Consider the following 57671-nt stretch of genomic DNA (forward strand, 5'->3'; position numbering starts at 1 on the left):
AAAGCAGTCACCCAATAAGGCAATAAAGCAAGCTGAAATCACCAAAATCATCAAACCAGTCAATTGTGAAATATGGAAGGAGTAGATTTATGAAGGGATTAAAGAGTATGTTACTAAAGGAACAACAGTATTTGGAAACTATTTGTAGTAAGGCGGAAGAAGAATTGAAGTCGTCCCCGGATGGATGCTTGCGTGTATCAAAAGATAAGCATAAAATTCGATATTATCATTGCACGACAAATCGTAACGGGACTTATATTTCAAGCAATGACATGGAGTTAGTAAGACAACTTGCCCAAAAGAAATATAATCAATCAATCTTGAAGAAAGCTGAAATAAGACTTAAACAGGTTAAGAAGATCACGCGAGATTATTCTGATGATGAAATTGAGCAAATTTACGACAAATTACATAAGGAAAGACAATTGCTAGTGATGCCCATTGAGCCAACATGGGAGCAGAAGTTGGCACAGTGGGATGGAGAAACATATCAAGGAAAAGAATTTTATGAGGGAACGGCAGTAATTATTACAGAAAAAGGGGAGCGAGTCAGATCAAAATCGGAGAAAATTCTTGCAGATTATTTTTATCGAAACAATATTATATATAAATATGAAAAACCATTATTTCTGAAAGGATATGGTACGGTATATCCGGATTTTACTTTTTTATCAAGGAAAACAGGGGAGGAAATTTATTGGGAACATGAAGGTATGATGGATAAATCAGATTATGCTAAGACAGCAGTAAAAAAGTTAGAGTCGTATCAAAAAAACGGTATCTATTTAGGGGAACGTCTAATAGCAACCTTTGAGACAGAACAGACATTGTTAAATTCCCAAATTATAGAACAACTAGTACAAAAATATTTGTTATAAAGTGGTATGAGATCTGTAATTGAAATATCTTTCTTACTTCTTTCTATTTGATAAGATTGATTTTGTAAAAAAAGGGATCAGCCGCCATTTAGCAAAGATTTTTGAATCCGGTGAGCTGGATGAGGAAATGATTGTTGCAAAAATTGCAATAACCACTCAGCACGGAGCAATGCAGGATAAAACAGCTTTTGGAAAAGACTATTTTCGTGAATTGCTGGAAAGAGTTCGTTCCATCCGTGCCAGCGAACGTAGAATACAGCAACAGATAACTGATATATTTGCCGGGTGCAGCATTGATTATGATAGAGATTCCGATACCGCATATCATTTTTATGCCACCATACAGAATAAATTCCACTATGCCATTACCGGTAAAACAGCGGCTGAAATCGTCTATAATCAAGCTGACCACAACTCGGAAAATATGGGCTTGACCACATGGAAAAATGCTCCCGATGGTCGTATTCTCAAATCTGATACACCGATTGCAAAAAAAACTATTTGGACGAAAAACAGATTCGTCAATTGGAACGTACTATTACAGGGTATTTTGATTACATAGAGGATTTGATTGAACGTGAAAACGTCTTTACAATGGAGGAATATACAGACGAGAGAGTATTGCTTGAAATGTAAAGTGCAAGCAATCTCCAAAACCCCATAGGTACGTTATCATCAAAGTATCCGTTCACAATGCCGGAAGCGAAGAGAGGGGCTTTCTGAGCACACCACACAATGCCGGAAGCGAAGAGAGGGGCTTTCTGAGCACACCACACAATGCCGGAAGCGAAGAGAGGGGCTTTCTGAGCACACCACACAATGCCGGAAGCGAAGAGAGGGGCTTTCTGAGCACACCACACAATGCCGGAAGCAAAGAGAGGGGCTTTCTGAGCACACCACACAATGCGGTTAAAACGGATTTCCCAATCCTCCTGTGTTGCAGGAGCAGGAATGGAGTGGATCTTGCGAAGAATACGTCCCGCTTCCAAGACATATACATACTGCTCGGTATCGGAATAGCCCGACATGATCTGTTCAGCATCTTCGCCGTCGATCCAACTTTGGATGGAATAGGATGCATCTTTAAGGCGGCTTATTTCATTAAATATATTGTTGCAAATGAAATTTTAATAGCTTGATCATCGAATGAATTAAAAATGAAAAGCGTTGATCCACTCGTTCATCAGAGAATCCATTCTTTTTTTGCCCTTTGCAATTTGATTTTTATCCATGCCATTGATGTTCCAAACCATGTACAGATCATACAAAGCACCATCATGGAAAAGATAAGCACATTTGTTATAATAAGGGAACTTACCGTTTAGGTTGCTGCTATCGACAATCAGCCATTCATCACCCTGCTTTGATTTTAATCTGGTCTGCTTCGTTTTGGCAGTTACATCATCTGATATAGTTCCCATTTGCCCTGGGGTTGCATTTCCACCTTTGAAATATAGTTCTTTATTTTCTTGGAGACGAATGTGGTCAATTTCGTACGAGGTTTCGATGCGAAGAGAATCTAAAGTGTAGTCGTTTTCTCCTATAGTTGCTTCTAATGTGAGCGTGACTTTGTCATTGGGGCGATATTTCCAGTTGGCGGCTACCCATTTATTATATCCGGAAAAATCGATGGCATCTTCGGTAGATGAAAAAGTTTGTTCATAATAACCCGGCATTGCACCGGAATCCGGTATTTCCTCGGTCAAGTTATCTTGCTGATATTTTTCAACAAGAGCCTTTTTCATGCTGTCAAAACTGCCTTGAAGGGAATTTGGGTCTACTTCCTGTGCTTTCCAATTTATAGTGTATTCTGATTTTCCGTAATTAGAATGATGCTTACTCATCCACATTCCATATTTCCGTGTTGCATATGCGGTAGAACCCATAGCCAATAGAATGACAAGGATAACTGCAGCAACTTTGGGAAATTGATGCTTCGATTTCCTTTTAGAAGTACACTCTTCCCATGATTCTAATAAAAAACGGTCTTCTATGTTGGCAAGACATTCCAAATATATCTTATCACTCACAAGCTCTTTTTCCTTGCGAATTTGGTTATCTCTCGCAAGTTTCTTCTCTTTACAAAGTTGGTTATCTCTCGCAAGCTTCTTCTCTTTACAAAGTTGGTTATCACTCACAAGCTCCTTCTTCTCAAAATAGTTTTTATTCTTCATAGGCGATATCTCCCTTCCAAATAATGTTTAAGTCGGTTCCTGGTACGAAATAATTTGCTTTTGACTTTACTCGCTCCATAACCGGTTCGCTCAGACAATTCAGCAATAGACTCCCCAAACCAATAACGATGTACAAAGAGATAGCGGTCTTGTGCTTGTTCAACAGCCAGAAAATCATTAATCAATTCCGTCAGTAAACTTTCTTCGTCCACTTTATTTGGGATGATATTTTGGAGTTCATTAGATAATTCTATGACTTCCGCTTTGCGTTTTTGACGCTCTTTACTTCGAATCTTATTTAGTGCCTTATTCCGACAGATTCGTGCAGTGTATGCGAATAAATTATCTGGTTTCTTTGGTGGGATACTGTGCCATACTGCAAGTAGCACATCGTTTACACATTCTTCTGCGTCCTCTACAGAAACAAAGTTGCATGCCAATGTCATAAGCTTTGCAGAATATTGTTCCTGAAGCAGCTTTAATCCGTATTCATCCCGCTTCCATAGCATTGCTATGATCTGTTTTTCTTCCATAAAAATCTCCATTCCGCAGACGATTTTTGCGTCGAAGGAATTGCGAGCTAAATATTTATGCGAATTATATTCACATTTTTAGCATCTGCAATCAAGGCTGCTTTGTGACGCCTGCGGCACAATATAGCCAATATCAAATGTAATTTGCTTCCTCTACTTATAAAGACACTTTTTTTAGAGTTGTGGTTGCGCATTCGCAGAAATAAAGTGAAATACTTTGCAGTTGTGTATTCGCAGAAATAAAATCATTTTGCCTGTTGATACAGCCTTTCAAAATCATCGGGTGACATGTAATCGCAATGACTATGAATTCGTTTGTTATTCATTGGACAACATTATTCGTACGATCTGTTCGATGTGATCAATACCAATTGCTGTATCCAGAGTGAGATCGTAATTGCCGGCATGACCCCACATGCGATGTGTGTAATAGTGGTAGTTGGCAGCACGCAGTTTCTCTTCATGAGCTATTTTTTGCAATATATTGCGTAGAGTAGCCGGTAGTTCCGGCAGTAAGCTTTATAATATCTTTGTCATAAAAGGCAAAGCCAAGTCGTTTCGCAAGCTCCTGTCCCAAATCATGACCACCACTGCCGTATTCCCGTCCGATTGCAATGACCTGTACGGTATTTGGGATAGATGAAGCGTTTGCTTCGGCAGAAACAGAATCTGCGGCTGGTGTTGTTTTGAATAATATCGTCTCGAATGGTTTTAACCATCGCCCCATTGTACGGGCGATGAAACCGACCAGAAGAGCAGCGATGATCGTACCTTCACGAACACCCTGTAACTGTCCGCAAAATACAAAAGACAATATTACAGCGGTCAACGACATAGATACATCGAATGTAACTTTAGTGACACCGAATTCAGTATGCCATACTTCAACGACGGCGCGGACAAAAGATTCGCCGGGCAGCATTGCAACATTCGCCAATAATTCCGTATACACACCAAATCCAAGAATGGCACAGCCAATCAAAAGTGCAGCGATTTTGATAATATACAGTTGCGGATTGACAAAAGATAACATTTCCATTGTCAGGTCAATAAAATAGCCAAAAGCTATAGAGATTGGTATTTGCAGCAAATGCTCGACCTTAAACTTTCGGCGGAGTATAAGCAGCTGTAACACGACCAATAGGACACTGAAATAGATGGTAAATTGTCCTAATGTAAAAGGAAAAATTAGGCTCAATACATAGGGAATGGAAGAGATTGGAGAAGTGCCAAGTGCGGCTTTCGTAATTAGACTTACGCCCAATGAATTGATAAAAAGTCCTATTAAAAATATAATATAGCGTTTTAGTTTATCCATGATAATCCTCCCTACATAGTCAAGTCTTTTTTCTCTTAAAACAAGGGATTTTGTTAATTGTTTCTCTTTTCATTTTTTATTTTGTTGACAGATTATTGTAAATCTGTTGCAAAGTTTCCATAAATTCTTTCTGCGCAGTGACAGAGATATCTTTCCAAATTTCCTGCTCAATTTGTGCAAATGCCTGTTCCACGTGCTGCCACATTTCTTTGCCATAAGGTGTCAAAAATACATAAAGACTGCGGCGGTTTCCGTGAAGCATTTTGCGTTCAATCAAGTTTTTATCTTCCATTCGATTCAGAATGGAAGTCATTGATCCGGGTTCAATGTGACAAGCTCGTGCGATATCTTTTTGGCTCATGCCGTCATGATGCCCCAGATATTCTAAAACTTTTGGCTGTCCAATCGTCAGATTGGTATCGCTAAGCTGCTCTAAAATCTTTTTTTGTACTAAAGATTGAACTGCCATCAGCTGATAATGAAATGATTGTTCCATATTAACCTCCATTTCTGAGCGTTCATTGCAATAAAATACAGTATCAGTTGTATTTTTCACAGTCGGTCACATTTTTTGTGAAAAGTTATAATTCAAACAGTTTCTATTATAATAATATCAAATCAAAAAGTCAAATTGTTTTTGTGATTCAATGCATTGACATAAAAGGATGGTACCGTTAAGATAATTTTAATGCGAAACGGGCTTTGTATAGTGTAAGTCCGTAAATGAAATACCTAAGAACGAAGGGAGAAATCGCAATGAAAAGTTTGTTGATAAAAGACACGACCAAGGAAGAAAGAATGGCTATTATCGAAGAATCTGTCGGAGACGATGCCGGTGGATGCGACGGCTGCTCTGCAGGAATTTTAAAAATGTACGAACCTTACATCGAAGGAAAAATGGAGCTTCGTGAATGCAATATGGCATTTCGCGCGCAATATATTTCAGGAAAAGATCATCCGGTGAAAACGGAGTGCGGATATATGGGGAGATAATTTGTATGGCAGTACAGAATAGAATCAAAATACAAAACATAACCTATCCGGAGCTGGATATTTATGTCAGAGAGCGGGAGGCACAGTTGAAATTTCGCCCGGCGCATCAGCCGGGAATCTTTATTGCGGAGAGTCCTATTGTGATAGAGAGGGCGCTTGATGCCGGGTACGAACCGATTTCTCTTCTTATGGAAGATGCGCACTTTGACAAACAAGGGCGCAAAATTATTGAACGATGTGGAGACATTCCAGTGTATACGGCGCCGTTTGAAGTGTTGACGCAGATCACCGGCTTTCAGCTCACGCGCGGTATGTTGTGTGCCATGTACCGCGGAGAATTGCCGTCTGTCGAGGAAGCCTGTCGACAGGCGAGACGGATCGCTGTGCTTGAAAATGTTGTGAATCCGACAAATGTTGGAGCAATCTTTCGCTCGGCGGCAGCATTGAATATGGATGCTGTACTACTTACATCGGCTTGCAGTGATCCATTGTATCGTCGTGCAATTCGAGTAAGTATGGGAACGGTGTTTCAGGTTCCGTGGACATTTTTGCCAAATGATGAGCAATATGTAGAACTCTTGCGGCAATTGAGGTTCAAAACTGCAGCAATGGCATTATGTGATGATTCTGTTTCGATTGATCATCCAAGTTTGCGGCAGGAAGAAAAGCTTGCCATTATTTTAGGAACGGAAGGGGAAGGACTTGCGAAAAGTACGATCGAGCAATGCGACTATACAGTACGGATTCCGATGTCACATGGTGTGGATTCATTAAATGTAGCGGCTGCAAGTGCAGTTATGTTTTGGGAACTTGGCAGGGAATCATAATATACAAGATGTCAACAAGAATCACGAAGTGATTCTTGCAGAGCAAAGCGTGGGCTTTGCTCTTGTTTTGTCTACGGCTTGTCAGATTCCATATTTTATAAGGTCAACGCGTCCATCAACAACTTCAATGCCGTCGGCTTGCAGCATTTTTGTCTGCACATCTTTACCACCAAATGCAAATTCTCCGGCTAATTCCCCTTTTGAATTTACGACACGGTAACACGGAATATGCTCCGGATCCGGATTGTGGTGCAGCGCATTGCCGACTGCACGTGCCATGCGTGGATTGCCGGCAAGCTCCGCAACTTTTCCGTAGGTTGCGACCTTTCCTCGTGGGATTTGCTTGACAGCATCGTAGATTCGTTTGGTCGGACTGTCAGCTACCAGATCATAACTTTCGGTAATCATTTGTTTGAGCGTGTCATCTGGAACAGAACCATCTAAGATAACCGTGTTCCAATGCTCTTTGTTTTGGTGGTAACCGGGCAGTACAGCATCGTAGGCATTGCGCCAAAAGTCGCGCCATTCCGGATCGACTTTGATATTGATCCGTATTTGCCTGTCCTTTTCATAAGTCCACAGAAACACTTTTTTGCTGCCGTGAACTCGAACCAACTGCCAGTTGGTATCGCGAAATGGGGCATCCTGATACGTATAAGGAAAGGATAACCCATATGCTAAAACTTCTTCACGAGTCTTCATGACTTAAACCTCCTTCAAAAAATATTCCTAACGCAAACTTCACACACTAATTTACATTTCCGTGTCCCGTAATACTTATTATGGGGCTTTAGTGAACAGCCACTGTGTGGGAAGTTTGCGTTGTACAGATCTTAGAGTTGTATGTATGGATATATTATAAGGAAAATTGGGTAAAAAGACACTACTAAAATGGAAAATATTTGTTGGGAAATAGGATGTAATGCGAGAAAAAGCTCTGAAAGAAGTGTGGTTATATGATATAATAAACTCTGACGAGTTTATCTTAGGAGTTTCTTTGAAACTCCGATAGGTGCAAAAAAAGCGTGCACAGCAAATAGGATATAATAAACTCTGACGAGTTTATCTTAGGAGTTTCTTTGAAACTCCGATAGGTGCAAAAAAAGCGTGCACAGCAAATAGGATATAATAAACTCTGACGAGTTTATCTTAGGAGTTTCTTTGAAACTCCGATAGGTGCAAAAAAAGCGTGCACAGCAAATAGGATATAATAAACTCTGACGAGTTTATCTTAGGAGTTTCTTTAAAACTCCGATAGGTGCAAAAAAGCATGCACAGCAAATAGGGGGATATGGATCCTTAAAGTTTAGCAAACAGAAATGAGGATGGCTATGGAGATACCAAAGAGAGAGTTTAGAGGAAATGGTTTGGGAGATAAAATGCTTGCGTTGGCGGTGTTGCCGATTTTGGTGCTGGGTATTGTGTTGATGGTGGTCAGCATGCAAACATTTTCTGACAAAATGGAAGGTCATGTTCGAAAAGAGATGACGCAGCAGACGAAACTGATCTTAAAAATATTAGACGAGAATTATCCAGGTGAGTTTTCGTTGAATAAAGATGTAAAAGGAAATTATCATATTTATAAAGGCGGAAAAGATATTACAAAAGACACGGAATTTATTGATAACATGAAAGAAATTATGGGTGTGGAAGTGACACTTTTTTGTCAGGATGTACGTTTGCAGACAACGCTTCGGGATAGCAAAGGACGTTTATTTATCAATACAGCAGTTTCTTCGGTGATTACGAAAGATGTTTTGAAAAAGAAAAAAGCGCATTTTTATCGCAGTACGACAAATGTAGGAGATGAGCGGTATTTTGCTTACTATGAGCCGATTTTTTTGGAAGATGGCACCTGCTTTGGAATGGTAGGCGTATGCAGGAAAGCAACCGATATTGAAAAAAATATTCGGATGGCAGTTCGCCCGATTTTGCTATTGAGTATCGCCGCAATCTTTGTGATCGGTGCGATCAGCATTTCGTATACACGCATATTGACAAAACGAATACGCATATTGCAGCAGTTTATGAAAAAGTTGACCAAAGATGATTTTGAAGCAGAGATGCCGGCAGGTTTGCTTAAAGTAGAAGATGAAATCGGCGATCTGGCGCGCAGCGGCAAAAAGATGCAGGAGTCTATTCGCCGGCAGGTGGAATATGACGAAATGACACAATTATACAATCGTCGTTATGGCGACAAAAATTTACTTAAAATGAAAGCGCAAATGCAGATAAGCGGCATAAAGTATTGTGTGGCAATTGGAGACATCGACTTTTTCAAGAAAGTAAATGATAATTATGGGCATGAAGCCGGTGATGAAGTGCTTATTCACGTTGCCAGAGTCTTAAAGGAACAATTATTAGCAAATGGCTTTGTGTGCCGCTGGGGTGGAGAAGAGTTTTTGATCGTTATAGAAAGTCACACAATAGAGCAGGCTGAACACATATTGCAAAGCATATTGGATACGCTTCGTAATCAGACGATTACATATCAGGAGCAGCAGATTCGAGTGACAATGAGCATGGGTCTTGTTTCTGTAAAAGCAGAAGATGAAATTGACGATATTCTTCGTTGCGCAGATCAAAAACTATACGAAGCAAAAGAAAATGGACGCGATCAGATTCGGTGTTGAATCTTGGATGTCAAAAATGACCGTGATGATCATGAGAGGTTGAGCTGCCTAAAATGCCTGTGATGATCATGGGGGATTGAGCTGTCCAAAATGGTTATGCTGATCATGCATACCGCAAACAACATGGAGAGAAATAACAGGAGGAGCAAATGAAGATTACACAATTATTGCAGGAAGATAAAGTGACATTATCATTAGAGGTTTTTCCACCGAAAAAGGATACAGCAGTAGAACAAGTAAGTCAGTCGGTGCGCGCAATTGCCGCATTACATCCGGACTTTATGAGCGTTACATATGGTGCGGGTGGCGGCACCAGTGCATACACTGTACAGCTTGCACAGGAAATTAAGGCGGAATATGATGTACCATCTATGGCACACTTAACCTGCGTTTCCTCTACCAAAGAAACTGTAAAAAAACAGTTGGAGTGTATGCAGGAGGCCGGGATTGAAAATGTATTGGCACTTCGAGGAGACATTCCGGCAGACACTGAATTCCCATTGCCTGATCAATTTCATTATGCAGTTGAATTAGTGCGTTATATCAAACAAATTGCACCGGAAATGTGTATTGGCGGCGCTTGTTATCCGGAAGGACATCCGGAGGCGGTTAGCAAAGCACAGGACATTCAACATATTAAAGAGAAGGTAGACGCAGGCTGTGAATTTTTGACAACACAGATGTTTTTTGATAACAGCATATTTTATAATTATATGTATCGTCTGCGCGAAGCGGGGGTATTGGTTCCGGTTATTGCAGGGATCATGCCGATCACGCGTAAAAATCAAGTGGAACGCAGTATTCAATTGTCTGGCAGTTGCGTTCCTGCGCGATTCAAATCCATCGTTGACTGGTTTGGAGATGATCCGGCCAAAATGAAGCAGGCTGGTATCGCCTATGCAACGGATCAGATCATAGATTTGATCGCTAACGGCATTTCACATATTCATGTTTATACCATGAACGACCCGGAAGTTGCGGCCGGTATTATGAATAATTTGTCGGCAATTTTGCATTGATGTGTTGAACGATAGGATAGAGCTGAAAAAAGGAGTGTAGGGTTATTATGCATAAAGCTAAAAAGAAAACAATATCCACATATCATAAAAAGAACCATACTAAAATGAGCAATAATGCTTCCAAATATTCTGCAGAGGACGAACGAACCTCTAAAGTTTCTGCACGCAGTAAATCCGTATTACTTTATAGTGCGGCATTTCTTCTTGCCGAACTGATGATGCTATTCATCCTAAAAGCAAATCATTTTTATCCGTTTGGTACGAAGTCAATGCTGATCATGGATATGCGCGATCAGAATGTGGAATTTTTGGCTTCTCTGCGTAGTATGATACATGGTGATAATTCTTTATTTTTCTCTTGGGCACGCTCTATGGGCGGCAATTACATGGGAGTATTCGCTTTTTATATTTCCAGTCCGCTCTCATTTTTGACGTTACTATTTCCAGTCAGCAAAATGCCGGTGGCTATTGAAATTATTACTGTCCTAAAAATAGGACTGTGTTCACTGACTTTTGTGATATATGCGAATTATCTGCGACGAAAATACAATGGCCAGCGATATTTTGCGCTGTTGATTCCTGCGATCGGATATGCTTTTATGTCTTACACTATGGTATATTCTCTTAGTATTATGTGGCTCGATGGCGTTATTTTTCTCCCGCTAGTATTGCTGGGAGCAGAAAAAATATTGGATGGGAAACGTGGTATCTGTTTCATTATTTGCTATGCACTTTTGTGTATGAGTAATTATTATACGGGATATATGGTCGGTATTTTTACCGGTCTATATTTTCTGATCATGTGGATTCGTGATTACAACGCTCGCTCAAGTCGTCAACACGTTTCGGGTCATTCCACAATTAGTGAGGTTTACTCTAATAAAGAACATTGGAAACGCTTACTGCATTTTGTAATTGCTGCTTTGTTCGCAGTTGCTATGACAGCGCCTATTTTATTGCCGGCTCTCAAAGCACTCATGTCCGGAAAATTGGACTCTGGATTTACCGGTTATGAACCACAGCAATCTACGAATTTTGTATTCAAGAATCTTTTCACAAAATTGCTTCCCGGTAAATACGACAGCATTACCAATAGCGGGCTTCCTTCGATCTATCCGGGACTGTTGCTTTTGCTGCTTGCTGTGATATATTTTTTATTGCGGCAGATAAAATTGCGGGAAAAAATTGGAATGGCAGCAATGCTGATATTATTTGCGATCAGTTTCTATTATATTCCTTTGGACAAAGTGTGGCATGGCTTCCAATATCCAAACTGGTTTCCATATCGCTATGCTTTTTTGTGCAGCTTTACGCTGATTTATATGGCGTTGCGGAGTATTATGGTAATCACGCAGCTTGTTCATAAAAAATATGTATTATCGGCAGCGATTACCCTTTGCCTGCTTGGCACGATCATTGATATGACCGGTAACGGCCGCAAAATGTTCGACGGTCTGGACAAGGAGTTTGGTTATACCGAAATGGCAGAATATACGAAATTTATCAAAGAAACACAAACATTGGTGCAAAAGATTCAGAAACAAGATAAAGATTTGTACCGTATTAACCAGACCTATGAATTTTCTAAAAACGATGCGATGCTGCTCGGTTATAACGGTATGACACATTACTCCTCTGCGTTTAATGTTCATGTCAACAAATTGACAAAAACTTTAGGATTGGCACAATCTTATTTTTGGAATTCAGGCTATGGTTCCACGCCTCTGACTGACAGCTTGTTTGGATGTAAATACGTTCTTTCACGGCGTGATCTGTCTGCAGTATATGCAACTATAGACAGTAAGGATAACACGTTAAACGACATGGCCGCTTCTTATCAAAATAATATGGCACTTCCTTTTGCTTATGCGGTATCTGATCTGCGCAAAGCGGATAATATCGCACAACAGAGTGTATTTAGCAATGAAAATTCCTTCGTAACAGGAATTACCGGCAAACATAAAAATTATTTTTGGAATTGCAATGTTACATACTCACAGGAAGCTGCGAATACATGGACCTATCAGATAACTGCTGCTTCAAATAACCCTATGTATTTGTATATGGAGGGTAATTCGCCTTATGCCAATGTCTATGTGAACGGGACTTATATTGGAGATTATTTTTCCAATGAAACCAACTGTATTTTGTATCTGGGCAATTTCAAACAAAACGAAACGGTAACGGTTCAGGTGGTAACAACAGATGATGGCAATACGTATGGACCGTCTTATGCCGAAATTGTCCAATTAGATATGGCAACTGTTAGAGAAACGATGCAATCGTTAGCTGGGAATGCGCTTCAGGTCAAGTCTCACAGCCACGGCAAAATTACCGGTTCCATCACTTTGGCTGACGATCAGCAGGCAGTTATGACCTCCATTCCTTATGATAAGGGATGGACTATTCTCGTCGATGGTAAAAAAGTCAACTATACAACATATGCCGATACGTTTATGCAATTTAAATGCAGTCCGGGGAAACATACCGTTGAATTTCGATATGTTTCCCCAGGCTTTAAGCTCGGTATTCTGATTGCTGTCATTGGTCTTTTTGCTGCGATATTGTATTTATGTTACCCGAAGATTTTGAGCAGACGATGAGTTGGCTGCTATTCGTGGAGTTCTTTCTTAATGTCTGAAATGGTCACTTTTTCGGAGCTGTTGCTGCCACTCATTTGCTCATGTTTATACGAATTATCGTTAATTTTATTTAACTGGGCATATTTGCCACACACTCGACCATAATTGCCATTTAGGATTCCATCTTTCTTAAATTTGGTTAAGTAGTATATTGCTTCTGTACCTACTACAGGTTCGCCTTCGCCATTAATGGTTTCCTGCAAAATAGTGTCGTTTATTTTCTCTTTGGACCATTCTTTGTATCGGAATGCATCCTTATAATATGCAATGTGATCTGTCAAAGGGACATAACCGCCAGACTGATATAAAGTAATGGAATCGCCTTTTTTCAAGGTCCCAGACAGACTGTTTTGAATGTCCAGTTCAATTTTTGTCCAAGCATCCCCATCAATAACAACATACTGAAAAGTGCGTATTTTTGCTTCAACGATTTCTTGGGCTTCTTTGCTCATGTCCTGCAGATCGGAGGATATCGCATAGTCGTTTTCGGAAACAATTTTCTCAGTATTATGATATTTTTGGACATCAACGGTTACGTCATTACTTTCAGTATGTTTGCCATTTTCTGCGGTGGCAACTTTTGCATCTTTGGGAGCTTCAGTTGCTTGTTTTGACTGCTCTGCTTTTTTACTGTCACCTTGGGATGCGTTCTTGTTTTCACATGCTAATAGCATACACATACTGATTAATAAAACGCCTGTTGCAAAATAAATTTTTTTCATTTTGACCACCTTCCTATGATTCTAGATTATATAAATTTGCCGTGATCCATTTCTACAACGGTATCACATAAATACTCAATATCTTCTGTGTTGTGTGAGGTGAGTAGAATGGTTTTTCCTTTCTTTTTCAGAGATAGAAAATATTCTCTCATTTCTTCTACGCCATGTTTATCCAGACCGTTAAATGGTTCATCCAATATAATTAAAGAGGGATCTTCCATAATTGCCTGTGCAATACCTAAACGCTGACGCATGCCGAGTGAATATGTTGCGACACGTTTTTTCATTGTTGGATCAAGTCCTACCTGATACATGGCGTTTTCAATGTCTTTTCGTGAAATACGATTGTTGATAGCAGCCAGTACTTTGAGATTACGATAGCCGGAATAATAAGGAATAAATCCCGGGGTTTCAATGATGATTCCCGTATCCGGAGTAAAATCAATATCTTTACCAATCTCCTTGTCTCTGACATAAATATGCCCTTCATTGGGACGGATGAATCCGCAGATACATTTCATCAGTAATGTTTTACCACTGCCGTTTCGTCCGACAATGCCATGAATCTTCCCCTGCTCGCATTGGTAGGAAACGTGATCTAGCAAAATATCTTTTTTGAAACGCAGTACGATGTCATTTACTTGGATGAACGAGTTAGTTGTTTTATTTGTCATGGTAGTCCTCCTTATTCGACTTGAATGATATTGGTGTAGTTGATTTTACGTGCTTGGATCAGAACAAGAACAAGCAGGATCCCGATTATTCCGAAGAAATACAAAAAGGATGTTGTCAGTGTACAATCCATGTGTCGGTAATAGGTGGAATAATGTGTTCGCACGATCCCATGAGCAGCGGGCAACAGCCATTTAGCATTAACATGTCCCAGCTGTACCAATCCTGATCCGGCAATTACAATGAGACCGGGAATTACAATTCCGAAAGTGCCTTGCCCGTGTATTTTTATGACTAGCATAATCATACCAATCAAATATAGATATAATATTAAAAAAACACTGGAAAGAATCGCAGCACGGAAGGGAAGCATTTGATAGTAAAGGTTGGCAGGAATAAATTTTGAAATATCCGAGTCAGCAAGTTCAGGAAAAACTCGAGTCATGTCGGTGACAACATCACTCCATCCATTAAACCAAAATCCGCGCTGTAGTATTGGAAGTGTAATGCCAACAAATAATAGAAATACAAAAGTAACGTCTGCAGCAAGTAAAAATAGCAACTGTGATAACACCCATTTTATCCTTCCTGCACGATAAATTTTGAAAATCATATTATTATCTATTCTAGGAAAATCTGCTATTAAAACCAAAAAAACAATCGGTATAAATCCAAGAAATGTGGCAGAATTACAGATGCCAATAAAAGGTTCTAATAAATTGATTGGTGCACCCATGTTATTTGCACATTTGACGAGATCCGATGTGATCATGGTATGCACTATGATAAAGACACAGGGAAGCAAAATAATTCTGGAATTAAATAGCCAGCATAAATATTCGCTACGCATCATTTTAAATGTTTTCATGGTCAAACTCCTTTCGCTAATCGGTTAGATCTAATTTAAGGTGATTGTGCAATGCTACGAATCCTACGGAGACCGTCAATAGCACGATCATTTCTATTGTAAGCTGTACAAACGATAATACATCGCTGAATATATAACAAAATCCAAAACTGTATAAATTCCCTTGAATTTGTACGAAATGTGGAATGGGACAATTGTCCGCAAAGCGGTACAAATAAGAAACAAGCAGATTACACATAAAAACTGCGATAAATGGTATACATACGATAAAATAAAGGTTACAGCACAAAAAGCTAATCAACATAGCAGGTATAGCAGACACTGCACCATATACAAAGATACCGGCGTAATATTGCATGTAAAATAGTTGTTCAACAGATTTGCCGACAGTAATTGTGCCGGAGATATAATAATCCATCGCGATAAAGGACAATTCGAAAAGTATTACTCCAAACAGCAAAACAAGTCCGCCAGTCACCATGCCGAATAGCCATTTTTTGCCGTAATATTGTCTTGAGGAGGTGGAGCGGAACATATAGAATCGTTGATAACGTCCGGATTTTTCAGCCTGTTGAAAAACAATAAATGGCAGAGCCGATAGTACAGGTACAAACATTGCTAAATACCCTTGCACTGCTCTAGGAAGGATAACCGAGATTTGATACTGCATAGGCTCAATGGCAAAAGAGGGGTTAGCCTTTAAACGTAATAATTCTAAGGTTGACATTTCAGAAACACCATCGCCATAATAGACTGGGGTCATATAGCATAGAATGGTGACAACAAATATGCTAATGAAGAACCATTTACTGGCAAGAAAAATGCTGATTTCCGCAAATGATTTTTTGGTTGTACAGGAATTTGTGCGTTTCATAATAACACTGCCTTTCTTATATTGCTATTTATCAATCATCCCAATTATCAGACTCATGATATTCAACATTTCCGGTGATCATATCAATATTAATAAATTTTCGAGACCACAGAATGTTTCGTGTTTGGTGTTCTTTGTTGTCCATAATGAAAGACCACACAGGACGAGCCTCGTAGGAAATCGTTATTTTTTCCTTGCCATCGTCTGTGTAAGTTGTTTTGGTAGCTTGGCATATTGTATATTTAATATCGATATCTACAATGTTATACTTGTGAGTACCGGACATATGTGACTCAGCTAATGTTAAGGCACGTTTTAGTCCAATTAATTTGTCATTGTGTGGTTCCTCTTTTTTTATGGTATAACTATAATTATTATTGCGCAGGCTTTCGATTTTTGGTTTACCAAGAGTGCAGATTTCCAAGACATTTGGAGGATAAGAAATGTCATCAATGGAATTGCGTTGTTCTGGAGAGAACCAAATGTCATCAAACGGAATCCCTTTATAATATTTACAAACATCAAAGGAAAGATATTCGATACCATCGCTTTTACATTTATAAATTGTTTTGACATGGAAATCGTCATACATATTTTCGATAACATTACCATTTTTCTTTGCCCAATTTTCTACGTATTGATATTGTTTGGTTAAAGAGCATTTCTTTCCATTAAGGGTACAATTGCCTAGAGGAATGCCCCAATCAGGGTGGTAAATGTTTCGAATGCCATATGCGCCTAAAAGGTATAATTTGGTATTCATTACATAAAATCCCACATTATCGATATCGCCAGAGGAATCAGTTCTTGAGTCATAGTTAAATCCATAGGTGTCACCAACTGCCCATTTTTCATTTTTATAATTTTTAATTAAATGATCATACTTGTTGGTGCCAAGGACAACTTTAGATAATTTTTTTACATTTTCCGGTGTTGCCAGATTTTTGGGGTTCTCAAGCTGCAATATAGAGACAGCTTGAGGTTGTTCAATATGAATGGTATCTGCTAAGACCATATTTTGATACGATGCTTTTAACAGAGAATCCATATTGTCTAACAGATGGTCAACAGAGACAAATTCTTCTTTTCCAGTGGTTACATCTTTCGAGTTTGTGTAATCTTTCGCTTTGTTTTTGACGGAAGATGGGGTGGCTTGACAGCCGGTTAATAGTAAAGCTGCAAGAAGACAGCTAATGGTTTTTGCATATTTTTTGTGCATAATAGTTCACTTCCTTGTCTTGATCGTACTTGAGTTGATAACAAGAGATTAATCATCCCAATTATCAGACTCATGATATTTAACATCACCGGTAATCATATCAACATTAATGAATTTTCTGGACCATTGAACATTTTTGGTTTGATGTTCTTTGTTATCCATGATGAAAGACCACACAGGACGGGCTTCATATGAGCATATTATTTTTTCTTTACCAGTATCGGTGTAAGTTGTTTGCGCGGTTTCACAAATTGAATATTTGATGTCAATGTCTATAATTTCACTTTTATGTGCCCCAGACATTTGCGTTTCTGCAAGGTTTAATGCTCGCTTCAAACTTATTAATTTATCATTATGTGTTTTTTCGCTTTTGATTTTAAAGCAAAAATTATTATTGCGCATACCCTCGATCTTGGGTTGGTCAAGGGTGGTAATGTTTAAAATATTTGAAAAGTAGGATATAGTATCTATGGTGTTTTCCTGGTCGGTAGAGTAGCTAATGTCATCGAATGGAATTCCTTTGTAATATTTGCATATGTCGTAAGCTAGATATTCTATGCCGTCAGACTTACATTTATAAATTGTTTTAACGCGAAAGTCGTCATACATAGTTTCAATTACATTTGCTTTTTCATCGCACCAGTTGTTTACATATTGGCATTGCGTATCTAGCAATACTTTATTTCCATTAAGTGTGCAGTAACCTAATGGTTGACCAAAATCTGCATGATAGATAGCTCTAATCCCATAGGCACCAAAAAGCTTTGGATTTGGTAAAATTACATAGAAACCAGAAGCGTCAATTTGGATTTCTGGATCTTTTTTTGAATTATAATTAATGCCATAAATATCGTAATCAAAGTGGCATTGCTTTTTGAAATTTTTTATTAGATGATCGTATTTATTTGTGCCTAGAATGGTTCTTGACATTTTTTTTACATTTTCCGGTGTTGCTAGATTTTTTGGGATCTCAAGCTGTAGTACAGAGACAGATTGAGGTTGTTCAATACGAATGGTATCTGCTAAGATCATATTTTGATACGATGCTTTTAACAGAGAATCCATATTGTCTAACAGATGGTCAACAGAGACAAATTCTTCTTTGCCGGTGGTTACATCTTTCGATTTTGTGTAATCTTTCGCTTTGTTTTTGACGGAAGATGGGGTGGCTTGACAGCCGGTTAATAGTAAGGCGGCAAGAAGACAGCTAAGGATTTTGTTATATTTTATCATATATACCCCTTTCGTTACTTCGATGTATAACATTATATCTTTATGTTATAAGTCTGTCAATAAGTAATTTACTTTGTAAAGTATTAAACGTTAATGCATCGATTGACAGTACATAAAAAAATCTGTATACTAACAATAGACAGCCGTAATTGGCTGAAACAGGCTAAACATGAGTTAATAACCTTAAAGGTGTGAGAATATGGCAGAAAAGAAAGAACCAAAAGTAACAAAAGGTAACATCAAAAATGGGACAATTGAGCTGGTATTGTTGTTACTTCTGCGTTCAGAGAAGAAGTATGGCTATCAGCTTGCCAATGAACTTTTAGAGTATAGTGAGGGGGGATATAAACTTAATGAGGCAACTATGTATCCAACATTGTATCGGCTGAATGAGAAAGGCTATTTAGAGTATGAACAGATCAAGGTTGGAGTGAAACGAACGCGTGTATATTATTCAATTACAGAAAGTGGTTTGGAATATCTGGATCGGCTGTTAGATGAATACTATAGTATTACAGGGGCAATAGGTAAGATCATCACACGCACTTCGAACGAAAAATGAGGTTCGTTATTGGTAAATTTATCTTATGAACGCAAACTTCGTATAGCCAATATCATCATATCGTCACATATTGCTTATTATGTCAAAGAATATTTAGTATTTTGCAGCCACAACATAGCGATTCCTGCCGACAGAGTAAGTTAACTTGTCGCCTGCAAAATATCACATTTATTGCAGACATAATAAGCAATATGTGAGCCGATAGCAGCTTCGGCTGTGCGAAGTTTTTCTTATGAATTGGTAAAATTAATATTACATTGAAGGGGAAGGTGGATAAAAGTGAATAAGAGGATTGTTCGCAGATATATTTCAGAGATTAAAGCAATCTGCCCATTTCGTGGTCGGGGTGAACGTAAATATTTATCTTGGTTTTCGAATAATGTATGGGTATATTGTGAGGAGAATGATATTCAGGATATTAATGAACTATACCGACAATTCGGTAAACCAAATGATGTTGTCAATAATTATTTGACTGGTATGGATATTGATGAAATTTCAAATAAGATCGTAAAATCAAGATGGATAAAACGTATTCTTGCAGGTATATTGATCGTAATTATTGTTACGTCATTAACATTAGTGGGCATTATATATCGAGAGTATAAGGTTTTAGAATCCGAACAGATTTATTTTGAAGAAGAGGTTATTGAGTGAGCAGAGGATATTTACATTAAGTATTTAAATATCCTAGTGTTTTAGAGAGGTATACCATGAATTCAAATTTTGAATATTATCGCATTTTTTATTATGTGGCAAAATATGGCAACTTGACAAAAGCGGCAGCCGCTTTGCAGACTAGCCAACCGGCGGTAACAAGAACGATTCATAAGCTGGAGGATATGTTGGGATGCAGATTGTTCGTTCGTAGTAAATCGGGGATGGAATTAACTTCCGAAGGAAATACCTTTTATCAATATATATCTGCAGGCTGTGCGCAGTTTTTTAAGGGAGAGCAGAATCTTAGCAATTTACGGTCATTAGATGGCGGTTCCATTACGATCAGTGCAACAGAGACGGCGTTACACTGCTGCCTGCTTCAGGCGATGGAAGCATTTAGTGAACTTCATCCAAAAGTTACATTTCGTATATTAAACAATAGTTCCAGAGAATCTGTCATCTCGTTAAAACAGGGACAGGTTGATATGGCAATGATCTCGTCAATACCGTTTGCCATGGAGGATCCGTTAATCGTACATACGGTGCATTCCTATACAGATATTTTGATCGGCGGTACAAAGTACAGTCATCTGAAAGGAAAGACAACTTCTTTGCCGGAATTATGTCGTTATCCGTGGGTAAGCTTAATGACGGGGACGATTACCCGTAACTTTTTGAATACATATTTTGCGGAGCGTGGGCTGCCCTTTGCGCCTGCGATCGAGCTGGCTACGACAGATTTGATTCTGCCTGCGATTGAACACAATTTGGGTATTGGCTTTTTGCCACCGGAGTTTGTGCGAGGAGCATTGGATATGGGAAGCGTCTTTCAGATTCACTTTCCGGATGAAATGCCGCATCGTCGTATTTCCCTTGTATATGATACAGAGTATCCTCAAAGTATTGCGGCAACGACATTTCGAAAATTTATGTTGGAACATTTCAGTCAATTATAAAACAGCATTTTCCTATTCTATAAGAAAAGCAAAGCCAGCGCTTTGCTTTGCAAGAATTGCTAAAGCAATTCTTGGTGGCATAATGTTACACAACAGCATTCTCCTATTCCATAAGAAAACGCCCTTGCAAGAGCAAAACTCCTGCAGGGGCGTTGTTTTCTTAACGAAATTGGCTGCGTATCGCAAAGGATTATTTATCCTCTGGAGTGTGCCATTCCCAATCGCGAACTTCTTCAAGATCCTGACCATACTCAGCGATATACTGCTTATGCTCAACAAGTTTGTCGTTCATCTTCTGGATGAGGTAGGAACCACGGTTTGCTAACTGTGGTAAATGCATGATCGCATCTTTTACCAAGTTGAAACGATCGATCTCGTTCTGGACTCTCATATCGAATGGAGTAGTGATCGTACCCTCTTCCTGATAACCATGAACAGATACGTTCTGGTTGTCACGACGATAAGTGAGCTCATGAATCAATGTTGGGTAACCATGGAATGCAAAGATTACCGGCTTGTCTGTTGTAAAGATTGCATTGTACTCACTGTCGCTAAGACCGTGTGGATGTTTGTGGTTAGACTCAAGTTTGAACAAGTCAACGACATTGACAACACGAATCTTAAGTTCTGGAAGCTCATCACGAAGGATGGTAACTGCTGCCATGGTCTCAAGTGTTGGAGTATCACCACAGCATGCCATAACGATATCCGGCTCTTCGCCTTCGTCGTTACTTGCCCACTCCCAGATGCCAACACCCTGTGTGCAGTGCTTAACAGCCTGTTCCATGCTTAACCACTGATAACTTGGATGCTTAGAAGCAACGATTGCGTTTACATAGTTTTTGCTCTTTACGCAGTGATCGAAGCAGGAAAGTAAGCAGTTAGTATCTGGTGGGAGATACATACGAACAACGTCTGCTTTCTTGTTAGCAATATGATCTAAGAATCCCGGATCCTGATGTGTAAATCCGTTGTGATCCTGCTGCCATACGTTAGAAGTCAGGATGAAGTTCAAGGAAGCGATAGGACGTCTCCAAGTAAGCTGGTTACATACTTTCAACCATTTTGCATGCTGTGCAGCCATGGAATCTACGACACGGATAAAAGCTTCGTAACTAGCGAAGAAACCGTGACGACCCGTGAGAAGGTAACCCTCGAGCCATCCCTCGCACATATGCTCACTCAACATACCGTCCATGATACGTCCGCCTCTGGATAAGCAGTCATCTGTGTCCAGTAATTCAGCGTTCCAATCTCTGTTCTCTGCTTCAAATACTTTGTATAAACGGTTGGACATACTCTCGTCCGGTCCGAAGATACGGAAGTTCTGATTTTCTTTATTTAATACAAAAATGTCACGGATATATCCACCAAGTTCGATCATATCCTGTGCTTTTGTCTTACCAGGATCAACTTCGATACCATAAGTACGGAAGTCTGGAAGACGAAGGTCTTTTAATAACAATCCACCATTTGCGTGAGGGTTTGCACCAAGACGTGCATCTCCCTTTGGAGCAAGTTCTGCGAGCTCTGGGATCAAGCGACCCTTCTCATCGAACAACTCCTCTGCATGGTAGCTTTCTAACCAAGCCTGAAGAAGTGGTAAATGCTCTTCTGGTTTTTCCATTGTGATCGGCACCTGATGCGCACGGAAAGATCCCTCGATCTGCTGTCCGTCTACAACCTTAGGACCAGTCCATCCCTTTGGTGTACGAAGAACGATCATTGGCCACTTAGGACGCTCCGGATCATTATTCTTACGTGCATTTTCCTGGATAGCTTTGATCTTTTCAATTGCCTCATCCATAGCCTCAGCCATTAATTTGTGCATTGTCATTGGATCGTCACCTTCAACGAAGATTGGCTCCCAACCACAACCAACGAAATAGCTCTCGATCTCTTCACGAGGAATACGTGAGAAGATAGTAGGGTTGCTGATCTTATAACCGTTCAAGTTCAAAACAGGAAGAACAGCACCATCGGTAATAGGATTTAAGAACTTGTTGGACTGCCAAGAAGTAGCAAGTGGTCCGGTTTCTGCCTCACCGTCACCAACGATAACAGTAGCAATCAAGTCCGGGTTATCAAATACAGCACCGAAAGCATGAGCGATAGAATAACCAAGCTCACCACCCTCGTTGATAGAACCAGGAGTCTCTGGTGCACAGTGACTAGGTACTCCACATGGGAATGAGAACTGTTTGAACATTTTCTTCATACCCTCTTCGTCCTGGCTGATATTAGGATAGATCTCGCTGTAGGATCCCTCGAGATATGTGTTAGCGATCATGAAGTTTCCACCGTGTCCCGGACCGGAAAGTAAGATCATATCAAGATCATAACGTTTGATAACACGGTTGCAGTGTACATATACGAAGTTCTGTCCTGGAACAGTTCCCCAGTGACCTACGATTTTTTTCTTAATTTGATCCATGGTCAAAGGCTCTTTTAACAATGGGTTGTCCAAAAGATAGAGCTGACCGGCAGATAAATAGTTTGCGGCACGCCAATATGCGTCCATTTTGTCAAGCATTTCCTGAGAAAGCGGCTGCTTCTCGAGACAAGTATTCTCTGACATTTGTAACCTCCTAAATTCGTTTGTAATGAATAATTTATTTTCCAACGATACTATATTAACACAATTCATACCATCTGTTCAATCAATTCTTTCGATTCTATTCATATCAAAAATTGATGGATAAAAATGCTGTAAAATAATACCGCTAATTACTGATCGGCAGGTTTCGTGCCTTTTTTGCGGATATGAACTTCCGGAATCGCAACGCTGTCATAAGTGACGTCGCCCGGCTCCTCTGTCGAATCCATGATCTCCGGTTGTTCGTGTGTGTGTACCTCTGGAATGGCCAGATTGTCATAGGTTAATTTATAGCCTGCTTCTTTTGGCTTGCTGTCCTTCTTTCGGGTTCGATTCTTATGAAACATAGCTCCCTCTCTTTCTGCGGTTTTGACACCGCGCATGTCTAATAATCGTCCAAGTATCAATGTTTGATAGTATCCCTAAATTAGGTTGATGAAAAATGTGATGACCAAACTGTTAATAAAATCTGCAAATAAACTGCCGACGAGCGGAATCAGCAGATAAGCTTTTACCGAAGTGGTGTATTTTTCGCAGATCGCCTGCATATTGGCCATTGCATTTGGTGTTGCACCCATACCAAAACCACACGTTCCGGCTACCAGCACCGCTGCATCATAGTCTCTTCCCATGATATTAAATAGTAGGAAGTAGGTAAAACAGCAGATCAGAAGCACCTGCACCGCCAGAAGAATAAATAGCGGAAGCGCAAGGGATGCGAGCTGCCATAACTTTAAGGTGATCATGGCAATGCCCAAAAACAGCGACAAGGAGATTCCGCCCAAGTCGTTGATCTCACCCATATGAATAGTAAATTTACCGCTATATTCGCCAATGTTGCGAAAAAGCGCAGCAGCGATCATGGCTCCGATATATATTGGAAACGTCATGCCGGTCTTCGTCAGTAACCAAGAAAAAATGGTGCCGAGTCCGATGGCTAAGATGAGCTGAAAGACCGCGGCGGCGTACATGTTGGTATGTCGTTCATGCTTCTTTTCATCTTCGACCAACAATGTGTCATCCTCCGGAATGGCAGTATCTAATAAGCCGCGTTTTTCGATCAATCGTTTGCCAAGCGGCCCACCGACCAAACTGCCGGAGATCAATCCAAACGTAGCTGCAGCGGTACAGATCGTGGTTGCTCCTTTGATGTTAAAGTCTTCTAAGACAGGACCGAAAGCGCCTGCGGTACCATGACCGCCGACCATCGGGATGGAACCGGTGCACATACCGACCAGAGGGCTTAAGCCAAGCAGCTTAGCTATACCAACAGCAAGCAGATTTTGAGATACGATCAAGGCAATGACGAGAAACAAGAATAGGATCAACGATTTTCCGCCACTGCGCAGCACCTTGAGATTCGCCTGAAATCCTACGGAAGTAAAGAAAAATACCATGCATACTTCGCGCAAAATATCATCGAATGAAAATTCTGCCACTCCGGTGGTATAACAGATACAGGTAAAGATGGCGAATAACAGTCCGCCAATGACAGGTGCCGGAATACAAAATTTTTCTAAGAAATATATTTTGGATTTGAGGTAGGCGCCAAGCATCAGTACTAAGACGGCGACCGCCAGTGTCTGATACATATCAAGTTCTATTTTTATCATAATAAATAAATGCCTTTCTAAAAATGTGCATTCTAATATGAGAATGTGTTGAAGGAGTTATCTTGCCTCTGAAAATGGATCTCAGATCCATTTTCAGAGGTTTATTCCGTTTTCACGTTGATCCCTCGTTCGGAATAATAGGCAGCAGCGCCTGGATGAAAAGGAATCGGGACTCCTTTGATCGCAGAACTCTCATTTAACTGAAGGTCAACGGAAGTAGCATATTGCAATCCTTTTTGATGGGCGAAGATTGTTTTTGTCAGTTTTTTGACGGTGGCGTTGTCGAGTGCATCACTGGCGACCAATACGGATTGTACGCAAACAGTCTGGATATCCTCTTCCTGCCCGGTATAAGTGCCGGCGGGAATGGTATAATCGGAATAAAATGGATAGGCAGTGGTAAGTTTGCCGCGTAGTTTATCGTCCAAATTTAACAATCGGATATCACAGTGCTTTGCCAACTCTTCTACAACAGTAGTTTGTGCCCCGGCGGTGAAGAAAAATGCATCAATCTTTCCCACTGCTAATTTGTCGGCAGCATCGGTATAATCTAAATGCTTCGTCTTGATCAGATCTTCCGGCAGTCCGGACATTTCTAATATTTGTCTGGCGTTTAGTTCACTTCCGGATTCTTCCTCGCCAACGCTGACCTTTTTGCCTTGCAGATCATCAATGGTTTCGATATTGGAATCCTTACGCACAACAATTTGGCATGCTTCCGGATACAGGCTTGCGACTGCTTTGAAGTTTTGGCATTTTTTGCCGGTAAAAACGCCGGTGCCCTGATATGCCGCGTCGATCAGATCTGCCTGTGCAATACCAAGTTCGATGTAATTGCTGGATAGGAGACGCAGATTAGCGGCAGATCCGGCGGTCTTTTTTACTTCAAGTTCGAAACCGGTATCCTCTTTGGTGCATAGGCCTGCTAATGTATTGGCAAACGTATAGTACATACCTCCAATTCCGGCAGCACCGATACGGATATTGCCGTTTCCGATAGTACAGCCTGTTAATAGTAATGTTAGGCTTAATATGGTACATAGTAATTTTTTCAAAATACGATACTCCTTTCTGCAATTTAGCCTTGACTTTTTATTCGCAGGCTATTTAAATGGTGATTCTTATCACGACACGAAATAGTACAGCGAATATTTTACATGAAATGACACGAAATGGAAATAGTTTTTTGACAACACGGGGAAATGAGAGTATATTGTTGCCAAGTGCGTTTTAAGGAAGAATCCTATTGGATTATTTATTTGCAATCGTTTTCATATAAAGCATTTGCAGAATGGAGATTTAGTATGCTGACACAATTTTCGAGAACCGAGCTGTTGCTTGGCAAAGAAACGATGGAAAAATTAAAGCAGTCGCGTGTGGCTGTGTTTGGCGTTGGGGGAGTAGGTGGCTATGTTTGTGAGGCATTAGTACGAAGTGGAGTAGGTGCCTTTGATCTGATCGATGATGACAAGGTGTGCCTGACCAATCTCAATCGACAGATTATTGCAACGCGAAATACAGTCGGGCAGTATAAGGTGGATGTAATGAAGGATCGCATTTTGTCGATCAATCCGGATGCACAGGTGCGCACGCACAAGTGTTTTTTTCTGCCGGAAAATGCAGACGAATTTCCTTTTGAAGAGTATGATTATATTGTGGATGCGGTCGACACGGTGACTGCAAAGATCACGCTCATTATGAAAGCGGAAGAGAAGCATGTTCCGGTTATTAGCAGTATGGGGGCCGGCAATAAATTGGATGCCAGTGCTTTTCGAGTTGCCGATATCTATAAAACGAAAGTATGTCCTTTGGCACGTGTTATGCGCCGGGAATTAAAGAAGCGTGGGATCAAAAAGCTGAAAGTCGTATATTCCGAGGAGAAACCTACAAGACCAATGGAAGATATGGCAATCAGTTGCCGTAATCACTGTATTTGTCCGCCGGGAGCACAGCATAAGTGCACGGAGAGACGCGATATTCCGGGAAGTGTGGCGTATGTGCCATCAGTTGCCGGTTTGATCTTAGCCGGTGAAGTGATCAAGGACTTAAGCGTACCGAGAGAGACGATTCAGTAAGCAGGTGAGAGATAAGGAGTGCAAAATGAACAGTATTACTATAGAAGAAGTAAAGGAGCTTCCTAAGGATTCGTATCAGTTGATCGATATACGTGATGCAGAAAGTATTGCTCATGGTGCCATTCCGGGAGCAATCGCAGCACCTCAGGAAGACATATTATCTTGTAAAGAAGTAGACCCGTCCAAGAAGTTGGTAATTTGTTGCAGCAGAGGTAAATTTAGCGTCGAAGCAGCCGACAAGCTTCGTGAGAAGGGAATCGATGCCGTTAGTCTGGAAGGTGGCTATGTGGCGTGGCTTATGGATTTTATGAGCGCACCGGAAGAAAAAGATGTGGCAGCAGAAGCAGAACAAAGCCTGCGTAAGAAGTTTAAGAAAACGATCTGGTCCAAATTTGCCAAAGCGATCAACACATATGAGCTTGTCAAACCGGGAGATCGGATAGCGGTGTGCATTTCCGGGGGAAAAGACTCTATGCTTATGGCAAAGTGTTTTCAGGAGTTAAAACGTCACAATAAGTTTGATTTTGAGGTTAAATTTCTCGTGATGGATCCGGGTTACAGCCCGGCGAATCGTCAGGTGATCGAGGAAAATGCCAAAAGACTGCAGATCCCGATCGAGATTTTTGAATCGGATATTTTTGAATCTGTATACCATGTGGAAAAATCACCATGTTATTTGTGTGCACGTATGCGGCGTGGACATTTGTACACGTATGCCAAAAGTATGGGATGTAACAAGATTGCGCTTGGCCATCATTATGATGATGTGATCGAGACGATTTTGATGGGAATGCTGTACGGAGCGCAGATCCAGACGATGATGCCGAAACTGCACAGCACGAATTTCGAGGGGATGGAACTGATCCGTCCGTTATATTTGGTGCGTGAGGATGATATTAAAGCTTGGCGGGATTATAATGATCTGCACTTTATCCAGTGCGCCTGCAAGTTTACCGACACCTGTACAACTTGTAATAATGAGGAAAATCAGTCTAAGCGTGTTGAGATCAAGGAACTGATCAAACGATTGAAACAGGTGAATCCATATGTGGAAGGTAATATTTTTAAGAGTATTGAAAATGTAAATCTTTCTACGGTCATTGCATACAAAAAAGATGGCGTCAAACATTCTTTCCTGGAGGAGTATGATGACTAAATGCGGGAGTTTGCTAAGTGCATTGAGCACCGCAAAGATTTGAAAACGTGCATGATACAAAATACTTTATATTATTAATTAAAAATGATATTGACTTCTTAAAATTAGCTGCAAATGATTAAAAAAATTAAATGGAACAGACTTTCATGGGAAGTATTGACCTTTGGTGAAGATAGGAATATGATGCGTTCATGCAAGGGCAAAGAAACAGGATCAAAGCTAGTTGGTTTCTTTTCTCTTGTATGTAAGCTTACGAACCCTGGGGAATGACACAATTATTTTAGCACCAAAGGAGAGAGCCCATGTCAAAAGCATACGATCCATATGAGAATGTTATTGATGTCATGACGGAAGCGATGGAAGTCGGACACATCGATAAAAAAATGTTTGAAATCATTAAAAATCCACAGAGAGAAACAAAAGTATATTTGCCGGTTGAAATGGATGATGGCACGATCAAAGTGTTTGAAGGATATCGTGTACAGCATTCTAATATTCGTGGTCCTTTTAAGGGAGGTATTCGTTACCATCAGGACTGCACGTTATCGGAAGTGAAAGCGTTAGCAACTTGGATGTCCTTAAAATGCGCGGTAGCCAATATTCCTTACGGCGGGGCGAAAGGTGGCATCAAAGTAGATCCGTCTACGTTATCGGAACGTGAACTGCGCAATCTGACACGAAGATATACCTTTGCTATTGCGCCGATCATTGGTGCGGATACAGATATTCCGGCACCGGATGTCAATACCAATGCACAGACGATGGCATGGGTGTTGGACACCTACAGTCAGTTAAACGGAAAGCCTTGCCCGGGTGTAGTTACAGGTAAACCTGTAGAACTCGGTGGTTCACGAGGGAGAAATTCAGCAACCGGCCGTGGTGTAGTGATCAGTACAAAATTGCTGCTTGCCAAAGAAAATAAAGAGCTTGCCGGAACAAAGGTTGCCATTCAGGGAATGGGTAATGTCGGAAGTAATGCGGCAAAGATTTTTTATCATCGCGATGTGAAAGTGATTGCGATCAGTGATGTGTCAGGCGGCTTATATTGTGAGGAAGGGTTGGATATTGACACGATCTGCACCTTTTTGGAATCTACCGGTAAACTGCTCAAAGATTACGAGGCGGATGGTGTCAGTCATATCAGCAATGCAGAAGTTCTTACTTGTGAATGTGATGTGCTTGTTCCGGCAGCACTGGAGAATCAGATCACGGCAGACAATGCCTCTGAGCTGCGCTGTAAATACATTGTAGAGGCTGCGAATGGACCAACCACGGAAGAGGCAGATAAAATATTAGAGAAGCGTGGCATCACGGTTGTACCGGATATTTTTGCAAATAGTGGTGGCGTGATCGTATCTTATTTCGAGTGGGTACAGAATATCCAGGAATTAACCTGGGAGCGTAATCAGGTAAATGAAATGTTAGAATCACTGATGACGAAATCCTTTACTGCAATCATGGATGTCGTAGAAGAGTGTAAATGTACGGTGCGCATGGCGGCCTATATTGTGGCACTGCGCAAGCTTATTTTCGCAGAAAACATGAAAGGAATATTCCCGTGATGTTATAACCTGCAAAATCAATCTTCAACGTCCTTTGCGTGATTTCTTATTTTGTTCCATCTCTGATGAATACATGCCTGAAGGATTGTCTGAGATGTCCCGGTTTAGCAAGGTATCATCCATTTTTGGACGGGACGCTTTCGCTACGATGCGCTACGTCACGTTACTTAATGTCTCTGAAATACGAGACATAAGTAACGACGAGCGCAAAGTCCCTTTCAAAAATGATGATTACCTTGCTTCCGGGACTTCGAGTTTCCGAAAGGCATGTAAATCAATCATCAGAGATAACAAAATCTAGAATTCACGAAAAAAAGAGCAAAACCAGCGTTTTGCTCTACAAGAATTGCTAAAGCAATTCTTGGCGATGTCACGCTACATAACAGCAATTTTCTATCAACCAAAAACGTAAATGCGGCAAGGCAATTACTATAGTTCTCTGATGGCAGAAATTGCTCTTTGGTGGCTGCAAAATGCTATATAGTCATTGACATAATAAGCAATATGTGGTTGTGGAGGATTTGAGGTATGGGAAGTTTGAGTAACTAAAATTTCATCTTAAGAATTTCTTAAGAATTTGTTCATATTCTCTTCTTAAAAATATGTATAATAAATATCGTAGTAGGAATTAGAGGGACTTCCTGCTACAAGGTACATGATTTGATGTTCACGGAATATCAGATGAGAGGGAACCATAAATTTGAGGGACAATGAGGAGAGGATAATGAAGGGTATATTAAGAGGGGCATATTGTGTTGCTTTGAGCATTAGTATTTTTTTGTGTGGTGTAATATTGGCGCTATCTTGCAGAGGTATTACACTGTACAAAAAGGAATTACTGCAAAATGGAATGACAGTTGCAATTACACTATTTATGGCGGCTTGTATAGTAATGTTATGTGTTTATGGGAAGGACAAGCTGCAGACAACGAGACGTAAATTTTCCGTATTCATGTTTTTATTGATCGGTTTGGCGCAGATCGCATTCTTATTATTGGTATCCAGACCAATGACGATCGCAGATCCGGCACGTGTTCAGAACGAGGCACTTGCCATGTTAAAATATCATCACGGTCAGATGGATCCAACGAATTCTTATATGCAGAATTATGGCAACAATCATTTTATTACCATTTGTTTTTATTACTTTTATAAATTTTTGACGGATGTTGGCATTACAAAGGTATGGGTGCCTACGGTAGTGCTAAATGTTTTGGCAATTGATCTGGGCATTTTACTGACGTTCCTGTCTGTAAAAAAAATGCGCGGGATCGGTACGGCAAACTTTGCATTAGTACTATTTTTCTTGTGCCCGACAACCTATTTATGGCTGACTTCTGTGTATACCAATACGTTATCTTTTCCGTTTATTATGGGTATTTTGTATCTGGGACTCATTGACAAGCCGGCAAAAAGATGGCGGGTGGCGGTACACGATGTGTTATTGGCAGTCGTTATGGCGGTTGGTTACCGTGTGCGTCCGACAACGATCATTCCAATTATTGCGCTGGGGTTGTATTTGACGGCGCGTCTCGTCGCAGACTGGCAGAATCGCCGTGCTTTAAGGGCATCAGAGACAATGAAAACGGAGAATGATTCGGAAGAACAGCAGCATAGCAGACAAAGGGTATTGGAGGGTGCAGTTCGTGTCGGACTCGTTGTCTGCGTGAGTATGGCAGTGTTATTTTCCAGCAGCAATTTGGTAGCAAAGCATGTTGATGCGAAGAAGTTTAACCAGCAGTTTCCTGTTGTACACTGGGTCATGATGGGAATGAATGAAAAGAGCAAGGGCGGTTTTAATCGTAACGACCGGAGATACACCTCTTCGTTCCCGACCAAGGAACAAAAGCAGAAAGCAGATATCGCTCGCTTGAAACAACGTGTCAAAAAGATGGGTCCGGTTGGTCTTGCCAAGCATTTTGGCAATAAAATGATGCGTGTATGGGCAATGGGCGATGATGATGGAATAACGAATGCGCAGTATGCATATCAATATCCACCGTTCTTTCGTTATTTTGCAGGAAAGCAAAATGCATGGTTTATGATCTATATGCAGGCCTTTCGTATTGCGATGTTATTTTTGATGTTGTGCGCAATGTGCAGACAGTTTCTGCAGAGAGAAGCAGCACCGGGGGCAATGTATACGCTTACGTTTGCGGGTGCAGTTATGTTTTTTATGCTGTGGGAAGCCGGCAAGCGATACAATATATGCTTTACCGGAGTGTGCCTTTTACTCATGGCAGAAGGGGCTGATGGATTTACAAATACTGTTTTTAACAAAGGGGATGCGTGGCTTAAAGCACATTTCAACGGAATGCGGCTGCACGCTGCCAGATTGGTGGTGCTTGCGGTTGGTCTGTTCTGCTTTGCCGGAAGTTTTGCGGCGGCGAACCAGCTTAGTCATCCTAGAACATATGTAGAGATTCCGTATTTTAATTCCAAACGTGGAAAGGATGAAGAGCCGATTCGTTGGCGGTATCATAAGAATCCAAAAGTTTTGGAACAGACGATTGAACAAGGGCAGTTGGAATGGCGTAATCGTTGGAACCGTATTCGACTGTATTTCTGGAATCTTGCACCAAACGAATCGGGTGATGAGTATCGTATTCAAGTGCTTGCACTGGACGATAAAGAGGTTTTATATGATAAGACGATCGCACCAAATCAGGTGAAGCGGGAAGGCTATACGATTGCAATTGCAAAGAATAAGCTCAAACAGAGAGATTCGCAGATCGGTTATTTGATCCGTTTGACACACGTAGGTGCAAGCGACCGCCTGATACCGATGATATGCAGATTCCCATTGTTAGATCCTTATCCATACGGCGAATTAAAGGTGGATGGACAGTATAAAGATTGGGATCTATCGATGAAAATTTTTCGCAAGAAAAATGCATAACATAGAGAACACAGAATGTTCACAAAATTTATTAGCACTCACTATTGACGAGTGCTAATAATAGTGGTATAACATAATCAGAACAAGGAAAAGGAAATGCTTAGAAGAGTTTCTGAGTATTTCAGTAGTGACAGACTATATAGTCTGTACAGAGTTGGAAGGAGCGATGACTTATGTTAATGCCAAGTATTTTTAGTAGAGATTTTATGGATGACCTTTTTGATATGCCACAGAGAACTTACGCCAAGAGCTATTCAGCGAATGGATTAATGAAAACGGATATCAAGGAGTCCGAGGAAGGATTTACGGTAGAGATGGATCTGCCGGGCTTTTGCAGAGAAGATATCAGTGCAGAGCTGAAGGATGGTTATCTGACCGTTACAGCAACTGCTAAGAAAGCAGAGGAGAATACTTCGGACAAGAAAGAGAAGTATGTTCAGAAGGAACGTTTCCATGCAACTTGCAACCGCAGCTTTTATGTTGGTGACAATATGAAACAAGAAGATATTAAGGCGAAGTTTGAAAACGGTGTTTTGACATTACAGGTGCCAAAGAAGGAAGAGATTCCGGAGGAGCAGACCAAGAAGTTTATTACGATTGGTTGATCATCAATGCAAACTTCCCATACGAAAGGCTGCAGGGAGGTGGAGTGAATGAAGACGAAGCAGGATTATTATGACACCTTAGGGATATCAAAGGATGCGGATGATGCGTCGATCAAGCGAGCCTACCGTAAAATGGCCAAGAAATATCACCCGGATATGAATCAGGGTGATCCGAATGCTGAGCAAAAATTTAAGGAAGTTACGGAAGCTTACAATGTGTTAAGTGATAAGGAAAAGAAGAAACTTTACGATCAATTTGGTTCTGCAGCATTTGAGGAAGGTTTTGATCCGACCGGCGGCACGGAATTTCACTATTCCGGTGGCGATGCATCGGGGATGTATGGTGATATTTTTGATAATCTTTTTGGTGGCAAAGGCGGTTTTAGCGGACACTTTGGTTTTGGTGACGGTACATCGTGGCACAGTAGCGATGGAAAAACCTGGAATACAGGGGATGGTGGATCATGGCATGTGGGCGGCGATTATGGCAGATCGAGCTTTTTTGACACCTATGAAGATGCCGGTCGGAAATCAGGTCAGGATGCGAGGGCGCACATTTCGATCACTTTTGACGAAGCAGTGTATGGATGTGACAAGGTCATTACTTTGCAAGATGGAGAGCGCGGTCAGAGCAGAACGCTGCATGTGCACATACCGGCAGGTATTGACGATGGCAATCGCATTCGCTTAAAAGGTGAGGGACATCCGGGAGTTTATGGTGCACCCAAAGGTGACCTTTATCTGCAGGTATCTGTCGGCACTAAACCGGGTTTTGAGCGTAAGGGCTTGGATATTTATACGAAAGTCAATGTACCATATACGACAGCAGTACTTGGGGGCAATGCCCGCGTGCACACGCTATACGGAGATGTTGACTGTAAGATCCGGGAAGGAACGCAGAGCGGTACCAAGATACGACTAAAAGGAAAAGGTGTTGTATCCAAAAAGAATGCATCTGTGCATGGGGATCAGTATGTTGAAATCGGAATTGAAGTTCCGAAACATTTGTCGTCACAGGCAAGGCAGAAATTGCGCGAATATGCGGAGGCAAGCTAATCCTATAATGTAGCCCGATCATATCAACAAAGAGAATAATTCTTGATAAACTGTTCATAATAAAGATAGAAACTGTAGGTTATTGAGAGCAGAAACGAGGAGAATTATGATCTTAAAACAAAATGAAATTGATGTGATCACAGAATTGCAGACACAGGAAAAGAATTGTGTGGAAAAGTACCGCCGTTACAAAGAGCAGGCAAAAGATGAGGAATTGAAAAATCTGTTTGGTGAGATCGAGCAGCTCGAACAAAAACATTACGATACACTGGGGCAGGTACTGAATGGTGATGTGCCATGTTGTGACTGCAATGATTCCAGAGGAAAAGACTATGCGCCAACTGCAACGTATAGTACAGCCGGAGATAGTGAGGATAAGCAGGCGGATAATTTCTTGGTTACTGATTGTATCGGCACGGAAAAGATGGTTTCTTCGGAGTATAATACAAATGTGTTTCGCTTTGGAGAACCTTCAGTTCGTAAATTGCTTGCAGATATTCAGGTCGAGGAACAGAATCATGCAGAGATGTTATATAAATACAAAACAGTAAATGGAATGTCATAAAGTATAAAGATATTTCCTAACAGATAAGTAAAGGGGCAAGGCTTGTGTCTTGCCTTTTTTAATTAATAGGAAACTGCTGTTGTGTAGCGTGGCATCACCAAGAATTGCTTTAGTTTTTTTGATGGCAGGATAATTTACTATGTCGGCTGCAAAATAGTCATTGATTTACTGACATAATAAGCGATATGTGGTTGTGAGAAACGGTGGGGGATGGGAAGTTTGAATATCTTGATCGAAAATGGAGCTTGACGAGGAAAAGAAAAACACGTAATATAGTATCCGATACTACGTACAGAAGTAAACGGTGCCGCAATGGCATATGAAGTGACGAAATGTCGGAAAGGAATGAAGTATGAAATCATTACGTATAGGAGATATTACGCTAGAGAAGCCAATTATTCAGGGAGGTATGGGAGTTGGAGTCAGTCGAGGCAGATTGGCAGGCGCTGTATCTGCCTGTGGAGGCCTTGGTGTGATCTCCTCGGCACAGATCGGATACGATGAACCGGAATTTGCAACGGATCAAGTACTTGCGAATGAAAAAGCAATACGTAAGCATATCGCACTGGCAAAGCAAATATCCGGGGATAAGCCGGTCGGTATAAATATCATGGTGGCATTGAAGCATTACGAAGATCATGTGCGAACGGCAGTTGATGCCGGAGTAGACGTCATTATATCAGGAGCCGGTTTACCGATGCGGTTACCGGAATATGTCGGGGATTCCGGCTGCAAGATTGCACCGATCGTTTCATCTGTCAAAGCGGCGCAGATCATACTTCGCCAGTGGAAAAAGAAGTACTGCAGGACAGCCGACTTTATTGTTATAGAAGGTCCTAAGGCGGGAGGCCATCTTGGATTCAAAAAAGAGGACATTGCGACAATTACGGCAGAAAAGTATGAGCAGGAGATAAAAAATATTATTCAAGTCGTACGAGAGTACGAACAGGAATTTGCTTGTGAAATTCCGGTTATAGTTGCCGGTGGCATTTTTGATCATAAAGATATAGAACATGCTTTGGAAATCGGGGCTGACGGTGTTCAGATCGCATCGCGTTTTGTTGCAACAGAGGAGTGTGATGCTTCGGATGCGTATAAGCAGGCATATATTAATGCAAAAGCAGAGGACATTACTATTGTCATGAGCCCGGTTGGGATGCCGGGACGTGCGCTCAACAATGTATTTGTTCAGCGTGTGAGCCGACAGCGGGAAGAGATCAAAAAATGCTACAATTGTTTGGCTAAATGCAATCCTGTTGAAGTGCCGTACTGCATCACCAAAGCACTTATATCAGCAGTGCAGGGAGATTTGGATCATGGTCTGATATTTGTGGGAGCGAATGTTGATAGAATTGATCGAATGACCTCCGTGCAGGAGCTGATGGCAGAACTTACAAACTGAAACTTCCCACACCTCATTATCTCACGCAACTACATTTTGCTTATTATGTCAAAGCATGCTAAGTGTTTTGCAGCCACAATATAGCGGCTTCTGCCGACAGAGAACTATAGTAATTGCCTTGCCGCTTTTTCGTTTTTGGTGATTTCTAAATTTTGTTGTCTCTGATGCTTGCTCTACATGCCCTTCGGAAACTCGAAGTCCCGGAAGCAAGGTAATCATCATTTTTGAAAGGGACTTTGCGCTCGTCGTTACTTATGTCTCGTATTTCAGAGACATTAAGTAACGTGACGTAGCGCATCGTAGCGAAAGCGTCCCGTCCCAAAATGGATGATACCTTGCTAACCCGGGACATCTCAGGCAATCCCTCGGGCATGTATTCATCAGAGACTTAACAAAATAAGAAATCACCCAAAAACTCTGCGTTCTGCGGCAATTATCTTAGTTCTCTGCCGACAGAATAAGTTAGCTTATCGGCTGCAAAATACTATATTTATTGCTGACATAATAAGCAATATGTGGTTCTTGCAGTAGCTTCCGGTATGGGAAGTTTTAGTTACAAATTAATAAAATTTGCGTTTTTTTGACTTGTGATTTGCCTTGTAACCATAGAGGAATATCGTTATAATGTAATAAATATATAATGACAGGGGAGCAAGTGAGCATATGAAAAAGGCGATTAGTATAGGAATACAAGGTTTTTCTGATCTGAGAGAGCAGGATTGCTTTTTTGTGGATAAAACAAATTTTATAAAAGAATGGTGGGAAAAACGGGATGTTGTAACATTGATCACGCGTCCACGCCGTTTTGGTAAGACATTAAATATGAGTATGCTGGACTGCTTCTTTTCTAATAAATATGCGAACCGGGCGGATCTGTTTGAGGGGCTTTCTATATGGCAGGATGAAACGTATCGGAAACTGCAGGGAACATATCCTGTGATCTTTTTGAGTTTTGCTGCTGTGAAAGCAGGCAATCTGGAGGATGCAAAAACCCAGATCAAGCAGGAGATTACAAGGCTGTACTGGGAAAACAGGAATCTCATGAAAGAAGATATTTTTGGTGAGGATGAGCGTGAATTATATTACCGGACAACAGTAAAGATGGATGATGTTACGGCACAGGATTCTTTGAGAAATTTGTCTGTCTGGATGGAACGTTATTATGGCAAGAAGGTCATCATCCTTTTGGATGAATATGATACTCCAATGCAGGAGGCGTATGTTCAGGGATACTGGGATGAATTTACGTCTTTTGTGAGAAGTCTGTTTAATGCGTCTTTTAAGACAAATCCTTATCTGGAGCGAGCAATTATGACGGGAATTACCAGAGTATCCAAGGAGAGTATTTTCTCCGATTTAAATAATTTACGTGTCGTAACGACGACTTCCAATCTGTATGCAGATTGTTTTGGTTTTACGGAGGAGGAAGTTTTTGCTGCACTGGATGAGTATGGAATGGGAGATAAAAAGGATGAAGTGAAACAGTGGTATGATGGTTTTACTTTTGGAGAACACAGAGACATTTACAATCCGTGGTCCATTACGAATTATCTGGATGAACATAGATTATATCCATACTGGGCATCCACAAGCTCCAATGGGCTTGTGAGCAGATTGATCCGGACGGCATCTGCAGATGTGAAGGAGAAGATGGAGGATCTGCTGAGGGGACAGGCGATCACTGTAAATTTTGACGAGCAGATCGTATATAACCAGTTGGATGACAATGAAGAGGCGATCTGGAGTCTTCTGCTTGCCAGTGGTTATCTGAAAGTGCAGAATATAGACTACCGTGGGATTACTTTGGAACCATGGTACACGTTGGATATTACAAATATTGAGACACTGAGCATGTTCATGACAATGTTCCGGGGATGGTTTAAAAATAAAGATGCAAATTATAATGATTTCGTGAAGGCACTGTTAAAGGGAAGTCTCAAGGAAATGAATATTTATATGAATGATGTTGCACTTGCAACCTTCAGCAGCTTTGATACAGGAAAGAAACCTTCTGAGAAAAGTCAGCCGGAGCGGTTCTATCATGGATTTGTTCTGGGACTTTTAGTGGAGTTGCGGGACAGGTATCAGATCCGTTCCAACCGGGAGAGTGGATATGGACGATATGATGTGATGCTTACACCGGTGACAGAGGTGGATGATGCCATTGTGATCGAGTTTAAAGTGCATGAATCGGATGAGGAGGAATCTTTACAGGATACCGTTCGGACGGCTTTAGATCAGATCAAAGAGAAGAACTATGATGCCGAACTGCTATTACAGGGAATACCGGCAGACAGGATCCGTCATTACGGCTTTGCCTTTGAAGGAAAAAAGGTTTTGATCGGACAGGACGAAATTCAGAATGTAGCAGTGAGGAGGTGATTTTGTGTCAGAAATACAAAAACCATTTATTTTACACAGCGAATACAAACCTACCGGTGATCAGCCCCAGGCGATCGACGCTTTGGTCAAAGGTTTTGAAGAGGGCGACCAATTCCAGACTTTGCTTGGTGTGACGGGTTCCGGTAAGACCTTTACGATGGCAAATGTCATTGCGAAGCTGAACAGACCGACTTTGGTCATTGCGCACAATAAGACATTGGCGGCACAGCTCTACGGCGAGTTCAAGGAATTCTTCCCGGAGAATGCGGTGGAGTATTTTGTTTCCTAGCATGAGAAAGTCACAAAACAGGTGGTATTTTGTGGTGTGTGGATGGTTGAACATCCAAATGTTGTGGAAGTGGTAGTGGTGAGAGCATAGGTGAAAAGCGGGTGGATGAAGAGGGTTTGTGACTTTTCATCGCCTGCTTTTTGATTATGTAATTTGAAAAAAATTAGTGTATAGGGGTTGAAGTGTTGATATAATCAAAAGACAAAGGTAAGACAGGAAGGAGAAAGATATGTTACAAATTATTTCAGGTAAATTTTATCAGAATAAAGAAATTCATAATAATCCGACACAAATGTTTTTATATTCAAATGCAAATATTGAAAATGAGTTTGAAATAGTGGGGATAAAAATAAAGCAAGTAGATAATATAGATAATATTTACAAATATAGTATAAATTTTGACAATAAGATAGAACAGCAATCAGGAAATTTTTCTATTGTAAATGCATGGAGTGACGTTGTTTTATTTCAAGTGAAAAATGTATTGACTTTTTATTTTGATTCTTTCTGGGATGAAGAAGAATATGTTGTAAAAAAAATGTGCAAAGAGAGAATAAAAAAAGGAAGTCGGATGGAATATGTTCCGGCTAATTATGTAAGAAGTATTCTTAATAAAGAGCGTAAAGTAGATGAGAAAAGAATACTGGAGGAGAAGGAAAATGTAAGTAATTTGATTGCATTGAGCAGAGAAGACTATGTTACAGTAATAACATGTATAAAGACATATTGTGCATCAGTTAGATTACTTGAAACAGATCCGAATTTAGCATATTCAATGCTTGTTTTTGCACTAGAATCATTGTCTCAAAGTTATGATAAGTATGAACCAAAATGGGAGGATTATGATGAGAATATAAAAGGAAAACTTGAAAAAAAGTTTAAAATGATGGATGAAACTTTGGCAGAAGAAATAAAAAATATATTATTAAAAAATGCACATTTAAAGTTAAGCAAAAGATTTTTACATTTTATTCTTAATTATTTAAATGATGATTTCTATTTCGCAAAAGATATTTCCAATAAAATACAAAGGGATGATGTGGAGAGAGCATTAAAAAACGCATATAATATAAGATCAAGATATGCACATGCATTAAAGCTTATTATAGATCAATCGGCAGTGGATAATATCTCAAAGGTAAGTGATTATTTTAGAAATAATAGAGAGCCGTATTTAACATATAGCGGGTTATTGAGGGTAATGAAATATGTAGTAATTGAATTTGTAGGACAAAAAGAAAAAGTTGAAAGAGAGTCAATTGATTGGCAAAAGGGATTACCAGGAATTATAGATGTAAAATTAGGTCCAGAATTTTGGATGTCAAAAAATGAATCATCAAAATGTGAAGGGGCATCAGCAAGACTACAAGGATATATAGAAGGTTTGATGGAAAAGAAAGCATATGATATAACGGATGTTATGAAAACATATATAGAAAATTTTGAACATGTAAAGGAAGAATCAAAAAGAAGCATTTTTGCATTATGTATTTTATGGAACGCTACAGTTAAGCACGATTCTGAAAAGAAAAAGTATTATAATGATTTTATAGAAAAACATATATCTAGATTAAACGTATGTTGTATTCAAAATATGGTTTTGCTGGCAATTCCATTCAAAGAAAATTATGAGTTTGAGTGGAAAGAAAGTGAAGAAGAAATAGAAAAAATTATTCTTGAATATATAAGAAATAGAAAAAAAGAGACTTCATTTATGTTTCCTAATATTATCGAGACGATAATCTATTTAAGAATTGCAGAAAAATTTAGTTGTGTTGAAAGACAGATATTCTGGATTGAAAAAGCAAAATATAATAGTTCCAATAATCCAAAGGTTCTTAAAATTATATTGGAAGACAGTACCATATCAGAAAAAATTGATGCGATTTGTGAATATATGTAATAATATAGTTTGTACATAGCCGATTGGTTCAATATGAGTCAGTCGGCTTTTTTCATGCCCATTTTTATACATAGCCAGTGCCGTAAAAAGGATTGGCTATTAAATTTTTCGAGGAAGGAGGAAACCATATGACCAAGTGTAAAGTAATTGCCCTTGCAAATCAGAAAGGAGGAACAGCAAAGACCACAACGACATTAAATCTGGGAATTGGTCTTGCACATCAGGGGCGAAAAGTATTATTGGTCGATGCTGATCCACAGGGAGACTTAACAACCGCTTTAGGTTGGACTGATGCAGATAATCTTCCAATTACGTTGGATACACAAATGAAGAAAATATTACAAGACGAACCATTTGTGTATAACGAGGGAATTTTACATCACAAAGAAGGAGTAGATATTATTCCAACCAACATCGAGCTATCGGGAATGGAAATCTCACTGGTAAATGCCATGAGCAGAGAGCAGACTTTAAAGCTGTATCTGGCAGATTTGAAAAAGGATTATGATTATATCTTGATTGATTGTATGACTAGTTTGGGAATGCTGACCATCAATGCATTAGTCGCCGCAGATAGTGTAATTGTTCCGGTGCAGGCTCATTATCTTCCATTAAAGGGCATGACACAGTTAATGAAAACAATCGGCAAGGTACAAAGGCAGCTAAATCCTAATCTGAAGATTGATGGAGTCTTACTGACACTTGCAGATATGCGGACAAAACTTGCAAGAACAACAGAGGATAGCCTTTGAGAAAATTACGGAAAACATATCCGAATTTTTAAAACGGTTATTCCAGTGGCTATCACAGCGGCAGAAAGCAGTGCAGCAGGACAGAGCATTTATGAGTAGAGAGAATAATCCGGTAGGTTATGCAGAAGATGCGGCCAGCGAGTATGCTGACCACATTTTTCACGAAACAGGGCATCAGGTACGCAGACAGGCAGGAAAGATTATTGAACGGAGGAAAGAGAAAACTTCTGTTTCTTCGCCTGTCGAAGAAACAGTTTACCAGCCGAAAGAACAAATCCGACCAGTACCGTCTTCAGGCGGAGAAACGGCACAGAAGCAGGGAAAAGAACTTGCTGTCAAAAAAATCAAGACCATTGAACGGGATAAAAGAACCATCAAGACCGGGAGAGCATCGGAACAGGTTGTAAAGAATACCGGAAAAGGTATTATCAAGACTTCTGAAAAAGCGGTCAAGACTGCAGAACAAACGGCAAAGACCAGTATCAAAACATCGGAGCAGACAGCAAATGCTTATGTCCAGGCAATGCAGTATTCCATGAAAAAGGCAGAAAAAGTAGTGCAGACAGCAAGACAGACAGCACGAGATACTACGATTGCAGTGAAAAAGACAGCAAAAGCGGTAACACATGCGATAAAAGCGTTGATTGAAGCTACAAAAGCATTACTGAGTGCATTGACTGCAGGCGGTTGGATTGCGGTTATGATTTTGATTATCGTCATTTTATTTGGTGGATTTCTATGCATGACAGGTGGGGATAATTCCAGTACGGTTTCTTCGGTTAGTGCAGAAGTAGAAGCATATGAACCACTAATCCGTCAGTATGCAAATCAATATGGCATTGGAGAGTATGTGGAACTAATCAAAGCCATTATGATGCAGGAATCAGGTGGGAGAGGACTTGACCCGATGCAGTGTTCAGAAGGGAGCTTTAATACAAAATACCCCAAACAGCCGAATAGAATCACTGATCCAGAGTATTCGATTTCTTGCGGAGTGCAGGAGATAAAAAGCTGTCTGGAACGTGCAGGAGTAAAAAATCCTCTGGATATGGAAAATATTAAACTGGCATTGCAAAGTTACAACTACGGAAATGGATATCTGGAATGGGCGAAAGCCAGAGGTGGATACACCCTTGCAAATGCGGCAGAATTTTCCGATATGATGGCACAGAGAATGGGGTGGAGCAGTTATGGGGACAAGCAGTATGTACCACATGTGCTTCAGTATTATGCATTTGGAAGAATCCCGACAGGCATCGGCAATCAGGCAATCGTTCAGGTGGCAGCATCGCAGGAAGGAAAAGGCGGAACAATCTACTGGAGTTGGTATGGATTTGGAAGCCGGGTAGAGTGGTGTGCCTGCTTTGTGTCATGGTGTGCAGACCAGAGTGGTTATATCCAGAGTGGAGTCATTCCGAAATTTTCTCTTTGTTCGGACGGTGTGAAATGGTTTGAAAGTAAAGGCAGGTTCCGGGACGCCAGTTATACTCCGGCGGCAGGAGATATTATTTTCTTTGACTGGGGAAACAATGGAACGATTGACCACGTTGGAATTGTAGAGAGCGTTAGTGGTGGAACCGTAAATACCATTGAAGGCAACAGTGGGGATAAAGTAGCAAGACGGAGTTACAGTATCGGAAGCAGTAACATTTATGGATATGGTGTTCCGGCATATTAGAGAAAAATGTTGTTTGGAATGATAGCGGAGATATTTATAAAAGTAAATCGCCTTTTTAAAAACGAAAAGAACCAGTGAGAGAATCGTTAAACTTCACTTACTGGTTCAATTCGTTTTAAATTTCTCGGACAACTCTGTCAGTTCTTTCGCCGTTTCTTGAGTGTGATGTAACAGGGTGTCACGCATTTCTGGCGGACAGCTAGAATAAAGCATTTTCATCTGATTAACACCTTCATCCTCCAGAGAGACATCTGGATTTATAAGTGTGTCCAAAGAGATGTGCAGAACCGTTGCCAATGCTCTTAAAATTAAATAGGAAGGATTCATTTTTCCCTTTTCAATATTGGCGATTTGCTTTACAGAAACATGGCTCAGATCAGAAAGTTCCTGCTGTGTCAGCTCTTTATTCTTTCGGGCTTTCCGCATTTTCTGCCCTAAAGCAGTTAAATCATCAATCGGCATAATCATTTACCTCAAGAATATTGTATCGTTCCGGTTTATATGATGGAACGACCTTATTATGCCTGACAAGCTGTACGATTATGCCGATTATATAAAGCTGCGATTGGTGATAAACTTGTATTGTTCGAAATAAAGAACTATAATGTACTCTGTGGAGGTGCGAAATGGACTATATGACATTGAAAGAGGCCGCCGAGAAGTGGGGCGTGACACCTCGTAGGGTAAATTATTATTGTGCTGGTGGGCGTATCCCCGGTGCTGTGAAAATGGCCGGTGTTTGGCTACTCCCTAAAACTGCGGAGAAGCCAACTGATAGGCGCAGAAAGGAAGGAAAAAAGAATAATGAAGATTCTCTTAATTGAAGATGATATAGAAATAAGTGAAATGTTATGTAGCTATCTTATAGCAGAAAATTTTGAAGTTGTCTGCGCTACCGATGGTCAAAAGGCATGTGAGGCTTTCGACATTGGTTCTTATAGTATCGTCTTGTTGGATTTGATGATTCCCAAAATTACAGGTATGAATGTAATGAAGTATATTCGTCAAAAAAGTACGGTGCCAATTATCATCATTTCTGCAAAGGATTCGGATTCCGACAAAACTTTAGGTTTGGGCCTCGGTGCGGATGATTATATTACAAAACCGTTTTCCATAACAGAGGTTATGGCGCGTATTAAAGCAAACATACGGAGAAATACCGAATATGCTGCCGTACAGCCAGAGCAAACGAAACTTGTGTGGGGCCCATTGGTTATGAACTTGGAAAATCACACCGTCACAAAATCAGGCGAGATTATCGAACTAACCGCAAAAGAATTTGATATTTTACGGCTGCTTCTGGAAAACCCACAAAGGGTCTACACAAAGGCTCAAATCTATTCTTTAATTTGGAATGATGCCTATACGGGGGATGAAAATGCCGTCAATGTTCACATCAGCCGTTTACGAACGAAAATTGAGGATGATCCACGAAAGCCACAAGTTGTTATAACTGTATGGGGAATTGGCTATAAGCTGGGAGAACAGAAATGAGCAATGCGACAATTATCTTTTTACTAACCCTCTGTATTATGATTTTAATCTGTATCATTGTGTACCAGCAGTTTGTATTCCATAACGGAACAAAAGCAAAAATACATGAGATCAGCAGCAAATTGAAAGAACTTCTTGACACCGACAGCGACGAAAAAGTGACAGTCTTTACCGATAATAAGGAACTGATAGAGCTCGCAACACAAATCAATCGAATGTTGGAAGATCGGCAAAAAGTAAAAGTTGAGTATCGGCGGGCTGAAATGGCATCTAAAAAGATGTTATCTAACATTTCCCACGACATTAAAACTCCCATGACAGTGATTCTTGGCTATTTGGAGATTATGCGTTTGAACGGAACCCAAAGCAATGAAATGTTGCAAAAGGTAGAAAGCACTGCCCAGCGGGTAATGGGATTGATTACACAATTCTTTACGCTTGCTAAATTAGAGGCTGGCGATACAGATATGCCATTGGAGCGTTTGAATGTGAACGAAGCCTGCCGGGAAAATATTTTGGATTTCTATGAACTCCTTTCACAAAAAAATTTTGAAGTGGAAATTAACATACCCGATCATGTGTTGTATGCAAATGCCAATAAAGATGCGTTGCAAAGAATTATGTTCAATTTGATTTCCAATGCAATTCGCTATGGCGGCGATGGAAAATATTTAGGTATGTTTTTGCGGGCAGATCAGGCACATATCTATATAGACATTGTGGACAGGGGCCGTGGAATTGAAAAAGAATTTGCCGATTCGGTTTTTGATCGGCTGTTTATGATGGAAGATTCCAGAAATAGTGCTATGCAGGGAAATGGTCTTGGACTGACGATTGCGAAAAATCTTGCCTTGCAACTCGGTGGCGATATTACTTTAGAAAGTCATCCGCACCAGAAAACAGTTTTCACTATTACGCTCAAGAAAATGGCCTATTAAACCATAGGTCATTTTCTTGAGAAAGAAATTTGTAAGAATTATTCAAGAGTTTTGAAAATCGAACTTTCTATAATGTCAGTAGAAAGGAGGGCAAGACAATGCCATTTATTTTACAAACAAGTGGTCTTTCTAAAAAGATCGGTAGTAAGGCACTTGTCACTGATGTTAATATTCATATTCCCAAAGGGGAAATTTATGGTTTTCTTGGTCCTAACGGAGCTGGTAAAACCACAGTGATGAAGATGATTACTAACCTTTGGAAACCTACCAGTGGGACTATTGAGGTGTTTGGAGAGGTATTGACTCCAAAATCCTATGAAGTCTTAAAAAGAATGGGAAGTATCATCGAGTTTCCCACCTTTTATGACCACATGACCGGGCGTGAGAACTTACAGCTTCATTGTGAGTATATGGGCTATTACAATGTTGACAGTGTTGAAAGTGCGTTGCAAATGCTGGACTTGACATCAGCAGCCGATCAGCCGGTCAAGAACTATTCCCTCGGCATGAAAGAACGCCTCGGAATTGCAAGAGCCATTATGTGCAAGCCGGAACTGCTTATTCTCGACGAACCCACAAACGGCCTTGATCCAGCAGGAATGAAACAAATCCGTGATTTATTAAAAACACTTTGTTCGGAGTACGGTATTACCGTTATGATTTCAAGTCACATTTTATCTGAAGTGGAGAGTATTGCGGATACCGTTGCTATTATCCATCACGGAAAAATGATGAAAGAAATTCGTATGCAAGATATTGAGGAAATGAACCTCAATTATGTGGAGCTTTCTGTCACGGATGAAAAGCGGGCTGCCTATGTCTTGACTGAAAAGTTGGGTCTGCAAAATTTTAAGATTCTTGACAGCGGTAAAATTCGCATATATGACCATGCAGCGTCTACCCAGCAGTTGACGAAAATACTGGCTCTGAATGATGTTGAAGTTGTGAGCATTGGAAAGAAATCTGAAACGCTGGAGGACTACTTCTTGAAGCTGACCGGGGAGGTAAAATATCATGCTTAAACTCATTAGGCTGGAATGGAAAAAGAATAATGTAGGCAAGTACATTCGCAATGTGGTTATCATGTCGGCTCTGATCTGCCTGTTCATATTTGCCCTTTGCTATTTGGGAATTGCCAATGATCCTGATACGGGTGTTCCTGATACGGCGCCGGGTAACAGTGCGATTTCTTCCTCTATCGAGCTGTTTACAAGCATGGCTTTTCTGGTGTTTACCAGTGTCATGTTGTCCACATACATTGTGAGCGCCTATAAAAACAAAACCATGAACTTAATGTTTGCGTATCCAATTAAGCGACAGAAAATTCTCGTTTCTCAAATGTTAGCTGTATGGATTTTCAATTTCGTGGCTCTGGTGCTGACAAAACTATTGATTTACGGCTGCATTTTACTTGGTGCACAATTCATGGTTTCCTCATTCCCACTGGACTACAACATGGCAAGTATGGGGTTCTATATTCAGTTACTCTTAAAGTCCGTTGTCATTGTAACCATGAGTTTTATCGCCTTGTTTATTGGTATGGCTATGAAGTCCTCAAAAGCTACCATCGTATCATCTTTTCTGCTGATTTTTTTGACACAGGCTAATGTGGGCGATTTTTCTTTGGCGGATAATGCCATTCTTCCTGTTGTACTTATGGTACTTTCCTTAATCTTTGCGTTTCTCTTGATTTACAATGTGGAAACTAAGGATTTGAACTAAATGCTCAACGAAATGAAAGTTCTTATAGTGATGCCAATTATAAATTGATATTAAGAGTTAATTAAACTGCCGGACGACGGCAAAAGAAAAAAAGCCGTCGTAGAGCAGACAATTTGACACGCCCATTTGAAACGGCGGCTTTGATTTTCAGAGCCGCCGTTTCTTTGCGTTTACACAAACCAATGACGACTTACAGGGACACGGTAGCCGACTGGAGGTTATATTAGCGTGTCTCGGTTGCTTTTTCAAAACTCATATTAGGAATTATATCGTTCCACAGCTTGGAAAAATGTATATGTCTACACTGAATCAGGGGTATATCAGAAAATTATATAATGCAGTTGCAGAGAAGTATGAATCAGTTGCGAAAAATGTCAGGACGATCATGAAAACATCATTGGAGTATGCATTTAACAAAAATGTACTGGCAACAAATCCAGCGAATGGAATCAATTTACCGAAGAAAATAAAAAAGACAGAGTATCGTGTCCTGAAAATTGACGAGAAGAAAACATTGACACTTCCGCAGGTGCTTCGATTGATTGAGGCAAGCAAGGAGACACCGATTCATATGCAGATTTTATTTGCTGTATTGATGGGGCTCAGAAGAAGTGAAATCAACGGATTGAAATACAGTGATGTCGATTACATTCACAGGACGTTGAGAGTAGAGCGTCAGTTGGGAAAGAAGCCAAACAGTAAAGCAGAAGACTGTGCACCTAAGATGCTGACAAAGCAGGAAATTAAAACAAAAACACCTGCGGGTGTGCGTGAACTTCCCATACCGGATTATGTATTTGAAGCAATTCTGGAAGAACGGAAAACTTATGAGAAGAACCGCAGACGCAGCCCAAAAGAGTTCCGGGACTGGAATTATATTTGTTGTTCTACATATGGGAATCCAAGGAGTAAAGGTTTTCATCAGAAATACTATAAAGACTTGTTGAAATCCTTGGATTTGCCCGATATTCATTTTCACCAGTTGAGAAATACCTATGCAACTATTTTGCTGAAGAATAGTTTTAATTCAAAAGGTGTTTCGTATTTATTGGGACATGCCAAGGAAATCATATCAGTAGACGTCTATGGAGATACGCAGGAAATCATAGAAGACTGTCTGGATGTATTGGGACCATTTATTGAAGAAGTTATTCCAAAAGAGCGGAAAAATCAGTATTATGATTATTCAAAAGTGATTGAAATAGACTTAATTCTGGAGGAATATTTCAACGCAGCATGATAAAAAATAGAATAGTAGTAAGATAGAAAAGTACAAATGAGAATCGAACATTTGTGCTTTTTTCTTGCTTTCATCTATATACTTTCAAAAAAATGTTTGATATAATAGGGACTGTTACAAGAACAAACAGTAAAAATATGACAGAACCGGAGCCTAGTATCAGCAGGCATTTCCGAGTGCTGTTTTATCCGCAAATATGAATTTTGTGACATTTATTCGTAACGAGACAAAAATGACCTCTATTCGAGACAAAAATGGGCATTTCGTTACGAATCTGATTACGAATTTTTGGCTGATAGTGATCGTACTAAAAGTCACAAATGGAGGAATTTACCATGAATGAGTTCAAATTAAAAGCCCCATATGAGCCTACCGGTGATCAGCCCCAGGCGATCGACGCTTTGGTCAAAGGTTTTGAAGAGGGCGACCAGTTCCAGACTTTGCTTGGTGTGACGGGTTCCGGTAAGACCTTTACGATGGCAAATGTCATTGCGAAGCTGAACAGACCGACTTTGGTCATTGCGCACAATAAGACATTGGCGGCACAGCTCTACGGCGAGTTCAAGGAATTCTTCCCGGAGAATGCGGTGGAGTATTTTGTATCCTATTACGATTATTATCAACCGGAGGCATATGTGCCATCTTCCGATACGTATATTGAAAAAGATTCTTCGATCAATGATGAAATTGACAAATTACGTCATTCTGCAACAGCAGCACTGACGGAGCGGCGGGACGTGATCATTGTAGCCAGTGTATCTTGTATTTATGGTTTGGGAAGCCCTATTGATTATCAGAACATGACGGTGTCTTTGCGTCCGGGTATGTGCAAAGACCGTGATGAAGTGATCCAAAAATTAATAGAGATTCAGTATAACCGTAATGATATGGATTTTCAGCGTGGAACATTTCGTGTGCGTGGCGATGTTTTGGAGGTATTTCCGATTTCAGAAGCGGATCAGGCGGTTCGTATTGAATTTTTTGGAGATGAGGTGGATCGCATTGTTCAAATTGATGTGCTGACCGGAGAGATTAAAGCAGAATTGGAACACATTGTTATTTTTCCGGCATCGCATTATGTTGTTGATAAAGATGCGATGGAGCGTGCAATCCGAACAATCGAGGCAGAGTTGGAAGATCGTGTGAAATATTTTAAAAGCGAAGATAAACTACTGGAGGCGCAGCGTATTGCTGAGCGAACCAATTTTGATATTGAGATGCTCCGGGAAACCGGTTTTTGTTCAGGTATCGAAAATTATTCGAGGCATTTATCGGGATTAAAGCCGGGAGAAACGCCACATACATTGATGGACTATTTTCCGGAAGATTTCTTGATCATGGTAGATGAGTCTCATATTACCATACCACAGATACGAGGCATGTATGCGGGAGATCGATCCAGGAAGACTACACTTGTAGACTATGGATTCCGTCTGCCATCTGCATTAGATAACCGTCCGCTGAATTTTGATGAATTCGAGTCGCATATCAATCAGATGTTATTTGTATCGGCGACACCGAATGTATATGAGCAGGAACACGAGCTGGCGCGTGTTGAGCAGATCATACGGCCTACCGGACTGTTGGATCCGGAAATTTCTGTTCGTCCGGTGGAGGGGCAGATTGATGATCTGGTAGGTGAGATCCGAAAGACGATCGATGCAGGAAATAAGGTTATGGTAAATACGTTGACAAAACGTATGGCGGAAGATCTGACGGACTATTTGAAGGAAATTGGGATTCGGGTGCGTTATCTGCATTCAGATATTGATACGCTGGAACGTTCGGAGATTATTCGTAATATGCGGTTGGATGGATTTGATGTATTAGTCGGTATTAATTTGCTGCGAGAGGGACTGGACATTCCGGAGATAGCACTGGTTGCTATTTTGGATGCTGATAAGGAAGGATTTCTTCGCTCAGAGATTTCTCTTGTTCAGACGATTGGCAGGGCCGCACGTAATGCAGAAGGACGGGTTATTATGTATGGTGATGTCATGACAGATTCGATGCGCCATGCCATTGATGAGACGAATCGAAGACGAAAGATTCAGATGCAGTACAATGAGGAGCACGGTATTACGCCACAGACGATCAAGAAGGCGGTACGTGATCTGATTAGTATATCGAAGAAAGCCGATGGCAACTCAGGCGATATTGAGAAAGATCTGGAATCTATGAGCAAGAAAGATTTGCAGCAGTTACGTAAGAAGTTGACGAAACAGATGCATGCGGCCGCAGCAGAGTTAAACTTTGAACTGGCAGCAACGTTGAGAGATCAAATGATGAAAGTTGTACAGCAGCTGAATGAGTAAAATTCTGCAGTCAAAGGTTGTATAAATCAGTGTTGGCGAATAATCGCAGATAGGGTATAATGATTACGTAATGTAATGAGGAACGTAAGGATTCGACAGATATTCCAGTACAGCGAAAATTAAGTTTTGGATAGTTTGGCGCAGAAGATTTTTCTGAGAGTGCTACTTCACAAACGTAGGCGTAGTGGTGGCTACGTCGAGGCTTGGGGAGTAGTGCTATCAGGAAAATAAGCAAGTCAAACTGCCAATCACTTAATATTCGCTGTACTAGAGAGAAGGGCAATAAAATTTTAGAGTATGCCTTATGTTTATTTCAAGAAGGGAGAAAAAGAATGACAAAGAAATGGCGGCGCGTATATGCGTGGGTGCTGACCGTGGCAATGGTCTTATCTATGGCAAATCTGCCGATTACCATTGCTAAGGCAGCATCGACACAGAATCTTACCGTGAAGAGCGGAGCAACCAGTGTAACGATTGCTAAGAATGAGTATGGCGATGATTATATTGGCGATATGTTTTTTAACATACCGGATGCCTTGAAAACGAAGAGTGCAATTTCTTCGAACAAGGTGACTTCCATGACGGTAAAGATCACGATCAAAAGTTTTACACAGGGAAGTGGCGCAAAAGCGCAAGCATTTATTTTTGCACAACCGGATGCATCGGGTGATTGGAATTGGAATCAGTCTTCGACTGCAGAGCTGGTTACCGGCAGTCAGTTAACGCTTACCTATTCCTTTGCAGATATGGATTGGAAAGGTGGAACAACGCTGGGAAATCTTGGCGTGCGTTTTGCCAATGCAGCCGAGGGGAGTACCGTGTCCTATTCTGTTGACTCTGCGGTGATCAATATGGCGGACAGCGGCAGCAGTGCGACAAGTAAGCCAAGCAGCGCGACAAGTAAGCCAAGCAGCACAGCAAGTGCCGGTGGCAATGTTTCGACAGACCAGATTGCGATCACGAGAAGTGTTGGCAGTGGAACAAATGATTATTATGCAGAATACAGTTTTTCTATCACAAATAACAGCAGCGAAACGGTTAGAGGTATTCAGATTTTAATACCGACATCGGGATCGGTTGACGTTGGCTATGTTGAGGGATTTTCTGCAGTGTATGATGCGGCGCTGGGAGGCGTTGTGGCATATTATTCGACAGAGATTGCAGCGGGAGCAACGGTTAGCAGCTCTTCTAATAAAGTTGGTTTTGGAAAACAGCCGTCTATTTCCGTTGGAAAATCTAATGTCATTGCTGTAAATTGTGCAGGTCCAAGTACCGGTGATGAACTGAATTATGAATTAACCGGACGTAAAGATGTTGCATATGCGGACACTCCGGTCGGCAGACATGGTAAACTGTCAGTACAGAAGGTTGACGACTATGCGGCACCGATCATGGTGGATCAGAATGGTGTGCCGACACAGCTTCGTGGAGCCAGTACCCATGGTATGCATTGGTTCCCGCAGTATGTCAATCAGAATGCGTTCCAGACATTGCGTGATGATTGGGGAATCAATATGGTTCGATTAGTTTGTTATCCACGCGATGGTGGATCGGTTGGATATTTGACGGGTGGAGACAGTACCAAACAGCAGCTTGATACATTGATTCAAAATGGTGTCGATTATGCAACCAAGCTCGGAATGTATGCGTTGGTAGACTGGCATGTGCATGCTTACAATCCAAATGAGTATTTGAAAGAGGCAAAGATATTCTTTACAAAGTACGCAACAATGTACAAGGATCATGATAATGTGTTATATGAGATTTGCAATGAGCCGACAGGCACAAATTGGTATAGTGGCAATGGCAAAGATCTTTATACATATTGTAGTGAAGTTATTAAGACGATACGTGCCATTGATCCGGATGCGATCATTATATGCGGAACGAATACTTGGTCACAGGATGTCGATCAGGTAGCGGCTAAGCCGATGAAAGCACTTGGTTATGAAAACATCATGTATACGTTCCATTTTTATTCCGCAACGCACAAAGAGAATTTAATGGAAAAAGTACGTCTGGCAACCAAGGATGGAACACCGATCTTTGTTACCGAATTTGGTATATGTTCAGCAGATGGTAATGGAAGTTATGACGCGGAAAATGCGGATCGGTGGATTGCGTTGTTGGACGAATTAAATATTAGTTTTGCATGCTGGAGTTATAGTAATTGTAATGAAAAATCGGCGTATTTTAAGAGCAGCTGCAGCAATGCCGGGGGCGATTGGACAGCGGATGATCTGACAACAACCGGTAAGTGGCTGATCAATACCTGTCGAGCACACGAGGAGAAAGAAAATGCATCCTATCCGGCAGTATCACCGTCAGCAGAACCGACGAAAGCACCAACAGTAACCGTAAAACCAACGGCAGAACCGACGAAAGCACCGACTGTAACGGAAAAGCCGACGACAGAACCGACGAAAGCACCAACTGTAACCGTAAAGCCAACGGCAGAACCGACGAAAGCACCGACTGTAACCGTAAAACCAACGGCAGAACCGACGAAAGCACCGACTGTAACAGAAAAGCCGACGACAGAACCGACGAAAGCACCGACTGTAACGGAAAAGCCAACGGCAGAACCAACGAATAAACCGACAGTAACGACTGCTCCGGACAAGGGGATACAGGAGGCACCATCGACAGCATTAACAATAGTGGCACGTACGTCTACCTCCTTAACCGTACAGGCAACCGTTGCAGCACCGGCAGGCAAGAGTTATGAATACACAATTGATGGCACATCATGGCAAACGCAGACCACCTTTACTGATTTACAGCCTGCTACAAGTTATACCGTGTCAGTACGCTATGCAGAAACCGACAACTATCAGGCTAGTATGATCTCTGACCATACGTTGACAGGAGGTACACTAGTTGAAGATGTGTATAAGATCGACTTGTCTAAGCTGGACGATACGACTTATGTCGATGGCATGTTTAGCAAAGATGATGCAACCGGTAAATCTTATGCAGCAAGTTATGATGCTTCCAGTAATGAATTGACATTATCCGGGACAGATCATACTTTTGAATTGGTCGCTGATAATGCGAAAGTCAAAATTATATTAAAGAAAGGCGTTTCTGCAGCGTTATGTGGAGTGACTTGCGGAAACATTTCCAGCGAAGATGATACAAGCCTTGAGATGGTTCGAGGTAGCAATACTACTGGAAGTATTGAGGCAGCAAATGTCATTGTTTCCGGTGGAACTAACAACACCGAGCAGATTATGGCAGATACTATTGCGGTAAAGGGCGGAAGTCTGACCGCTGTAGCTGCCAAAGAAAGTAATAAAACAGCATTATCTGCAGACAAGATCACAATCACGGATGGAGAAGTGACTGCGATCGGGGACGGAACAGGTGGCGCATTATATGCAGATAGTAAGATCTCTTTGATCGGAGGAACACTGACGGTGAAAGCGGGTCCGAATAAAACGGAAAAATCTGCTATTGATGTGAAATCAGATGAAAGCAGCGTTATCTTGGTCGGAGATATTAAGATCATTAATCAGACAGATGGCGCACTTGGAACGGACGATTTGTTCTCGAAGGAGACAATTTCCACAGGGGGAACAACGACGAAGTTAGTTACCGTAACATTTGATACAGTAGATGAAGTTTGGACCGTGACAGTGGAACAAGGTTCTGATATTATTTTGCCGAATAAACCAAAGGAGAATTTAATTTTACGGTGGTATAGTGACCGTGAGGTACAGGGATATGCCCCGGGAATTATATACACGGTACAAGAGAATACATACTTCTGTGCAAAATATTTTGATAAGGCGCCGGTAGAACCGAGCAGCAAGCCAACAGTGGCACCGAGCAGCGAACCTACCGTCACACCGAGCAGCGAGCCAACAGTGGTACCGAGCAGCGAGCCGACCGTGGAACCAAGTGAAGAACCAATCGCGACACCAACGGCAGAGCCAACGAAAGCGCCGGAACCAACGGCAGCACCGATAAAAACGCCGACACCAACGGCAGAGCCAACGAAAGCGCCGACAGTAACTGAAAAGCCAACGGCGGAACCAACGGATGCACCGGCGATAACACCGGTACCTAGTGATGATCCGACTGAAAGTGTTGCTCCAAGTGAGAAACCAACGGTCACACCAACGCAGAAGCCGGGAATTCAGGCAACCGGAATACGTGTTATTGCCAGTGTGAAAAAGGTAAGTAATCTTCCGGTAAAACAGAAATTGCAGCTTGCAGCAGGAAAGAGTATGCAGCTTACGGTGACTTTGTTGCCGATAGGAGCTAAGCCTCAGAAACTAACGTATACCAGCAGTAAACCATCAATAGCAAAAGTAAGCGGTAGTGGTAAGATTGTTGCTGGTAAGAAAGCCGGAACGACAGTGATCACGATTCGTACAGCGAATGGATTGCAAAAGAAAATTACCATTCGCGTTATGAAAAAAGCGGTGAAGAAGATCAAACTGTCTGGCGTTAAGAAGTTAAAGGTTGGTAAGAAACTCAAACTGAAAGCCAAAATCACGCCTAAGAAGAAGTATGCATCTGCTAAAGTATTCTGGGTATCTGGTAATACTAAAATTGCAACAGTGACACAGAGCGGTGTTGTAAAAGCGAAGAAGAAAGGCAAAGTTAAGATTACTGCAATTGCAACGGATGGCAGTGGTAAGAAGAAAGTGATCAAACTTACCATTAAATAAATTTTAACAGATCGACTTAGAAATAAGTGGCAAATATGCCTTTTGAAAATTTAGAAAAAGAACAACCAAGTATTTATTGGTTGTTCTTTTTTGCTTTATAGGAAACTTGTCGTTTCCTATAAAGCGAAAAATGCTCCGCGAGGATGCGCATCTCGCGGAGAAGAAGTTAGCTGTAAACAGCACCGCTCGAGCGCGAAAGAGTCGCAAGCGACTCTTTGTTCTTTAATCGGAAATTGCTGTCTGGCAATCTTAATTTTTTCTTAAGGAAACGGACATATATTACAGCTATAAATGTTGTAATATATAACCAAGGAGAAAATTATAAGCTCCATCGTAATATTACTATTGTAGCAAAACGGACAGCGCGATCAATTGTCCAACATAGAAAGGAGAGAGTAATATGAGGATGAAAAAATATGTAATGACGCTGGCATTATGTATCGCTGCAGGAGTTATGCTGACTTTACCGGCGCAGGCAGATGCAAAGTCAACCGGGAAGTTGACCAAAAACATCAAATGGTCTTTGAACTCTGATGAGACAGTATTGACAATCACAGGAAAAGGAACGGTGGATATCCGTAAATTTCGTAAAGAGGGAAGATACAAATGGCCTGGTTCAGAAGCGGGACAGCCGGCAATTTTTGACAAGCTGGTGTTTGGAGAGGGGATAACAACAATTTCATCTGGCTTTTTTTGTATTGAGGGTATCAAAACGATTTCACTGCCAAAGAGCTTTAAGAAGATCAAAGCGTCCAATGAAATGGATGCTGTCAATGGCTCTTTTGAACCATACAGCACGACATTAAAGAAACTTCAAGTGTCTAAGAAAAACAAGAAGTTCTCTGTCAGTAAGGGCATCTTGTATTCAAAGGACAAAAAGAAGTTGTACATTTATCCAAGTGGCAAGACGGAGAAAAAATTTGCAATACCTTCCAAGGTAACCAAAATTTGCAGACGTGCCTTTTATGGAAATTCCATAGAGAGTGTTATTATGGGAAATAAGTTGCGTGAAATTGGTCGGCAGGCTTTTGCGAAAACAGAGTTAAAGTCTGTAAAGCTTCCAAAGTCGTTGAAAATTATTGAAGATTCTGCGTTTGACAGCACTCAGATTTCATCTGTAGAATTGCCAAAGGGCCTTAAGCGGGTAGGAAATCATGCGTTTGGAAACATCAAAGATTTATCGACGATCATCGTACGATGCAATTGTAAACTAAGTTATGTGTTTGCAGACAGTGGTTTTCAAACAAATCTTCAAACCTATGACCGAGAGAACTATACGGATTTTCGAATTGTATTGGGTAAGGAATTAAATGCAACAATATATCGTTTGTTTGCTGATTTTGCAGATCACATAAGACTCGGCAAGATGAAAGTTGAAGTTGAGAAAGGCAATAAGACATATTACATCAAAGACGAGGCGGTATACGCTAAACGAGGGGATCGTCTGAAAGAGAGCTTTAAGAAGTCAAATGGTAAAAAACTATCATAAGAAGGGAGTGATTTTTATGAAAAAATGGAGACAGGTAGCAGTAATCATGTTTTGTCTAATGGCAGCGATGACTATGACAATGACAGCAGATGCCAAGACAAAGAAAAAGCAGCCAAGTGGTAAAGTATGCAGTGGGGTGAAATGGACATACAATAAAAAGAGTAAAACGTTAACTATAACTGGAAAGGGATATGCTAAAATTACCGGGTTTTATGACAAATCACTGAGCAGTTATGAGTGGCCGTGCTCGGAAGATTCTGTATTGCCGGTGTTTACGAAGATTAAATTTGGAGAGGGGATCACGCAGGTCGATTATCGATATTTTGCAATGGAGGGTATCAAGCAGATATCGTTGCCAAAATCTTTTAAAAAGATTAAGTATGCAAGCCCAGTTCGTGTCAATGGAGCTTATGAAGGCTGGAGTACAACCTTAAAAACGATTTCTGTAAATAAAAAGAATCGTAACTTTTCATCATCA

At 40.8% G+C, this 57671-nt stretch carries 48 protein-coding genes and 2 pseudogenes (1 of these 50 running past the window's edge); 34 read left to right on the forward strand and 16 right to left on the reverse strand.

What is annotated here, in order from left to right; genetic code table 11:
• Window positions 1-89 precede the first annotated feature (89 nt).
• Genes DXB73_RS07075 through DXB73_RS15160 form a run of 3 tightly spaced genes read left to right on the forward strand, consistent with a single transcriptional unit; the run spans window position 90 to window position 1514 of the window.
• A complete protein-coding gene (locus DXB73_RS07075) occupies window positions 90-878 on the forward strand; it encodes a hypothetical protein (protein WP_118690612.1) in 789 nt (262 codons plus the stop codon).
• A 19-nt stretch (window positions 879-897) separates the two neighbouring features.
• Complete coding sequence (gene rhuM / locus DXB73_RS07080) at window positions 898-1440, forward strand: RhuM family protein (protein ID WP_347559521.1); 543 nt, start codon at window positions 898-900, stop codon at window positions 1438-1440.
• A complete protein-coding gene (locus DXB73_RS15160; protein ID WP_347559522.1) occupies window positions 1404-1514 on the forward strand; it encodes a hypothetical protein in 111 nt (36 codons plus the stop codon). The genes rhuM and DXB73_RS15160 overlap by 37 nt, the downstream gene beginning before the upstream one ends.
• 515 nt (window positions 1515-2029) lie before the next feature.
• Here the strand turns inward: DXB73_RS15160 and DXB73_RS07100 are convergent.
• The 4 genes from DXB73_RS07100 to DXB73_RS07115 all read right to left on the reverse strand — a co-directional run bounded on the left by DXB73_RS07100 (window position 2030) and on the right by DXB73_RS07115 (window position 5399).
• Window positions 2030-3052, reverse strand: a complete 1023-nt coding sequence (locus DXB73_RS07100) for a hypothetical protein (RefSeq protein ID WP_118690614.1) — start codon at window positions 3050-3052, stop codon at window positions 2030-2032.
• Window positions 3049-3585: an RNA polymerase sigma factor gene (locus tag DXB73_RS07105; RefSeq protein ID WP_182434266.1), complete on the reverse strand. Its 537-nt coding sequence runs from the start codon at window positions 3583-3585 to the stop codon at window positions 3049-3051. Before DXB73_RS07105 ends, DXB73_RS07100 begins: the two co-directional genes overlap by 4 nt.
• Window positions 3586-4045: 460 nt before the next feature.
• Window positions 4046-4903, reverse strand: a complete 858-nt coding sequence (locus DXB73_RS07110) for a DUF6198 family protein (protein WP_243103989.1) — start codon at window positions 4901-4903, stop codon at window positions 4046-4048.
• A 76-nt stretch (window positions 4904-4979) separates the two neighbouring features.
• Window positions 4980-5399 carry a MarR family transcriptional regulator gene (locus DXB73_RS07115; protein WP_022025349.1) on the reverse strand — a complete coding sequence of 140 codons (420 nt, stop codon included), beginning with the start codon at window positions 5397-5399 and terminating at the stop codon, window positions 4980-4982.
• A 260-nt stretch (window positions 5400-5659) separates the two neighbouring features.
• On the opposite strand from DXB73_RS07115, the gene DXB73_RS07120 reads away from it, so the two are divergent.
• Both DXB73_RS07120 and DXB73_RS07125 read left to right on the forward strand, forming a co-directional pair.
• Window positions 5660-5896 (forward strand): hypothetical protein, encoded by a 237-nt coding sequence (locus tag DXB73_RS07120; RefSeq protein ID WP_022025350.1) that lies wholly within the window; start codon window positions 5660-5662, stop codon window positions 5894-5896.
• Window positions 5897-5901: 5 nt separating this feature from the next.
• Complete coding sequence (locus tag DXB73_RS07125) at window positions 5902-6723, forward strand: RNA methyltransferase (RefSeq protein WP_118690615.1); 822 nt, start codon at window positions 5902-5904, stop codon at window positions 6721-6723.
• Window positions 6724-6804: 81 nt separating this feature from the next.
• On the opposite strand, the gene DXB73_RS07130 is transcribed toward DXB73_RS07125, so the two are convergent.
• Window positions 6805-7425 carry a methylated-DNA--[protein]-cysteine S-methyltransferase gene (locus tag DXB73_RS07130; RefSeq protein ID WP_118690616.1) on the reverse strand — a complete coding sequence of 207 codons (621 nt, stop codon included), beginning with the start codon at window positions 7423-7425 and terminating at the stop codon, window positions 6805-6807.
• A gap of 629 nt (window positions 7426-8054) precedes the next feature.
• On the opposite strand from DXB73_RS07130, the gene DXB73_RS07135 reads away from it, so the two are divergent.
• The 3 genes from DXB73_RS07135 (at window position 8055) to DXB73_RS07145 (ending at window position 12978) form a co-directional block, all read left to right on the forward strand.
• The gene (locus tag DXB73_RS07135) at window positions 8055-9356 is read left to right on the forward strand and encodes a diguanylate cyclase (protein ID WP_022025353.1); all 1302 of its coding nucleotides are present in this window, start codon (window positions 8055-8057) and stop codon (window positions 9354-9356) included.
• A gap of 149 nt (window positions 9357-9505) precedes the next feature.
• On the forward strand, window positions 9506-10375 hold the full coding sequence (metF, locus tag DXB73_RS07140) for a methylenetetrahydrofolate reductase [NAD(P)H] (protein ID WP_118690617.1): 870 nt from the start codon (window positions 9506-9508) through the stop codon (window positions 10373-10375).
• Between the two features lie 47 nt (window positions 10376-10422).
• Window positions 10423-12978: a YfhO family protein gene (locus DXB73_RS07145; RefSeq protein WP_118690618.1), complete on the forward strand. Its 2556-nt coding sequence runs from the start codon at window positions 10423-10425 to the stop codon at window positions 12976-12978.
• 8 nt (window positions 12979-12986) lie between these two features.
• Here DXB73_RS07145 and DXB73_RS07150 read toward each other — a convergent pair whose 3' ends face one another.
• From DXB73_RS07150 to DXB73_RS07175, 6 genes are read right to left on the reverse strand one after another with little or no spacing between them, the layout of a single operon-like run.
• Entirely contained in the window at window positions 12987-13739 is a 753-nt protein-coding gene (locus DXB73_RS07150) for a hypothetical protein (RefSeq protein WP_118690619.1), read from the reverse strand.
• A 26-nt stretch (window positions 13740-13765) separates the two neighbouring features.
• Window positions 13766-14413 carry an ATP-binding cassette domain-containing protein gene (locus tag DXB73_RS07155; protein ID WP_022025357.1) on the reverse strand — a complete coding sequence of 216 codons (648 nt, stop codon included), beginning with the start codon at window positions 14411-14413 and terminating at the stop codon, window positions 13766-13768.
• An 11-nt stretch (window positions 14414-14424) separates the two neighbouring features.
• Window positions 14425-15279, reverse strand: coding sequence for a hypothetical protein (locus DXB73_RS07160; protein WP_118690620.1), 855 nt, complete (start codon window positions 15277-15279; stop codon window positions 14425-14427).
• A gap of 16 nt (window positions 15280-15295) precedes the next feature.
• Window positions 15296-16153 (reverse strand): membrane protein, encoded by an 858-nt coding sequence (locus tag DXB73_RS07165; protein ID WP_022025359.1) that lies wholly within the window; start codon window positions 16151-16153, stop codon window positions 15296-15298.
• Between the two features lie 31 nt (window positions 16154-16184).
• A complete protein-coding gene (locus DXB73_RS07170) occupies window positions 16185-17372 on the reverse strand; it encodes a hypothetical protein (RefSeq protein WP_118690621.1) in 1188 nt (395 codons plus the stop codon).
• Window positions 17373-17420: 48 nt separating this feature from the next.
• Window positions 17421-18605, reverse strand: coding sequence for a hypothetical protein (locus DXB73_RS07175; RefSeq protein WP_118690622.1), 1185 nt, complete (start codon window positions 18603-18605; stop codon window positions 17421-17423).
• Window positions 18606-18804: 199 nt separating this feature from the next.
• Here DXB73_RS07175 and DXB73_RS07180 point away from each other — a divergent pair, with 199 nt between their 5' ends.
• The 3 genes from DXB73_RS07180 to DXB73_RS07190 all read left to right on the forward strand — a co-directional run bounded on the left by DXB73_RS07180 (window position 18805) and on the right by DXB73_RS07190 (window position 20783).
• A complete protein-coding gene (locus DXB73_RS07180; protein ID WP_118507884.1) occupies window positions 18805-19167 on the forward strand; it encodes a PadR family transcriptional regulator in 363 nt (120 codons plus the stop codon).
• 279 nt (window positions 19168-19446) lie between these two features.
• The gene (locus DXB73_RS07185; RefSeq protein ID WP_118690623.1) at window positions 19447-19824 is read left to right on the forward strand and encodes a DUF6120 family protein; all 378 of its coding nucleotides are present in this window, start codon (window positions 19447-19449) and stop codon (window positions 19822-19824) included.
• A 56-nt stretch (window positions 19825-19880) separates the two neighbouring features.
• Window positions 19881-20783, forward strand: coding sequence for a LysR family transcriptional regulator (locus DXB73_RS07190; protein WP_118507882.1), 903 nt, complete (start codon window positions 19881-19883; stop codon window positions 20781-20783).
• 190 nt (window positions 20784-20973) lie between these two features.
• Here DXB73_RS07190 and DXB73_RS07195 read toward each other — a convergent pair whose 3' ends face one another.
• The 4 genes from DXB73_RS07195 to DXB73_RS07210 all read right to left on the reverse strand — a co-directional run bounded on the left by DXB73_RS07195 (window position 20974) and on the right by DXB73_RS07210 (window position 26047).
• The gene (locus DXB73_RS07195) at window positions 20974-23361 is read right to left on the reverse strand and encodes a phosphoketolase family protein (RefSeq protein WP_118507881.1); all 2388 of its coding nucleotides are present in this window, start codon (window positions 23359-23361) and stop codon (window positions 20974-20976) included.
• Window positions 23362-23510: 149 nt separating this feature from the next.
• Window positions 23511-23726 (reverse strand): hypothetical protein, encoded by a 216-nt coding sequence (locus DXB73_RS07200; protein WP_022025933.1) that lies wholly within the window; start codon window positions 23724-23726, stop codon window positions 23511-23513.
• 75 nt (window positions 23727-23801) lie between these two features.
• Complete coding sequence (gltS, locus tag DXB73_RS07205) at window positions 23802-24989, reverse strand: sodium/glutamate symporter (protein ID WP_118506516.1); 1188 nt, start codon at window positions 24987-24989, stop codon at window positions 23802-23804.
• A 104-nt stretch (window positions 24990-25093) separates the two neighbouring features.
• Window positions 25094-26047: a TAXI family TRAP transporter solute-binding subunit gene (locus DXB73_RS07210; protein WP_118690624.1), complete on the reverse strand. Its 954-nt coding sequence runs from the start codon at window positions 26045-26047 to the stop codon at window positions 25094-25096.
• Window positions 26048-26296: 249 nt separating this feature from the next.
• Between DXB73_RS07210 and DXB73_RS07215 the strand changes: the two genes are divergently transcribed.
• The 13 genes and pseudogenes from DXB73_RS07215 to DXB73_RS15165 all read left to right on the forward strand — a co-directional run bounded on the left by DXB73_RS07215 (window position 26297) and on the right by DXB73_RS15165 (window position 43316).
• Window positions 26297-27067 (forward strand): tRNA threonylcarbamoyladenosine dehydratase, encoded by a 771-nt coding sequence (locus DXB73_RS07215; RefSeq protein ID WP_022025930.1) that lies wholly within the window; start codon window positions 26297-26299, stop codon window positions 27065-27067.
• A gap of 25 nt (window positions 27068-27092) precedes the next feature.
• Complete coding sequence (locus tag DXB73_RS07220; RefSeq protein WP_118690625.1) at window positions 27093-28223, forward strand: ATP-binding protein; 1131 nt, start codon at window positions 27093-27095, stop codon at window positions 28221-28223.
• 302 nt (window positions 28224-28525) lie between these two features.
• On the forward strand, window positions 28526-29785 hold the full coding sequence (locus DXB73_RS07225; RefSeq protein ID WP_118690626.1) for a Glu/Leu/Phe/Val dehydrogenase: 1260 nt from the start codon (window positions 28526-28528) through the stop codon (window positions 29783-29785).
• A gap of 724 nt (window positions 29786-30509) precedes the next feature.
• Window positions 30510-32684, forward strand: coding sequence for a hypothetical protein (locus DXB73_RS07235; protein WP_118690627.1), 2175 nt, complete (start codon window positions 30510-30512; stop codon window positions 32682-32684).
• 173 nt (window positions 32685-32857) lie between these two features.
• Window positions 32858-33289, forward strand: a complete 432-nt coding sequence (locus tag DXB73_RS07240) for an Hsp20/alpha crystallin family protein (RefSeq protein WP_022025925.1) — start codon at window positions 32858-32860, stop codon at window positions 33287-33289.
• Between the two features lie 48 nt (window positions 33290-33337).
• Window positions 33338-34345, forward strand: a complete 1008-nt coding sequence (locus tag DXB73_RS07245; RefSeq protein WP_118690628.1) for a DnaJ C-terminal domain-containing protein — start codon at window positions 33338-33340, stop codon at window positions 34343-34345.
• 106 nt (window positions 34346-34451) lie between these two features.
• Window positions 34452-34910, forward strand: a complete 459-nt coding sequence (locus DXB73_RS07250; RefSeq protein ID WP_022025923.1) for a ferritin-like domain-containing protein — start codon at window positions 34452-34454, stop codon at window positions 34908-34910.
• Window positions 34911-35262: 352 nt separating this feature from the next.
• Window positions 35263-36312, forward strand: coding sequence for a nitronate monooxygenase (locus DXB73_RS07255; protein WP_118690629.1), 1050 nt, complete (start codon window positions 35263-35265; stop codon window positions 36310-36312).
• 663 nt (window positions 36313-36975) lie between these two features.
• Window positions 36976-38694: an AAA family ATPase gene (locus DXB73_RS07260; protein WP_118690630.1), complete on the forward strand. Its 1719-nt coding sequence runs from the start codon at window positions 36976-36978 to the stop codon at window positions 38692-38694.
• A 4-nt stretch (window positions 38695-38698) separates the two neighbouring features.
• Window positions 38699-38980: pseudogene (locus tag DXB73_RS07265) on the forward strand (DEAD/DEAH box helicase family protein); the annotation flags it as partial.
• A gap of 232 nt (window positions 38981-39212) precedes the next feature.
• Window positions 39213-40886 (forward strand): hypothetical protein, encoded by a 1674-nt coding sequence (locus DXB73_RS07270; RefSeq protein WP_118690631.1) that lies wholly within the window; start codon window positions 39213-39215, stop codon window positions 40884-40886.
• A gap of 128 nt (window positions 40887-41014) precedes the next feature.
• Window positions 41015-41734: pseudogene (locus DXB73_RS07275) on the forward strand (AAA family ATPase); the annotation flags it as partial.
• Window positions 41735-42380: 646 nt separating this feature from the next.
• Window positions 42381-43316: a lysozyme family protein gene (locus DXB73_RS15165; protein WP_347559524.1), complete on the forward strand. Its 936-nt coding sequence runs from the start codon at window positions 42381-42383 to the stop codon at window positions 43314-43316.
• Window positions 43317-43421: 105 nt separating this feature from the next.
• On the opposite strand, the gene DXB73_RS07285 is transcribed toward DXB73_RS15165, so the two are convergent.
• The gene (locus DXB73_RS07285; protein ID WP_118690632.1) at window positions 43422-43778 is read right to left on the reverse strand and encodes a helix-turn-helix transcriptional regulator; all 357 of its coding nucleotides are present in this window, start codon (window positions 43776-43778) and stop codon (window positions 43422-43424) included.
• 164 nt (window positions 43779-43942) lie between these two features.
• Between DXB73_RS07285 and DXB73_RS07290 the strand changes: the two genes are divergently transcribed.
• The 10 genes from DXB73_RS07290 to DXB73_RS07340 all read left to right on the forward strand — a co-directional run.
• Entirely contained in the window at window positions 43943-44140 is a 198-nt protein-coding gene (locus tag DXB73_RS07290; RefSeq protein ID WP_015515114.1) for a helix-turn-helix domain-containing protein, read from the forward strand.
• Entirely contained in the window at window positions 44121-44810 is a 690-nt protein-coding gene (locus DXB73_RS07295; protein ID WP_118690633.1) for a response regulator transcription factor, read from the forward strand. Before DXB73_RS07290 ends, DXB73_RS07295 begins: the two co-directional genes overlap by 20 nt.
• The gene (locus tag DXB73_RS07300) at window positions 44807-45748 is read left to right on the forward strand and encodes a HAMP domain-containing histidine kinase (protein ID WP_118690634.1); all 942 of its coding nucleotides are present in this window, start codon (window positions 44807-44809) and stop codon (window positions 45746-45748) included. Before DXB73_RS07295 ends, DXB73_RS07300 begins: the two co-directional genes overlap by 4 nt.
• 98 nt (window positions 45749-45846) lie before the next feature.
• Window positions 45847-46770: an ABC transporter ATP-binding protein gene (locus DXB73_RS07305; protein ID WP_117539969.1), complete on the forward strand. Its 924-nt coding sequence runs from the start codon at window positions 45847-45849 to the stop codon at window positions 46768-46770.
• The gene (locus DXB73_RS07310; protein ID WP_118690635.1) at window positions 46763-47470 is read left to right on the forward strand and encodes an ABC transporter permease; all 708 of its coding nucleotides are present in this window, start codon (window positions 46763-46765) and stop codon (window positions 47468-47470) included. The genes DXB73_RS07305 and DXB73_RS07310 overlap by 8 nt, the downstream gene beginning before the upstream one ends.
• Before the next feature lie 295 nt (window positions 47471-47765).
• Complete coding sequence (locus DXB73_RS07315) at window positions 47766-48710, forward strand: site-specific integrase (protein ID WP_243103991.1); 945 nt, start codon at window positions 47766-47768, stop codon at window positions 48708-48710.
• Window positions 48711-49045: 335 nt separating this feature from the next.
• Window positions 49046-51025, forward strand: a complete 1980-nt coding sequence (uvrB, locus tag DXB73_RS07325) for an excinuclease ABC subunit UvrB (protein ID WP_118690636.1) — start codon at window positions 49046-49048, stop codon at window positions 51023-51025.
• A gap of 332 nt (window positions 51026-51357) precedes the next feature.
• Window positions 51358-55704, forward strand: a complete 4347-nt coding sequence (locus DXB73_RS07330) for a cellulase family glycosylhydrolase (protein ID WP_118690637.1) — start codon at window positions 51358-51360, stop codon at window positions 55702-55704.
• A gap of 400 nt (window positions 55705-56104) precedes the next feature.
• Window positions 56105-57193 carry a leucine-rich repeat domain-containing protein gene (locus tag DXB73_RS07335; protein ID WP_118690638.1) on the forward strand — a complete coding sequence of 363 codons (1089 nt, stop codon included), beginning with the start codon at window positions 56105-56107 and terminating at the stop codon, window positions 57191-57193.
• 16 nt (window positions 57194-57209) lie between these two features.
• Window positions 57210-57671, forward strand: partial view of a leucine-rich repeat domain-containing protein gene (locus DXB73_RS07340; RefSeq protein WP_182448228.1) — the start only. It continues 672 nt past the right edge of the window; 462 of the gene's 1134 nt are visible here — the first part of the coding sequence; it begins with the start codon at window positions 57210-57212; its stop codon lies beyond the right edge, outside the window.

The organism is Clostridium sp. OM05-6BH, from assembly GCF_003481635.1.
Classification (GTDB): domain Bacteria; phylum Bacillota; class Clostridia; order Lachnospirales; family Lachnospiraceae; genus Butyribacter.

Bases quoted from the DNA above. Each gene is read 5' to 3' on its own strand.
- DXB73_RS07075 (WP_118690612.1), top strand. From the start codon at position 90: ATGAAGGGATTAAAGAGTATGTTACTAAAGGAACAACAGTATTTGGAA.
- DXB73_RS07100 (WP_118690614.1), bottom strand. From the start codon at position 3,052: ATGAAGAATAAAAACTATTTTGAGAAGAAGGAGCTTGTGAGTGATAAC.
- DXB73_RS07105 (WP_182434266.1), bottom strand. From the start codon at position 3,585: ATGGAAGAAAAACAGATCATAGCAATGCTATGGAAGCGGGATGAATAC.
- DXB73_RS07110 (WP_243103989.1), bottom strand. From the start codon at position 4,903: ATGGATAAACTAAAACGCTATATTATATTTTTAATAGGACTTTTTATC.
- DXB73_RS07115 (WP_022025349.1), bottom strand. From the start codon at position 5,399: ATGGAACAATCATTTCATTATCAGCTGATGGCAGTTCAATCTTTAGTA.
- DXB73_RS07120 (WP_022025350.1), top strand. From the start codon at position 5,660: ATGAAAAGTTTGTTGATAAAAGACACGACCAAGGAAGAAAGAATGGCT.
- DXB73_RS07125 (WP_118690615.1), top strand. From the start codon at position 5,902: ATGGCAGTACAGAATAGAATCAAAATACAAAACATAACCTATCCGGAG.
- DXB73_RS07130 (WP_118690616.1), bottom strand. From the start codon at position 7,425: ATGAAGACTCGTGAAGAAGTTTTAGCATATGGGTTATCCTTTCCTTAT.
- DXB73_RS07135 (WP_022025353.1), top strand. From the start codon at position 8,055: ATGGAGATACCAAAGAGAGAGTTTAGAGGAAATGGTTTGGGAGATAAA.
- metF (WP_118690617.1), top strand. From the start codon at position 9,506: ATGAAGATTACACAATTATTGCAGGAAGATAAAGTGACATTATCATTA.
- DXB73_RS07145 (WP_118690618.1), top strand. From the start codon at position 10,423: ATGCATAAAGCTAAAAAGAAAACAATATCCACATATCATAAAAAGAAC.
- DXB73_RS07150 (WP_118690619.1), bottom strand. From the start codon at position 13,739: ATGAAAAAAATTTATTTTGCAACAGGCGTTTTATTAATCAGTATGTGT.
- DXB73_RS07155 (WP_022025357.1), bottom strand. From the start codon at position 14,413: ATGACAAATAAAACAACTAACTCGTTCATCCAAGTAAATGACATCGTA.
- DXB73_RS07160 (WP_118690620.1), bottom strand. From the start codon at position 15,279: ATGAAAACATTTAAAATGATGCGTAGCGAATATTTATGCTGGCTATTT.
- DXB73_RS07165 (WP_022025359.1), bottom strand. From the start codon at position 16,153: ATGAAACGCACAAATTCCTGTACAACCAAAAAATCATTTGCGGAAATC.
- DXB73_RS07170 (WP_118690621.1), bottom strand. From the start codon at position 17,372: ATGCACAAAAAATATGCAAAAACCATTAGCTGTCTTCTTGCAGCTTTA.
- DXB73_RS07175 (WP_118690622.1), bottom strand. From the start codon at position 18,605: ATGATAAAATATAACAAAATCCTTAGCTGTCTTCTTGCCGCCTTACTA.
- DXB73_RS07180 (WP_118507884.1), top strand. From the start codon at position 18,805: ATGGCAGAAAAGAAAGAACCAAAAGTAACAAAAGGTAACATCAAAAAT.
- DXB73_RS07190 (WP_118507882.1), top strand. From the start codon at position 19,881: ATGAATTCAAATTTTGAATATTATCGCATTTTTTATTATGTGGCAAAA.
- DXB73_RS07195 (WP_118507881.1), bottom strand. From the start codon at position 23,361: ATGTCAGAGAATACTTGTCTCGAGAAGCAGCCGCTTTCTCAGGAAATG.
- DXB73_RS07200 (WP_022025933.1), bottom strand. From the start codon at position 23,726: ATGTTTCATAAGAATCGAACCCGAAAGAAGGACAGCAAGCCAAAAGAA.
- DXB73_RS07215 (WP_022025930.1), top strand. From the start codon at position 26,297: ATGCTGACACAATTTTCGAGAACCGAGCTGTTGCTTGGCAAAGAAACG.
- DXB73_RS07220 (WP_118690625.1), top strand. From the start codon at position 27,093: ATGAACAGTATTACTATAGAAGAAGTAAAGGAGCTTCCTAAGGATTCG.
- DXB73_RS07225 (WP_118690626.1), top strand. From the start codon at position 28,526: ATGTCAAAAGCATACGATCCATATGAGAATGTTATTGATGTCATGACG.
- DXB73_RS07235 (WP_118690627.1), top strand. From the start codon at position 30,510: ATGAAGGGTATATTAAGAGGGGCATATTGTGTTGCTTTGAGCATTAGT.
- DXB73_RS07240 (WP_022025925.1), top strand. From the start codon at position 32,858: ATGTTAATGCCAAGTATTTTTAGTAGAGATTTTATGGATGACCTTTTT.
- DXB73_RS07245 (WP_118690628.1), top strand. From the start codon at position 33,338: ATGAAGACGAAGCAGGATTATTATGACACCTTAGGGATATCAAAGGAT.
- DXB73_RS07250 (WP_022025923.1), top strand. From the start codon at position 34,452: ATGATCTTAAAACAAAATGAAATTGATGTGATCACAGAATTGCAGACA.
- DXB73_RS07255 (WP_118690629.1), top strand. From the start codon at position 35,263: ATGAAATCATTACGTATAGGAGATATTACGCTAGAGAAGCCAATTATT.
- DXB73_RS07260 (WP_118690630.1), top strand. From the start codon at position 36,976: ATGAAAAAGGCGATTAGTATAGGAATACAAGGTTTTTCTGATCTGAGA.
- DXB73_RS07270 (WP_118690631.1), top strand. From the start codon at position 39,213: ATGTTACAAATTATTTCAGGTAAATTTTATCAGAATAAAGAAATTCAT.
- DXB73_RS15165 (WP_347559524.1), top strand. From the start codon at position 42,381: ATGACAGGTGGGGATAATTCCAGTACGGTTTCTTCGGTTAGTGCAGAA.
- DXB73_RS07285 (WP_118690632.1), bottom strand. From the start codon at position 43,778: ATGCCGATTGATGATTTAACTGCTTTAGGGCAGAAAATGCGGAAAGCC.
- DXB73_RS07290 (WP_015515114.1), top strand. From the start codon at position 43,943: ATGGACTATATGACATTGAAAGAGGCCGCCGAGAAGTGGGGCGTGACA.
- DXB73_RS07295 (WP_118690633.1), top strand. From the start codon at position 44,121: ATGAAGATTCTCTTAATTGAAGATGATATAGAAATAAGTGAAATGTTA.
- DXB73_RS07300 (WP_118690634.1), top strand. From the start codon at position 44,807: ATGAGCAATGCGACAATTATCTTTTTACTAACCCTCTGTATTATGATT.
- DXB73_RS07305 (WP_117539969.1), top strand. From the start codon at position 45,847: ATGCCATTTATTTTACAAACAAGTGGTCTTTCTAAAAAGATCGGTAGT.
- DXB73_RS07310 (WP_118690635.1), top strand. From the start codon at position 46,763: ATGCTTAAACTCATTAGGCTGGAATGGAAAAAGAATAATGTAGGCAAG.
- DXB73_RS07315 (WP_243103991.1), top strand. From the start codon at position 47,766: ATGTCTACACTGAATCAGGGGTATATCAGAAAATTATATAATGCAGTT.
- uvrB (WP_118690636.1), top strand. From the start codon at position 49,046: ATGAATGAGTTCAAATTAAAAGCCCCATATGAGCCTACCGGTGATCAG.
- DXB73_RS07330 (WP_118690637.1), top strand. From the start codon at position 51,358: ATGACAAAGAAATGGCGGCGCGTATATGCGTGGGTGCTGACCGTGGCA.
- DXB73_RS07335 (WP_118690638.1), top strand. From the start codon at position 56,105: ATGAGGATGAAAAAATATGTAATGACGCTGGCATTATGTATCGCTGCA.